This is a genomic window from Polymorphospora sp. NPDC050346 (assembly GCF_040655695.1).
In the GTDB taxonomy this organism is placed as follows: Bacteria; Actinomycetota; Actinomycetes; order Mycobacteriales; family Micromonosporaceae; genus Polymorphospora; species Polymorphospora lycopeni.
The window spans coordinates 109,030-163,784 of the sequence record NZ_JBFAKM010000011.1 but is presented as its reverse complement, the minus strand read 5'-3'; the positions used below and the strand labels follow the sequence as shown (position 1 = coordinate 163,784).

Sequence of the window (54,755 nt, the reverse complement as noted above, 5' to 3'; positions counted from 1 at the left end):
GGCGGGCGGGGGCGGCCCGCCCGGGGCGGTCGCGTGTCCGTCGCCGGCGGGGAGCGGCGGGAGGGTCCCCGGGGACGGACCGGCCGGTGCTGTCACGCGCAGTTGGTCGGCGGGGCGACCGGTCGCGCGGTGTCCATCGGCCAGTTCCAGCGGATGTCGTTCTGCCAGCCGGAGTTGCCGCCGCCGTCGGTGATCTCGAACGGGTCGCCGCGCCAGGTGCCCCCGACGCCGAGGTTGCGGGCCTCCACGCCGGTGAAGCTGCCCGCGCCGGCCACCTGGAGTTGCAGCGCGTACGTGCCGGCGCCGTCGATGCAGGCCCCGTCGACGTGGATGTTGCTGACCGAGTGCGCCTCCGGATGCCCCTTCACCGCCATGATCGCCGAGTAGGTGCTGTCCAGGAACGAGTTGTCGACGACGTCGATCCGGGCGTCCATCGGACCGTCCAGCGAGTAGAACCACAGCGCCCCCACGCCGAAGTTCCAGTTCAGGTCGAGCACGCCGGCCCGTACGGTGGTGTTGCGGGCGAACGTGAGCGTGCCGGAGAACCGGGTCGACCCGTGCCGGTAGCCGGCGTGCAGGCCGCCGCCCTCGCGCACGGTCTCGGCGACGACGTTGTCGGACACCACGTTGTCCCGGCCGCCGTAGATCGCGATTCCGTTGGCCAGCACCGGCGCGATCACGGTGTTGTGGTCGTAGACGTTGTCGTGGTCCTGGTCGGCCTCCTCCGACGTCTCCGGGGTCCCGTCCGGGTTCTTGACGAAGTGCGACCACATGGCCAGCCCGTCGTCGCCGAGGTTGCGCAGGAAGTTGTTGGTGACCCGTACGCCGGAGATGCCGCGCCGCAGGTTCAGCCCGTCGGCCATCTGGTCGACGATCATGTTGTCCCGCACGGTGAGCCCGTGGAACGGGCCGTCGAACCACATCCCGACCTTGGTCCGCTGGATGTAGAGCCGCTCCACGGTGGACCCGCCGCCGAGCGCCCCGCCGATCCCGTTGACCTGGAGGTCGTCGCGGCGTTCCCGGATGTTGCCGATGATCGCGAAGTCGGACAGGTGCACGTCGTGGCTGCCGCCGTCGGCGGCCCACTTCCCGTAGAACCCGACGCCGTCGCCGCGCACGACGCTGTGCCAGTTGCCGGCCCCGGTGACGGTCACGTCGTCAACGACGACGTGCCGGTTCACCTGGTACGTCCCCGGCGGGATGAACACCGTACGGCCGCTCGCCCGGCCGGCGGCCACCGCGGCGTCGAACGCGTCGGCGGATTCCCGTACGCCGGTCGGGTCGGCGCCGAAGTCGACCACCGACAGCGCCCCGCGTGGCATCTTCTTCGGCTTGGCGACCATCTCGAAGTCGACCAGGTCGATCACCGCCCACGGCAGCGTCGAGTCGTGCGGCAGCTTCAGCTTGATCTTCTGCCCGGCGTGCAGGGTCTTGCCGAGCAGGAGCCGCTGCTCGGCGTAGAAGTGGTGCGGCCGGAACGGGGTCTTGACCGGGCGCGGCTCTGGAATCCACCAGTCGTCCGGCGGGACCGCCTTCGGGTCGTTGGAGAACGGGTACGTGCTGTAGAGCCAGGAGAACTCCGACGTCAGCGTGATCGTGTGCCGGCGCTGGTTGTTGAGGTAGACGTCCAGCGGGCCGGTGATGCCGCCGCCCTGTTCGGCGTCCGGGATGGCGTACCGGACGTTGAGCGAGTTGGTGTCGCGGGTCAGGGTGAACTCCACCCACTCGCCGGGGGCGTCGAGCTTGACCGCCCGGCGCCCGGACGCCTCCGACGGCAGGGTGTAGGCGTTGCGGTCCGGGCCGATGATCTCCCCGGTGGTGGCGGCGTTCTCGGCCTCCTGCTCGACGAACGGCACGGTGGCGCCGCGGCCGGCGGTCAGGTGCGGTGGCAGCCCGGCGACGGTCTCGACGCCGGCCGGGCCGGGCGGGTCGGCGGTGGCCAGCGCGGGGTGCGCGCCCAGCGTGCCGGCGCCGAGCGCGACCACGAACGATCCGGCCACGACGGCCCGGATCCGGCCCCGCCGCGCGGGCCGGCGGGGGTGTTGCGAATGCTGGTCAGACATCGATGGCGACTCGATTCTCGCGGGGCCGGCCGGCGCGCACTGGGGGACGGGCGGCGCCGATCGGCGGCGGTGGTTGCGATGACGTTAAATCTCGACGCAACATCAGACAAGACCCGATCGGAGGATGAAAATTTCTGGCGTTGCCGTGCAAGAACGGGACGGCTGCGGATCGACCCGCTGACCTGTCGGGTCGAAGGGCCGCCGGGCAAGAGGACAGCCGGCGGGCAGGGACGGCCGCCGGGCAGACAGCCGGCGGGCAGGGACAGCCGGCGGGCAGGGACAGCCGGCGGAAAAGAGCTCCGCCCGGCTCGGACGGGCCGAACCGGGCGGATCAGGTCGGGGTCGGGCTCAGCCGAGGTCGACCGAGGGGTAGAGCGGGAACCCGGCGAGCAGTTCGTCGGCCTGCTTGGCGATCCGGTCGGCGACGGCGGGGTCGAGGACGTACTTCGCCTTGGAGGGCGCGCCGTCCGGGCCGACGCCCGGCTTGGTCTGGCTGAGCACGGTGTTGATCAGGTCGGCGGTCTCGTCCATCTGGGCGGTGCCGAGCCCGCGCGTGGTCAGGGCCGGGGTGCCGATCCGGATGCCGGAGGTGTACCAGGCGCCGTTCGGGTCCTGCGGGATCGAGTTGCGGTTGGTGACGATGCCGGCGTCGAGCAGCGCCTGCTCGGCCTGCCGGCCGGTGAGCCCGAAGCCGGTCGTGTCGATGAGCACGAGGTGGTTGTCGGTGCCACCGGTGACCAGCCGTACGCCCCGGCGCAGCAGACCCTCGGCGAGGGCCTGGGCGTTGTCGACGATCCGCTGGGCGTAGTCGGCGAAGGCGGGCTGGCGGGCCTCGGCGAGCGCGACCGCCTTGGCCGCCATGACGTGCGGCAGCGGGCCGCCGAGCACCATCGGGCAGCCGCGGTCGACCTGGTCGGCGAGTTCGGGCTGGCAGAGCACCAGGCCGCCGCGCGGGCCGCGCAGCGACTTGTGGGTGGTGGTGGTGACGATGTGGGCGTGCGGCACCGGGTCGAAGTCGCCGGTGAAGACCTTGCCGGCGACCAGTCCGGCGAAGTGGGCCATGTCAACCATGAAGGTGGCGCCGACCTCGTCGGCGATCTCCCGCAGGATGCGGAAGTTGACCTTGCGCGGGTAGGCCGAGTAGCCGCCGACGAGGACCAGCGGCTTGAACTCCTTGGCGGTCTGCCGCAGGGCGGCGTAGTCGATGAGCCCGGTGGCCGGGTCGGTGCCGTAGCTGCGCTGGTCGAACATCTTGCCGGAGATGTTCGGGCGGAAGCCGTGGGTGAGGTGGCCGCCGGCGTCGAGCGACATGCCGAGCATGCGCTGGTTGCCCAGCTCGCGGCGCAGCGCGAACCAGTCCTCCTCGGTCAGGTCGTTGACCTGCCGGACCTGGGCCTTGCGCAGGGCCGGTGCCTCGACCCGGTCGGCGAGGATCGCCCAGAAGGCGACGAGATTGGCGTCGATGCCGGAGTGCGGCTGCACGTACGCGTGCGGGGCGCCGAAGAGTTCACGGGCGTGCTCGGCGGCGATCGCCTCGATGGTGTCGACGTTGCGGCAGCCGGCGTAGAAGCGGCGGCCGATGGTGCCTTCGGCGTACTTGTCGCTGAACCAGTTGCCCATGGCGAGCAGGACGGCCGGGGAGGCGTAGTTCTCGCTGGCGATGAGTTTGAGGGACGCCCGCTGGTCGGCGAGTTCGGCGGCGATCGCGTCGGCGACCCGGGGCTCGACCGTGCGTACGACGTCCAGCGCGCTGCGGTAGGCGGTGGACTCGGCGTTGAGCGACGACATGGCACCTCCGGTTGCGGTTGAGGGCCCAGGCGCTCGGCATTCGTCGTGGTGACGGGGCCGCTCCCCGATGGTTTGTGCCCATCCCAGCGCGCCAGTCACGGCCCAGGGAAGACCTTACCGAATCGTGGTCGGCGGTCGTCGCGGTGTCCGGCGGGGTGTCGGGGCCACCGCCCGTGGGCGGGGTCCGGTGGCGGTCGGGGACCGGTGGGTACGGCCGGGTTGGTCAGGCCCGGCCGGTGTGGGGTGGTCAGCCGTTGGCCGGTACGGGTTGTGCCCCGGCCTGGTTGCCGCGCCGGCTCAGCAGCGCGTCCAGGGACCACGGCCCGGCACCGAGTACGGCGATGACCAGGAACGTCCACGCGTAGAGGGCGGAGGTGACACCGCCGTTCTCGATCGGGAACAGGTTGGTCGGCTGGTGTACGACGAAGTAGGCGTACGCCATGGAGCCCGAGCTGAGCACGGCGGCCGGCCGGGTGGCGAACCCGACGAGCACCAGCAGCCCGCAGACGAGTTGGATCAGGCCGGCCCACCAGGCGGGCCAGGCGCCCACCTCGACGGCCTGCCCGGTGCCCCGGGCCCCGCCGAAGAGGCCGAGCACGGTGGCGGCCCCGTGGCAGGCGAAGAGCAGGCCGACCACGGCGCGGAACAGCGACCACACGGGCGCTGCGATGCGGTTTGACGTCATTCGTGACCCTTTCGTGAGGTGGACCGTGAAGAGCAGGATGGCCTGTCCACCTGCCTCTTCCGTGTCCGAGACGTAAACACCTATCGATATATTGCCCGGACCGCACCGCCCCCCGCACGACCGTCCCATCGGGCACACTTTGCGTGGCGACGGGAGCACGTGTTCAAGGGCTGACGCCGGCCCCGGCCTGTGGTGGTGAATGAGGTGGCGAGTGCGCCGGTCAGCGGGGCCGACCAGGAGCGGGTCGAACTGCTCAGATCGTTTCTCCGGGTGCGCCGGCTGCGGCTCGACCGGCCCGACGCCGGCCTGCTGCCCCGGGTCGGCGGCCGGCCGGGGCTGAGTCAGGACGACCTCGCCGAGGCGACCGGCTACTCCGCCCGCATCATCAGTCAGCTCGAGCAGGGCCGGCTGCGCTCGCCGTCGGCGCAGCTTCTCCAGGCGGTCGCCACGGCGCTGCGACTCGACGCGGAGGAGCGGCACGTCCTGTGGATGCTGGCGACCCGCTCGGCCCCGCCCGCCCAGGGCTACGCCACCGCCGCCGATCCGGTGCTGACCCGGCTCGCCGACCAGTTGCATCCCCATCCGGCGCTGGTGACCGACGTGGCGTGGCGGGTGCTCGCCGTCAACCGCGCGGTCGCGCGGTGGCTCGTCGACTTCGACCGCCTCGAGCCGGACCGGCGCAACTTCGCCTGGTGGTTGTTCTGCGACCCGCACGCCCGGCACGCGATGGTCGACTGGGAGTGCGACTTCGCCGCCGCCTTTCTCGACGACCTGCGGGCCACGTGGGCCCGCTGGCCGGACGATTCGGCGCTGCGGTCGCTGGTCTCCGGCCTGCGCGCGCAGAGCCCGTTCGTCGACCGGGCCTGGCGGGACGGGGCCGGGATCCACCCCCGGCCGTCGGGCCGTACCCGCGCCCTGCGCCGCCCCGGGCACACCGATCCGGCCCGGGCCGGCGACGCCGGCCACCACGTACGGGTCGAGATGACGACGCTCGCCCCCGGCCGCCCGGACGACGAGCGGCGGCTGCTCGTGTTCCTGCTGCCCGAGGGGGAAGAGGGCGCCGGCCCGCTCTCCCGCGACGCCTGCTCCGCGTGCGAGCCGTCCGGGGGTGGGCGATGACGCTTTCCGAGGTCGGGCCGCCGGCCGTCGATCCCCGGCTGGGGCACTGGCTGCGCCGGCTCCGCCGGACCACCGACCGGACCGGGCTGGGCCTGCCGCCCGGTCCACGGTCGAGGGGAGACTGGCTGACCCAGGTGGAGGTGGCCCGGCTCGCCGGCTGCACCCCACGCGCCTATCAGCTCGTCGAACAGGGCGTACGGGTGCCCGGGCCGCGGCTGGCCGAGGGGATCGTACGGGCGCTGCGACTCGATCCCCAGCAGCAGGCCTACCTCAACAGCCTGATCAACCCGGTCACCGATCCGCCGACCCGGGTCGACCGGGCGGTGCTGCAACGCCTGGTCGACGCGAGCGTGGCGCCCGCCATGGTCTTCGACCGGTACTGGACGGTGGTGGTCGTCAACGCGGCGATGGCGCCGGTGTCGCCCTACGTCGTACCCGGGTCCAACCTGGGCGCGTGGCTGTTCAGCCGGGTGGGCCGGTCGATCGTCGGCTGGGAGCGGGAGACCGAGGAGTTCGTCGCCCGCTATCGGCTGGCGCAGGCGGCGTATCCGGCCTCCGGCCTTACCGACCCGGTGATGGAGCGGCTGTGCCGGGTCAGCGAGCGGGCTCGGCTGCTATGGGCCGGCGCCGGCGTCGCCGCCGACCCGGTCGGCAAGCGGTGGCAGGTGCGTATGCCCTCGGGGCAGTTGCGGACCTACGAGGTGACCGTGGCGCAGTTGGCGTCGTACGCCCCGGGGCTGCGGCTCGCGTTCTGCCTGCCGGTGTCCGGCCCGGCCTGAACCGCGATCGCGCCGACGGCGCCGTACGCGAAATGCTGTTTCTACCAGTGGTTGGTGCTGGCTCCAATGGATCGTCGCATCGGACACTTTGGGTCGCCGTGGGAGCACTTGCAGTGAGACGTTCGTCTTGCGGTGTCCTGTGGTGCAAAACCCCTTTACTGCGGGCGACGGTCGTACGTCAGGCGACCGGCCGCCCGTTTGCGTCCCCCGGGTGTCTCGTCACGCGGTGGGACGCCCCGTGCAGACCCGCCGAGGTCGGCGCCGGTTCGGCGTCCGGCGGGGTCCCGCGAGAGCGCACGCCGCAGCACGCCCCGCAGGGGGCGTGACGGGGGGCGGCGGGCGCGTACCGGCGGGCGAGCGGGGTGGCCGGCACGCCGTGGCGGACGCCGGCCGCCCGCCCGCGCGGCCGTGGGAGCACGACGCTCGCGCTGGGCGCCCGACGCACGGGGCGCCCAGCGTGGGCGGGGCGTCGCCGGCCGTACGATCCGATCTTCCCGCTGATTCGTGCGCCAGGCTTTCGCCGAACTGGTTCGTGTTCTTGACGACAAGATTTGTCGGTGGGACGGTGGTGCCATGTTCGACGTCGCAGTGATCGCCGACCCGGCCGCCGCCGAGGTGTCGTTGGATCCGGTCCGGGCCCGCCTGCTGGCCGCGCTGGCCGAGCCGGGCTCGGCCAGCAGCCTGGCGCCGCACGTCGGGCTCACCCGACAGAAGGTCAACTACCATCTGCGGGCGCTGGAGCGGCACGGCCTGATCGAGCTGGTCGAGGAGCGCCGCAAGGGCAACTGCACCGAGCGGGTGATGCGGGCGACCGCCGCGTCCTACGTGATCTCGCCGACCGCGCTGGCGGCCGTCGCGCCCGATCCCGGCCGGGCCCCCGACCGGCTCTCCGCGCAGTGGATGCTCGCCCTCGCCGCCCGGCTGGTGCGCGAGGTCGGCGAGCTGATCACCGGAGCCGCCGCCGCGAAGAAGCGGCTGGCGACCTTCGCCATCGACAGCGAGGTCCGGTTCGCCTCGGCCGCCGACCGGGCCGCCTTCGCCGAGGAGTTGACCGGGGCCGTCACCCACCTGCTCGCCAAATACCACGCGCGCGACGCCGAGGGCGGGCGCGAGCACCGCCTCGTCCTCGCCCTGCACCCCAGCCTCCGGCCGGCCGTGCCGGAGGGCGCCGACACCCGCGCCGGCGGGGAGAGCTAGGAAAGGTGCGCGGTCAGGAGGTCAGCAGCGCGACGCCGTACGCGGCCAGGGCCGGCCGGACCGGCAGGAAGTAGCTGGTCCCGGCGGCCGGGCAGGTCCCCGACCCGCCGACTTGGACGCCCTGCGCCTGTCCGCCCGCCGTCAGGTAGGGCGTGCCGACCTCGCCCGCCTCGGCGCAGATGTTCGCCCGGGTCAGTCCGGGGACGGCGCCGCCGGGGAAGTTGACCGTGTGGTTGAGCCCGGTGACCGGGCCGCACCGCCAACCGGAGGTCGGCCCGGAGCGGCAGACGACCGCGCCGACCGGTGCGGGGTTCGCGCCCTTCACCGCGACGGTCCCGCCGGCCACCCGCACCTGGCCGACCGGCACCCAGCCCGGGTTCAAATCGACGAGGACGTAGCCGACCTGCGGGTAGGGCGAGGCGACGATCAGGCCGACGGCCACCCCGCCGGTGGTGGTGATGGTCGTGCCGGCCGGCCCGCAGACGCTGCTGGCCAGGAAACCGTCGGGCACGGTGAAGCCGACGACGCAGCGGCCGCCCGCGCCGATCAGCGTGTCGCCGCCGCGGATCTGGCCGCTCAGCGTGGTCGGCGGCGCCGTCCCGGCGGTGGCGGCCGCCGCGGCGGTCGCTGGCGGAACGGCGGCCGACAGGCCGGCGGCGAGCAGGGCGGCGGCGAGGATGCGCGGGAGTCGGCGGGCCATGCCCACCAGGCTAAGCGACGATCCTCGATGTCTCCAGCCGGCGGGTCAGGTTCGGGGCCGGTGCCGTGGCGTCCAGCGGTAGAGGGCCGCGGCACCGGCGAGGCCGACCAGGCCCATCCCGGCGATCCCGGCGCCGAGCGCGCCGAGCGTACCGAGCACGCCGACCAGCAGCGGCCCGGCGCTGCCGCCGAGGTCGTTGCAGAGCCGCCACGCGCCGAGGAAGGTGGCGCGGTGCTCCGCCGGTGCGATGTCGGCGCCGATCGTCATCATCACCCCGCTGCCGATGCCGTTGCCGAGACCCATCAGCAACGCCACCACGGTCAGCGTCGGCACCGTCGAGGTCAGCGGCAACGCCAGATGGGTGACGCCGAGGACGAGCATCGACGGTACGCCGATCCAGCGCCGCCCGTACGTGTCCATCACCTTGCCGGCCGGGTAGAACAGCAGCATGTCCATCGCCGCGGCCGCGCCGTAGATCAGGCTCGCCGTCGTCGGGTCCAGGCCGAGGTGGTCGACCCACAGCGGCAATGCCACCTGGCGGGCCCCACGGACCGCGCCGACCAGGACCGCCGCCACGCCCAGGGTGCGCAGCAGCGGCAGGCTGGTGCGCAGGATCGCCAGCAGGCCGGCGTCCGGCGGGCCGCCGGGCACCCGCCCGGTGCCGACGTCGGGCAGCGTCAGCACCGCCGCACCGGCGGCGGTGACCGCGACGACGAACACCCAGTACGCCCCGTCGGTGCCGGTCCATCCCATCACCGCGGCGCCGATGAACGGGCCGAGGAAGTAGCCGATCCGGTTCACCCCGCCGAGGGTCGACATGGCCCGGGCCCGGGCCGCGTACGGCACCGTCTCGGACAGGTAGGTCTGCCGGGCCAGCCCCCACACCGAACCGGCCACGCCGATCACGACGATCCCGGCGGTCAGCACCCACAGCGCCGGCGCCAACGCGCAGGCCAGCGCACCGGCCACCGACACCACCGCGGCCCAGATCATCGCGTTCCGCTCACCGATCCGGGTGATGATCCGCCCCGACGGCAGGTTGCCGACCACCTGGCTGACCCCGAGCAGCGCGGCGACCAGCCCGGCGACACCGATCGACGCGCCCAGGTCGCGGGCGCTGAACACGATCACCGGGGTGATCGCGCCGACCCCGATCCCGTACAGGGTGGTGGGCAGCAGGACCGGCAGCGCGATCGACCGCAGGATGGAGCTGATCTCTGACGACACGGCTCCCGGTTATACCCGCTGCGGCGCGGGCGCGCGCATCGCTGTGGCGAACGCCCCGATCGCCGCCGCGGTCGCGGCCAGCCCGGCGGCCAGCACGAACACCCAGCCGTACCCGATCAGCGCGACCGCGCCGGTGACCAGGCCGGCGACGCCGAGCCCCAGGTCCCAGAACGAGGTGTACGCGCCGAGCGCCGTACCCCGGTCCCGCTCCGCCGACCGGCGGATCACCAGCAGCGCGAGCGCCGGATAGAGCAGCGTGAACCCGCCGCCCATGACCAGCGCGCCGACCGCGGCGACCCAGAACGTCGGGGCGAGGGCGATCAGCAGCAGGCCGGCCGCCTCGGCGAGCCCGCAGAAGACGACGACGGGGCGCGGCCCGATCCGGTCCGGCAGCCGGCCGAAGACCAGCCGGACCATGACGTACGCGACACCGAAGAGGCTGAGCAGCACCGCGCCGTGGCCGATGCCCCGGTCGGCCAGGTGCAGGGCGACGAAGCCGGTGAGCGCGGCGTATCCGAACGCCGACAGGGCCAGCGCGGTCCCGGGCAGGACGACCGGCCGGGGGAGCAGCCGGGCCGGCCCGGCCTCGCCGGGCACCGTACCGGGCAGGGCGGCGACGACCGCGACGGCGGCCAGCGGGGCCAGCGCGGCCAGGGTCCACACCGCCGGGTAGCCGACCCCGGTACGCAGCAGGTGCCCGACCATCGGGCCGAGGGTCCAGCCGCCCCACATCGCCAGCCCGTAGTAGCCGACGATCTCGGCGCGCCGGTGCGCCGGGGCAAGCGCCACCACCCACACCGAGCCGGCGGTGAAGACGACCGCCTCGGCCAGCCCCATCAGCACCCGGGTGGCCAGCAGCCCGGGCAGTCCGGCCGGCACCGCGTAGGCGGCGCCGACCAGGGCGGCGAGGACGCAGCCGGCGACCATCACCGGGCGGCTGCCGTAGCGCTGGGCCAGCCGGCCGGCGTACGGGCGGCCGAGCAGCGCGGCGATGCCGGACAGCGCGAACGCCAGCCCGACGGTGAACTGCGAGCCGGCGAGCCGGTCGAGCACCAAAGGCGGGAGCACCGGCACCACGGCGCCGAACGCGACGAAGACGATCAGCAGGGTGACCAGGAGCCCGCCGACGACGACGCCCCAGCGCGGCCCGGTGGTCGGTACGGCGGTCACCCGATTCCCCGGGTGGCGCCGCCGTCGACCAGCAGGCAGGTGCCGGTGACGAACGCGGCCGGCCGCCCGGCGAGGAAGGCGACGACCGCGCCGAAGTCGGCGGCGTCGCCGACCCGGCCGAGCGGGATGCCGGCGCCGATGTCGGCGAGCCGGGCGTCGGCGTCGGCGCCGAACTGGCGCCGCAGCCCCGGCGTGTCGTGATAGCCGGGCGCCAGCACGTTGACGGTGATCCCGCCCGCGCCGAGCGAGGCGACCAGCGAGCGGGCGAAGCCGAGCAGGCCGGGCCGTACGGTGCTGGACAGGCCGTAGTGCGGGATCGGCTGGCGGACGGTCTCCGAGGCGACCAGCAGGATCCGGCCCCAGCCGGCGGCCCGCAGGTGCGGCAGGGCGGTCAGGGCGAGCCCGATGTGCGGCAGCAGCGCGGTCTCCACCGCGGTGCGGTAGCCGTCGAGACCGAACGCGTCGACGGGGCCGGGCGGTGGGCCGCCACCGTTGCTGACCACGATGTGCACCGCGCCGAAGTCGCGGGCGGTGTCCGCCACCCAGCCGGCGACGGCGGTCTCGTCGCCGATGTCGACGGCGTACGCGCCGACCTTGCCGGCCCCGGCGGCGGTCAGTTCGGCCGCGGTGGCGGCCAGCCGGTCGGGATCGCGGGCGCAGATCGACAGGGCGCAGCCCTCGGCGGCCAGGGCGTGGGCGGCGGCCCGGCCGAGCCCGCTGGTGGCGCCGGCGACCAGCGCGACCCGGCCGGCTATTCCGAGATCCATGGGTGGCCTCCCTAGCGGCGGAAGGGGTAGCCGTACCGGCTCAGCACCGGACTGGCGATCAGGGTGGCGAGCAGCCCCGGCCCCGCCGGCAGCCGCGCCTTCCAGCCGTCGTCGGGCCGGATCCGCACCGGCCCGTGCACCAGCCGGTCGGGGTTGCCGGTGACGGTGTGGTTGACGCCGAGCACCGCCTCGCCGTCGGCGGTCACCGGCGGCGGGTCGGGCAGCCCGGCCAGGGCCAGCACCCGGGCCAGCGCGGCCCGCGGGTCGCGGGTGAAGTCCTCGTAGCGCAGCCGCAGGTAGCGGTCGGGGGCGGCCCGACCGATCCGGTCGGAGGCGACGTTCGCGGCGGTCCAGTAGCCGGTGCTGCGGGTGACGCCCATCGCCGGAATGTACGCCTTGGGCCGCCGCCAGGAGTGCGCGCTGGCCCGCGGGTCGCGGATCAGGTGCAGGATCCGCAGGTCGAGGTCGTCGCGGCGGAGCAGGGCGGCGGCCTCGGCCGGGTATTTCGAGCCGTCGACGACGAGCCGGGCGCCGGTCTGGGCGGTGATCGCCCGGTAGCAGCCCACCATCCGGTCGAGGGCGGCGGTCACCGCCGGCGCGCCGTCGGCCGGCGCGGTCCGGTGCGCGACCGACTCGCGCAGCCGGGCGCCGGTGTGCCGGGTACGCAGGTAGCCGCGCTGGACGTCGAGCATCCGGCGGGCGACCCGCGCCGGATCGGGGGTGGCGACGGCGGCCAGCACCTTGCTCCACAGTGGGCAGTCGGTAACCTGCTCCCCGCAGCCGCAGGAGGTGTTGGTGCCCTGCCGCAGCACCCCGTTGCGCCACAGGTAGTGCAACTCGCCGACGTGCACCACGCCGGCGAGTTCGCCGAGCAGGTTGCCGAGCACGGTCGAACCGCTGCGGCACCAGCCGGTGACGTACAGGACCCGGGGCGGCCCGGCCGCCGTCACTGCCGCTCCAGCAGCAGGAAATGCTGTGGCAGGTGCACGGCCAGCCCGACCGGCAGCGCGGCGGTCACCAGGTCGGCGCCGTCCGGGCCGGCGCCGGGCCGCAGCGACAGCGTCGACACGCCCGGCTCGACCAGGGTGACGGCGGCCCGGAAGTCGCCGAACAGCATCAGGTCGGGCGCGATCATCCGGGTGCGGCTGACCCGTACGCCGGCCTCGGCGAGGCGGCCGAGCAGCCCGTCGTGGACCAGCTCCCAGTAGCGGTCGGGGTGCACCACGATCCCGTCGCAGGAGCCGCCCATCTCCTCCACCCGCGCGGCGGCCCGGACCACCTCGGCACCCAGCGGTCCGGGCGCCGCCCGGCGGCGCAGCCCCGGCAGGTGGAGCAGGCCGGTGATCGCGCCGTCGGCGCTGCCGTGCAGGAAGACCTCGTTCTCCACCGTGCACAGCCGCACCACGACCCGGTGGTCGACGAAGGCGGCGAGCAGGGCGGGATCGTCGGTCAGGCCGGCCGGCAGCGGCACACCCGCGGCGAGTTCGGTCAGCTTCGTCTGCGCCAGCTGCGGGTGGAACCGGGCCTCCGGGGTGGCGCCGTAGCGGTCGCCGGACGACTGCGGGCCGTCCGGGGCCGGGGGTTCGGCGACGAACCGTACGGTCTCGTCGACGACGGTCGCGGTCTTCAGCAGGTGCCGTACGGTGTAGCGCGGCCGGTGCGCGGCCAGCGGGAACGTGGTCGGCAGCGACACCGCGAGCCGGACGGTGACCGGCCCGCCCCGGTCGGCGGCGACGGCGCGGGCGAACTCCTCACCGGGGCCGCGGTGGGTCAGGTTCGGGTCGGCGAGCAGATAGCGCATCGTGGTCCCCGTTCAGCCGGGCGGGAGGGCGGGCAGCACCCGGGTCACCGCCGCGACGAGCTGGTCGCAGTCGTCGGCGGTGAGGTTGGCCGACAGCGGGATGTCGATGGCCTCGTCGAGGTGCCGGGCGGTTTTGGGCCAGCGGGCCCGGGCGGCGGCCGGGTCGGGGCCGACCAGGAACCGCCAGTTCCAGAAGACCCGTACGTTGGTGTCGCCCGGATCGGCCAGGGCGCGGGCGTCGATCCCCTCGGCGCGGATCGCGGCGGCGAACCACGCGGACTGGGCCGCGGTGGCGCCCGGCAGCCGGAAGACCAGCGCCTCGCCGAGGTAGGCGCCCGGGGCCACCGGCCGGCGCAGCGCCACCCCGGGCAGGTCGGCCAGACCGGCGGCCACGTGGGCGTAGTTGCGGTGGTGGGCGGTGAGCTTGGCGGGCAGCCCGGTGAGCAGCGCGCCGGCCAGGGCGGCCCGGATCTCGTCCATCCGTACGCCGAAGATGGGGTGGGCCAGGTCGTCGACGGGCGGGCGGTCGCCGCCGAAGTGCCGGGCCAGCCGCCCCTCGTACGCCCCGCTGAACACCACCGCGCGGGCGTAGAGTTCCGGGTCGTCGGTGAGCAGGAAGCCGCCCTCGCCGGTGTTGAGGGCCTTGTCGGACTGGGTGGAGAAGGCGCCGGCCCGGCCGAACGTCCCCAGTGGACGGCCGTCGAGCGCCGCGCCGAGCGCGGGCACCGCGTCCTCGATCACGGGTACGCCGTATTCGGCGGCCAGGGCGCAGATGGCGGGCATGTCGCCGGCGAAGCCGCGCATGTGCACCACGACGACGGCGGCGACCCCCTCGGCGAGCGCCCGGCGCAGGTCTTCGAGGTCGAGGTGCAGGTCCTCGTCGCACTCCACGACGACCGGCCGGTGGCCGGCGAGCAGGATCGCGCTGGGCGTGGCGGCGAAGGTGAACGCCGGGCAGGCGACGGGGGAGCCGGCCGGTAGGCCCAGGCCGAGCAGGCCCAGCGCGATCGCCGTGGTGCCGCTGGCGCAGGCCAGTGCGTGCCGTACGCCGAAGTAGTCGCACAGGCCCTGCTCGAACCGTCCGGTGTGGGTCTCGGCGTGCGGGCGGGTGTCGTAGCGGAAGTAGCGCCGCTCGCGGATGGCGCCGATGGCCGCCTGCTCGTCGGCCTCGCTGATCCAGACGTCGCCCTTGTCGTACGTCGGCCAGGGGCGGGTCCGGATCGGGGTGCCGCCGAGGACGGCCGGTGGGCCGGGCGGACCGATGGTCGGGGGACTGGTGGCGCTGTCGCCGTGGGTCAACATCGGAACCTTCTCCTGGTCAGAGTCGGGCCCTGCTCCGCGTGGTGGGCGGGATACGCTCGGCGACGTTACGCGGGGTCGTTAACAATTGCCAGTCCGCAAGTTTCCTGTTGATTGCAGATCTTGCATTGACGCTGGTCGTTGCGGGCAATCTTTTTTGCGGAAGTCCTTGATCGCGGTCAGCTCTTGCTTGATCACGCTGTGTTGGTCAAGATGGGCGGGCGGTCCACTGGCGACACCGCCCCCACCGCCGCGGGGTGGCACCGCCGACGCTCCACGTCAGGAGGCGACCCCCGATGACGACCCCCCTGCCCGACCACAGCCCGCCGGCCTACCGGGCGGCCGGCTGGTGGCGCGACCGGACCATCCTCGACGACCTGCGCGACGGCGCCCGCCGCCACCCCGACAAGCCGGCCGTCGTCTGCTACCACGCCGACGGGGCACCCACCGAGACCGTCACCTACGCCGAACTGCTCGCCCACACCGGCCGGTTCGCCGCCGCGCTGCGCGACCTCGGCGTCGGCCCCGGCGACGTCGTCACCCTCCAGATGCCCAACTCCTGGCAGTTCGTCGCCCTGTGCCTGGCCACCTTCCGGCTCGGCGCGGTCGTCAACCCGGTCATCCCGATCATGCGGCGCCGCGAGGTCGAGCACATGGTCGGCCTCACCGGCAGCCCCGTCTACGTCGCCCCCGCCCGGCTGCGCGACTTCTCGTACGCCGACCTGGCCGCCGAGGTGGCCCGGGCCGTACCGGGGATGCGCCACCGGGTGCTGCTCGACGCCCCCGCCACCCCGCCCGGGACCGGCGGCGACCCCGCGGTGGTCGACTTCGCCGACGCCTTCCTGCGCGCCGACCTGCCGGCCGACGTCGACCACCCGGAGGCTCTGCCGGACGACCTCGCCCAGATCATGTTCACCTCCGGCACCACCGGCGAGCCCAAGGGCGTGATGCACACCCACAACACGCTGCACGCCCTGGTCCGCACCGAATACGAGGCACTCGGCCTGACCGGCGACGACGTGATCGCGATGGGCTCGCCACTGACCCACCAGGCCGGATTCGCCTACTGCTTCCTGATGCCGCTCACCCTCGGCGCCACCGCCGTGCAACTCGACGCCTGGCGGCCAGACCTGATGCTGCGGGTGATCGAGGAGCGGCGGGTCACCTTCTCGATGGGCGCGCCGACCTTCCTGGTCGACCTGATCGACGCCCAGCGCCGCGCGCCGCGCGACCTCTCGTCGCTGCGCAGTTTCGCCTGCGGCAGCGCCCCGATCGCCCCGGTCGTCGCCGAACGGGCCGCCGAGGTGCTCGGCACCCGGGTCTACGCGCTGTGGGGGATGACCGAGAACGGCACGGTCACCATCACCCGGCCCGCCGACCCGCCCGACCTGGCCACCCGCAGCGATGGCTCGCCGCCGCCGTGGATGGAGGTCCGGGTCGCCGACGACGCCGGCGACCCGGTGCCCGCCGGGCAGACCGGCCGGTTGCTCGTCCGCGGCGCCAACCAGTGCCTGGGCTACTACCGCCGCCCCGAACTGTACGAGTCGTGTGTGGACGCCGACGGGTGGTTCGACACCGGCGACCTGGCCCGCGACGACGGCCACGGCGGCATCCGCATCGCCGGCCGGGTCAAGGACGTCATCTCCCGCGGCGGCGAGAAGATCCCGGTGGTCGAGGTCGAGGCGGCCCTGCTGCGCCACCCGGCCGTACGCGACGTGGCCCTGATCGGCTATCCCGACGAGCGGCTCGGCGAACGCGCCTGCGCGGTCCTGGTCGCCGACGCGCCGCTGACCGTGGCCGACCTCCAGGCACACCTCGGCGCGCTGGACATGGCCCGGCAGTACTGGCCGGAACGGGTCGAGGTCGTCGACGCCCTGCCGCGCACCCCGTCCGGCAAGATCCAGAAGTTCATCCTCAGTGGACGGTACGGCGGCGGCCCGGCCCGGGCCGACGGTGCCCCGGACGGACCGGCGGTGGCCGCGTGAACTTCGACCTCACCCCCGAGCAGGAAGAGCTGCGGGCCCGGATCCGGGCGTTCGCCGCCACCCACGTCGCACCCGACTACCAGGCCGCCGACGCCCGCGGCGCCCCCCGCCCCGGCCTCTACGCCGACCTGGCCGGCGCCGGCCTGCTCGGGCTGCGGATCGCCACCGGGTACGGCGGGCTCGGCCGCGACGCGGTCAGCACCGGCGTCGCCCTGGAGGAGTTGGCCCGCGCCGACTTCAACGCCTGCTACCCGGCGCTGAACGCCGCCCTCATCGCCGACGTGCTGGCCGCCAACGGCGACCGGGCCCAGCGCGACCGCTGGCTGCCCCCGATCGCCGACGGCTCGGCGATCGTCGCCCTGTGCCTGACCGAACCCGACCACGGCACCGACGCCGCCGCCGTCGAGATGCGCGCCGAACCCGACGGCGACAAGGGCTGGCGGCTGTCCGGCGTCAAGAGCTCCATCATGCTCGGCGGCCACGCCACCCACGGCCTGGTCTTCGCCCGCACCGGCGCGGCCGGCCCGCACGGCATCACCGCCTTCTACGCCAGGCTCGACGACGCCCACGTCGCCCGGCGCACGACAACCGACGTCGGCAACCGCTCGGCCGGCCGGGCCGAACTCACCTTCGACGCCCTGCCGGTCGACGCCGACGACGTGGTGGCCGGCCCCGGCCTCGGCTTCGTGCAGGTGATGCGCGGCTTCGACTACTCCCGCGCCCTGATCAGCCTGATCTGCATCGGCGCCGCCTCCGCCTCCCTCGACGAGGCGTTCGACCACGCCCGCGAGCGGCACGCCTTCGGCCAGCCGATCGGCCGGTTCCAGGGCCTGTCGTTCCCGCTGGTCGAACACGCCACCTACCTGCACGCCGCCCGGCTGCTGGCGTACGAGGCACTGTGGCGCAAGGACGCCGGGCAGGACCACCGGCTGGCCGCCAACATGGCCAAGTGGTGGGCGCCCCGTGCCGCGTTCGAGGCGGCCCACCAGGCGCTGCTCACCTTCGGCCAGCACGGCTGGGGCGACGAGAGCCCGCTCGGCCAGCGGATGCGCGACGTGATGGGGCTGGAGATCGGTGACGGCACGGCCCAGGTCACCAAGCTCGTGGTCGCCCGCCTGCTGCTCGGCCGCGACAGCGCGCCCTGACCGGCCGACCACACCCGCCGGCCGTCGGTCCGCGCTTGACGTCGGCTATTCATTCAGTGAATAGTGGCCCGCATGTCGACGGCACACGTGCTGCTGGGCCTGCTCGCCGGGGGCCCGCAGCACGGATACGAGCTGAAGCGGTCCCACGACGAACGGCTGCCCCGGGTCAAACCGGTGGCCTACGGTCAGGTCTACGCCACCCTCGGCCGGCTCGAACGTGACGGCCTCGTCGAACCGGCCGGCCAGGACCGCGACGGTGGACCGGACCGCACGTCGTACCGGCTGACCGAGGGCGGCGAGGTCGCGCTCTCCGACTGGCTCGCCACCGTCGAACGGCCGGCGCCGTTCGTCACCGGCGCCCTGTTCGTCAAGGTCGTCGTCGCGATCCTGGTCTCCGGCGCCGACCGGGCGCGGGCCTACCTGGTCGCCCAGCGCCGGGCGCACGTCGACCGGCTGCGCGAACTCACCGCGGTCAAGACCGATCCCGGGGCGAGCCTCGGCGAGGTCGTCGCCGCCGACTACGCGATCGTCCATCTCGACGCGGACCTGCGCTGGGTGCAGAACACCCTCGACCGCGTCACCGACCTGCATACGGAGATACGGGGATGACTTTCCTGCGGGCACGAGGAGTGGTGAAGTCGTACGGCCACACACCCGCCCTGCGCGGCGTGAGCGTCGACGTCGACGAGGGTGAGATCGTGGCGATCACCGGGCCGAGCGGGTGCGGCAAGTCCACGCTGCTGCACTGTCTGGCCGGAATCCTGCGTCCCGACGCCGGCGAGATCCGCTATCGCGACCAGCGCGTCGACGCCCTGCCCGAGGCGACCCGCTCCCGGCTGCGCCGTACCGAGTTCGGCGTGCTCTTCCAGTTCGGTCAACTCGTCGCCGAACTGACCGCCGCCGAGAACGTGGCCCTGCCACTGCTGTTCGCCGGCACCGGCCGGCGCGAGGCCCGCGTCGCCGCGCTCACCTGGCTCGACCGGCTCGGCGTCGCCGACCTGGCCGACAGCCGGCCCGGCGAGATGTCCGGCGGCCAGCAGCAACGGTGCGCGGTCGCGCGCGCCCTGGTCACCGAGCCACGGGTGCTTCTCGCCGACGAACCCACCGGGGCCCTCGACTCGCTCACCGGCGAGCAGGTGCTAATCCAACTGGTCCGGCTCGCCCGCGAGCAGCGTACGACGGTCGTCCTGGTCACCCACGACGTCCAGGTGGCCGGCTACGCCACCCGGGAGGTGACCATGCGCGACGGCGCCATCGACCCGACCGGCCTCGGCCTGGCCACGTCCGTCCGGCACCCGCGATGAGGCCGTCGGTCCTGCTCCGGCTCTCCCTGGCCGGCACCCGTACCGACCTCATGCGGGTCGTGCTCACCGCCGTCAGCATGCTGCTCGCGACGCTCGCCGTACTCGCCGCACTGAACGTCCTGGCGATCACGACACCCTCCGCGGCGATCGACGAGACCGGGGCGCGGCTGTCGACGCAGTACTCCAACGCGCTGCTGCGTGAGCCCGGCCTGCGTGGCGGCACCGCGCTGGCCCTGGTGCTGTTGACCATTCCGATCCTGGCCCTTGCCGGACAGTGCTTCCGGGTGGGCGCGCCGGCCCGTGAGCGTCGGCTGGCCGGCTTCCGGCTGGCCGGTGCCTCGCCCCGGCAGGCGGTGCTGGTCGCGGTCGCCGAGACCGGGATCGCGGCCCTGCTCGGCACCCTCGCCGGACTGGGCGTGTTCCTCGCCGGCCGGGAACTGCTGCACCGACCGGACGGGCGGGGACAACTGCCGCTGCCGACCGACGTGCTGCCCGCCGCACCCGCGGTCGTCGCCACCGTCCTGGGGCTGCCGTTGCTCGCCGCCCTGGTGACCGCACTGCTGATGCGCCGGGTCGTGGTCGGCCCACTAGGAGTGGTCCGGCGGTCGGTGCGTACCGGCGCACCCGCGCCCTGGCCCGGCATCCTCATCGCGGTCGGCGCCGCCCCGTTCGTCACCCTGATGCCGCTGAGCCGCTGGCTCGCCGAGCAGGACGTGCCGAACTGGCTGGCACCCCTGGCGCTCTTCCTCGGCGCACTGTTCGCCGCCGCCGGCGTGATTCTCGGGACCGGGTGGCTCTCGTACACCGCCGGGCGGCTGCTGCTCCGGATCGGCCGGGGACCGGCGACGCTGCTCGCCGCGCGGCGGCTCGTCGCCGACCCGTGGACCGGCAGCCGTACCCTGGCCGCGCTGCTGGCCTGCATGCTCTTCGCCGGCGGTGCGGCCGGCGTGCGGGCCTGGATCACCACCGGCCGCGACCTGCAGGAGGAGGCCAGCCGGGCGGACGCCGCCGCGCACGGCTACCCGTACGACCCGAGCGGCTCGGACTTCTACTCCCGAACCCTCGACCTGGTCGACCTCGCCGTAGGGGTGGGGGTGGTGATCGCGGCCGGTGGCCTGCTCGTCGCGCTCGCCGAGAGCATTGTGGCCCGGCGTCGCGCCTACGCCATGCTTGTCGCCACCGGTGTGCCCCGCCGGACCCTGGCCGCCTCGATCGTCTGGCAGGTGGCGGCCCCGGCCGTACCGGCCGTCGGGCTCGCGCTGGTCCTCGGCGCGATGCTGCCCCGGGGGATCGCGACCGAGGCCGGCGGCGGCCGGATGGAGACCTGCGTAGACGGCGTGTGCGTGCGGTCCGAGGAGGTTGTGCGCCCGATTCCGGTGCTGTGGGACCACCTGCTCGTGTTCGGTGCCGGCGGGGTGGTGACGGTGCTGGTCATGACCGCGGTCGGGCTGCTCTTCCTGCGGGCGAGCACGGCCGTGGAGGAGTTGCGCGTCGGCTGACCCGCCCCCGGTTCCCGGCCGCCGCACCGACCGGGGCCACCGGCCCATCCGGAGGCCAGGTACCACTGTCACGCCCCACAGCGAGTTCGCTGTGGGGCGTGGGAGCCCGTGATCATCAGCTGCCCGGCAGCTTGGCACGCCGTACCTGTGCCGGCGGAACAACCAACGATCACCACACATCCCTGGCCCATCGGCGCGAATCGGCGCGGATACGGCGGAGATCGATGTATTGACGTCTCGCAACATGGGCGTAACCTTCTTTGGAGAGCGCTCTCCAAGCACATCGCCTCCCATCACACCCCGCAGGAGATCTGATGTCATCCACCCCCATCGCGGCACGCCCGCGGTATCCAGGGCTCAGGCGGCTCGTCGCGCCGCTGGCCGTGACCGCGCTCGTCGCCTCGGCACTCGTCGCCGGCCCGCTCAACTCCGCCGACGCCGCGGCCGCCCTGCTCTCCCACGGGCGGCCGGCCGCCTCCTCGTCCAACCAGGGCGCCGGAACCCCCGCCTCGGCGGCGTTCGACGCCGACGTCCACACCCGCTGGTCCAGCGCCGCCGCCGATCCCCAGTGGATCCGCGTCGACCTCGGCACCCGGTCCACGATCACCCGGGTCGAGTTGCAGTGGGAGGCCGCGTACGCGACGGCGTACCAGATCCAGACCTCCGACGACACGTTCACCTGGAGCACGATCTACTCGACCACGACCGGTACCGGCGGCAACCAGACCCTGAACGTCACCGGCGCCGGCCGCTACGTACGGCTGCTCGGCACCGCCCGGGGCACCGGGCACGGCTACTCCCTGTGGGAGTTCCGGGTCTTCGGTACGACGGGTGGCGCCCCGCCGACCACCCCGCCGCCCGGCAACGGGTACGTGCCGGCGAACCCGCCGGTGACCGGCGTGGTGCCGTCGACGCACCGCCCGCCGAACAAGGAGCACCGCGAGTTCCAGGCGAACTGCGCCCCGACCCACCACCTGCCGGACGACCCGATCGTCTTCCCCAACCTGGCGGGTGCCTCGCACTACCACACCTTCATGGGCAGCCCGACGACCAACGCCTACAGCACGCTGGCGTCGCTCCAGGCCGGTGGCACCTCGTGCCGGGTGCCGGCGGACCGGTCCGGCTACTGGATGCCGACCATGTACAAGGGCGACCAGCTCATCTCACCCGCCGGCCACCAGGTCATCTACTACAAGTCCGGGGTCATCGACTACACCAGCGTCCGGCCGTTCCCGCCCGGCTTGCGGTACGTCGTCGGCAGCCCGACCGCCACCGCCGCCGACTTCATCGCCGGCTCGGTCGAGGGCTGGGAGTGCGGGGACAGCTACGACAACGCGGACTTCCCGGCGTGGTGCCCGCCCGGCACCCAGCTCAACGTGCGCTACCAGTCGCCGAGCTGCTGGGACGGGCGCTGGCTGGACACCCCTGACCACAAGAGCCACATGGCCTACCCAGTCAACGGGATCTGCCCGACCAGCCACCCGGTTGCCGTGCCGATGATCGAGTTCAAGATGGCGTTCCCGGTCAGCGGGGACATGTCCCAGGTACGGCTGTCGAGTGGACGCGGCTACTCGTTCCACTACGACTTCTTCAACGCCTGGGAGCCCCCGACCCTGGCCGCCCTGGTCAACCACTGCGTCCGCGGCGGCCTCCAGTGCGACGCCCGTGGCTTCGACCTGTACAACCCGCAGGCCGGCGCCGCCCTGAACGAGGACTACGAACTCCCGTAACCCTCTCGATGATCCGCGTGATCAGGGAGTGAGTCTGGCGTGTCGCCGGCGCGCCGGGCCGCGAACTCCCTGATCACGCGGATCCTGCGCGGGGGCACGCCGGGGGTGGGTCAGAGCGCGGTGAGCTGGTCCAGGCGGGTGAGGTAGGTGGTCCGGACCTGGGTCATCTCCCCGGCCAGCGCGACGGTCGCGGCGTCGGCGCCGGACTCCTGCTCGCCGCGCGAGACCCGGGCCGACTGGTCGACGTGTTCGCGCAGGCGGTCGTGGAACAGCCGGTCGAACTCGGTGCCGGTGGCGGCCCGTAGGGCGTCGAGCTGCACGGCGGTCACCATGCCCGGCATGTCATGACCCTCGTGCGGGTTGGTCCCGTCCAGCCCGGCGAGGGTGCGAAGGTGCCGCAGCCGGGTCAGCTCGGCCAGATGGGCGGCGTGGATCTCACCGGCGAGCCGGCGCAGGTCCGGATCGGTGCCCCGGGCGACGGCCAGTTCGAGCAGCGGCAGGGTCCGCTCGTTCATCGGGATCATCAGTTGCACCCAGGCGAGGTCGGTGCCGTTGAAGCTGGTCGAGGGCGTGGCCGCGGCGGGCGGTCCGGGGTCGGTGCCGGGTGCGCCGCCGTTCGTCGTGGCGCAGCCGCCGGCGAGCAGTGCGGCCAGGCAGGCGACCGCGACGACGGGGGGAGTGGTCGACCGGTGCATCACGATCACCTTCTCGGTGCGCTGACGGGAGAGCGCTCTCGCCCGCCAGTCTCCGAGTCTTGGCGGCGGGTGTCAATGTCCGGATCGCGGTCGGCGCCGACCTGGGAGAGTGCGGCCGGAAGGTCGGACACGTATTGACGTGGGCCGTGGTCCGGCGCAACACTCGGGTTCTGTTGGAGAGCGCTCTCCAATCTTGTTCCCCGTCCCCGTCCGGCGGATCCCGCCCGGATGCCCCTCGTCACGACAGGTAGGAAGACATGAGAACAGGAGCACTCCCCGTACCCATTGCCCGACGCCGCCGCCGACGCCCCGGTGCCGTGCTGGCGGCGGCCCTTGCCGCCGTGCTGGCCGCGGTCGGCGTCGTCGGCTCGGTCACCGCGGCCAGTGCCGCGGATACGTTGTTGTCGTTGAACCGGCCGGCGTTGGCGTCGTCGGTGCAGGGTGTGGATCTGGCGGCGTCGAATGCGTTTGATGGTGATCCGGGTTCGCGGTGGGGTTCGGTGTGGGCTGATCCGCAGTGGGTTCGGGTTGATCTGGGTGGGTCGGCTTCGGTGTCGCGGGTGGTGTTGCGGTGGGAGGGTGCGTTCGCGCGGTCGTTCCAGGTTCAGACGTCGGATGACGGCACCACCTGGACGTCGATCTACTCGACGACGTCGGGTGTGGGTGGTGTGCAGACGCTTGATGTCAGCGGCACGGGTCGGTATGTGCGGATGTACGGCACGGTGCGGTCGTCGGGGTATGGCTACTCGCTTTACGAGTTCGAGGTGTACGGCACGCTCGGCGGCGGCGGCCCGACCCCGACCCCGACCCCGACGCCGACCCCGGGCGCGTGCGGCACGACGAACGCCGCCCAGGGCCGCCCCGCCACCGCCTCGTCGGCCGAGAGCGCCGGCATGGCCGCGTCGGCGGCGGTGGACGGCAACACCGGTACCCGCTGGTCGAGCCAGTTCGCCGACCCGCAGTGGCTGCGCGTCGACCTGGGTCAGACGCGCACCATCTGCCAGGTGGTTCTCGCGTGGGAGGGGGCGTACGGCCGGGCCTTCCAGATCCAGACGTCGAACGACGGCAACACCTGGACGAGCATCTACTCCACGACGACCGGTGCCGGCGGTACGCAGACGTTGAACGTGACCGGTTCCGGGCGTTACGTTCGGATGTACGGCACCGCGCGGGGCACCGGATACGGCTATTCACTGTGGGAGTTCAGGGTGTTCACGACAGGCGGTGGCGGTGATCCGGTCGAGCCGACCGACCCGCGCAACCCCAACTTCGGCCCCAACACGTTCGTGTTCGACCCGTCGACGCCGACGTCGACCATCCAGAGCCGGCTCGACACGATCTTCACCGGTCAGGAGACCAACCAGTTCGGGCCGCAGCGCTACGCGGTGCTGTTCAAGCCCGGCAACTACACCGCCGACGTCAACCTCGGCTTCTTCACCCAGGTCGCCGGCCTCGGCTTCTCACCCGACGACGTCAACCTCAACGGCCACGTACGCGTCGAGGCGGACTGGTTCGGCGGCAACGCGACCCAGAACTTCTGGCGGGCCGCCGAGAACCTGTCGGTGACCCTGCCGTCCAATGTGCAGGTCGAGCGGTGGGCGGTGTCGCAGGCGGCGCCGTACCGGCGGATGCACCTGCGCGGCAGCCAGAACCAGATCCAGCTCTGGAACGGCGGCGACGGCTGGTCGAGCGGTGGCCTGATGGCCGACACCAAGATCGACGGTCTGGTGGTCTCCGGCTCGCAGCAGCAGTGGTTCTCCCGTAACAGCGAGTTCGGCGCCTGGACCGGATCGGTCTGGAACATGGTCTTCACCGGGGTCACCGGCGCCCCGCCGCCGCACTTCCCGAACCCCTCGCACACCGTGATCAACCAGACCCCGGTCGTACGGGAGAAGCCGTTCCTCTACGTCGACGGCACCGGTGAGTACCGGGTGTTCGTGCCGGGGCTGCGCACGAACTCGCAGGGCACGAGCTGGTACGGCAAGACCCCGGTCGGTACGTCCATCTCGCTGAGCCAGTTCTTCATCGTCCGGCCCGGCACCGCCGCGGCGACCGTCAACGCGGCCCTGGCCCAGGGCAAGAACCTGCTCTTCACCCCCGGCGTGCACCGGGTCGACCAGACCATCCAGATCAACCGCGCCGACACCGTCGTACTCGGACTCGGCCTGGCCACCCTGCAGCCGCAGGGCGGCGTCGTGCCGATGAAGGTCGCCGACGTCGGCGGGGTCAAGGTGGCCGGCATCATGTTCGAGGCCGACCAGGTCAACTCGCCGATGCTGATGGAGGTCGGGCCGCCCGGCTCGTCCGCCGACAACTCGGCGAACCCGATCTCGCTGCACGACGTCTTCTTCCGGATCGGCGGCCCGGGCATCGGCCGGGCCACGACCACGCTGACCATCAACAGCGACGACGTGATCGGCGACCACCTGTGGCTGTGGCGGGCCGACCACGGCGCGGGCGTCGGCTGGACCGTCAACACCGCCGACACCGGACTGATCGTCAACGGCGACGACGTCACCATGTACGGCCTCTTCGTCGAGCACTACCAGAAGTACCAGACCATCTGGAACGGCAACCGTGGCCGGACCTACTTCTACCAGAACGAGATGCCGTACGACCCGCCGAACCAGGCGGCCTGGATGAACGGCTCGTCACGCGGCTACGCCGCGTACAAGGTGGCCGACACCGTCGACACCCACCAGGCGTGGGGCCTCGGCAGCTACTGCGTCTTCACCTCCGACGCGTCCATCGTGGCCGACCGGGCCTTCGAGGTGCCCAACCGGCCCGGCGTCCGCTTCACCAACATGGTGACCGTGTCGCTGGGTGGCGTGGGCACCATCAACCGGATCATCAACGACACCGGCCCGACGGCGAACTCGACGACACCCACGGTCTACCTGACCAACTATCCGTAGCCGTACCCGATCGTCCGCCCGGGACCGTGACGCGGTCCCGGGCGGACACCGTTGATCCGGCCGACATTCTCTGACTAGAGTCAGAGAATGCACGGTGAGTGGATCGAACAGGTCCGGCGCTTCAACCGGACCGTCACCCAACGCGTCGGCGCCCTCGACGACGCCTTCCTCTCCCGCGACCGGCCGCTCGGCCAGGCCCGGCTGCTCTGGGAGATCGGCACCGGCGCCAGCGAGGTACGCGACCTGCGCGCCCGCCTCGACCTCGATTCCGGCTACCTCAGCCGGCTGCTGCGCGCACTACAGTCCGACGGGCTGGTCGTCGTCGAGGCGGCCGACGCCGACGGCCGCGTACGCGAGGTCCGGCTCACCGCCGACGGCCGGGCCGAACTGGCCGAACTGGACCGGCGCTCCGACGAACTCGCCGCCTCGATACTCCAGCCGCTCAACGAGCACCAGCGCGACCGCCTCGTCACCGCCATGGCCGATGTCGAGCGCCTGCTCACCGCCTCCATGGTCCGCATCGACCCCGTCGACCCCGGCCACCCGGCCGTGCGGCACTGCCTCCAGGCGTTCTTCGCCGAACTCGCCGGCCGCTTCGAGGAGGGCTTCGACCCCGGCGTCAGCCGCACCGCCGACCACACCCAGATCACCCCGCCGGCCGGGCTGCTGCTCGTCGCCACCCTGCACGACGAGCCGGTCGGCTGCGGCGCGTTCCGGCTGCGCCCGGGGCCGTCCGGCACCGTGCCGCCCGGCCCCGACGGGTACGCCGAACTGAAGCACATGTGGGTGTCGCCCGCCGTACGGGGGCTGGGACTCGGTCGTCGCCTCATCGCCGAACTGGAGGCCCACGCCGCCGCGGCCGGGGCGCGTACGGTCCGGCTCGACACCCACCGTGCCCTGGTCGAGGCCGTCGGCCTCTACAAGGCGGCCGGATACCGCGAGATCGACAGGTACAACGACGAGCCGTACGCCGACCACTGGTTCGAGAAGACCCTCTGAAAGGAGCGGGTGGCATGGACCACCAGGAACTCCAGCGCCGGTTCGCGACCCTGACCACCGCGCACGTCGCCGACGCCTGCATCCGGGCCCAGGTCCCGGTACGGTGCGCGCCGGCCGCCGTGCGGGCCGTCGACCCCGGCAGCCGGGTGGCCGGACGGGTGCTGCCGACCCGGCACGCCGGCAGCGTCGACATCTTCCTCGAGGCGTTCGAGAGCGCCGCGACCGGTGACGTCCTCGTGGTCGACAACGGCGGCCGGCTCGACGAGAGCTGCGTCGGCGACCTGGTGGTGCTGGAGGCCGCGAGCGCCGGCCTGTCCGGCGTCGTCATCTGGGGGCTGCACCGCGACACCGTCGACATCCGGGCGATCGGGCTGCCCGTCTTCAGCGTCGGCACGACCCCGACCGGCCCGCAACGGCTCGACGACCGGCCGTACGACGCCCTGAAGTCCGCGACGGTCGGCGAGTGGACGGTCGACGGCGCCGACCTCGTCCTCGGCGACGACGACGGGGTGCTCTTCGTGCCGGCCAGCAGTGCCGGCGACGTCCTTGCCCTGGCCGAGAGGATCCGGGACACCGAACGCCGCCAGGCCGACCGGATCCGGGCCGGGGTGTCGCTGCGCGACCAGGTACGGTTCGCCGACTACCTCGCCGCCCGCCGGGAGACGCCGACCCGGACGTTCCGCGACCACCTGCGCGCCGTCGGTGGCGCCATCGAGGAATGACGCACCCGGCCGCTATGGTGCCCGGGTGCGCGACGACGAACTGCTCGGCCTGATCCGCGACACCCCCTGGATCGCCGAACTGCTGGCCGACTTCGACTTCGACACCGGCCGGGTGGAGAACGGTCCACCCGAGCCGGTGCGCCTGCCGAACGGCGCCCCGCTCGAGATGGTCGCCGGTGACGCCTCGGGCGGGGCGTTCCTGCTCGCCGGCACCGGCGATCGGCGGCCGGTGGTCTACGCCGGCTCCGAGGGGCAGGGTGGCCTCGTCGCGGCCGGCCTCCGCGACGCGCTCGCCCTGGTCGTCGGGCTTCCCAGCATCCACGACGCGCTCGGCGTCCCCGTCGGCGAGGACGGCGGCCGGAAGCTGCGGGCCTGGCTGGCGGAGGCCGACGACGAGATCCGCGAGGACCTGCCCGACCTCGACGCCGACCGGGCCCGGTTGCGTGCCGCGCTCGATCTTCCGGAGGCCGACGGCCTGCTCGAGGCGCTGCACGCCGCCGCGGCTGACGAGGCATACCGGCCGGTCAGCGACCGCGGCGACCGTTACGAATCGATGCTCTGACCGGCGCGGCGGGTATTTGAAAGCAGATCGATGCAGGTGGATGCTGTATTGCATCCATCCGCATCGATCAGCCGGAGGTCCGTATGCGCCGTCTCCCGATCCTCGCCCTTCTCACGGTGGTGCTGCTCGCCGTCCCGACCGCGGCCCACGCCACACCGACCGCACCCGATCCGGCCCGCGCCACGGCGATCCTCGCCGAGGTGCGTACCGCCGGCACGGCCTGGCTCCTCGACCCCGCCACCGGGCGGATGACCCTCACCGTCGACGACACGGTCGGTGCCGCGCGGCTCGCCGTCCTGCGGGCGGCCGCGGACCGGGCCGGCGCCGTCGTACGCCACGAGCCCGGCCGCCTCACCACCCTCATCGCCGGCGGGGAAGCCATCTACACACCCCCGGCCGGGCGGTGCTCGCTCGGCGCGAACGTCACCGGCGGCGGCGTGGCCTACTTCGTGACCGCCGGACACTGCACCACCGCCGGCAGCACCTGGTACGCGGCCGGCAATCCGATGCCCCAGCTCGGCACCCGCGTCGGGAGCAGCTTCCCGGGCAACGACTACGGTCTGGTCCGCTACACCAACACCGCCGTCCCGCACCCGAGCGCCGTCCACACCTACCCGGGGCTGCTCACCCTCACCGGGGCCGGCGCCGCCTACGTCGGCCAGCGCGTGTGCCGCAGCGGCTCCACGACCGGGGTCCGGTGCGGGACGGTCACCGGCCTGAACGTGACCGTGCACTACGCCCAGGGCTCGGTGTACGGACTGATCCGCACCAACATCTGCGCCGAGCCGGGCGACAGCGGCGGGCCGCTCTACGACCCGGCCACCGGCAAGCTGCTCGGCATCCTCTCCGGCGGTAGCGGGAACTGCACCTCCGGTGGCACCACCTACTACCAGCCGATCCTGGAGGTCCTCGCCGCGTACGGCGTGACCGTCCCCTGACCGTCCCGCCGCCCCGATCCCGCCGCCCCGGTCCGCCCGGACCGGGGCGGCGCAAGGCCGCCCGGATCGTCGGCGACCCCGGTGCGAGAATGCTCGGCGATGGTCAACGGCGGGTCGGCGGCGACGACACGGGAGCAGGTCCTGGCCCGGCTCTCCGCCCTGCGGCTGCACCAGCGCGGTGGCCACCGCTCCCCGCACAAGCCGCTCCTCGTTTTGCTGGCCCTCGGACGGCTGGCCGCCAGCGGCGCCAGCGCCCTGCCGTGGAGCGAGGCGCGGGTGCGGCTCGGCAACCTGATCGCCGAGTTCGGTCCCACCTCCCGGACCGGCCGGACGCAGAGCGCCGCCTACCCGTTCACCCGGCTGCGCTCCGACGGTATCTGGGTCCTCGACCGCGAGGTGCCGATGGACAAGGTCGGCCCGCTCGGCGCCGATCCGGTCACCGGGCGGTTCACCCCGGCCGTGGAGGAGCTGCTGGCCGCCGATCCCGGCCTGATCGCCTCGGCGGCGCGGGCACTGGTCGACAGCCACTTCCCGGACACGGTCCGGCCGGACGTGCTCGGCGCCGTCGGGCTCGACCCGCAGGTCGTGCTGCGGGCCGCCGACCGGGTGCCCGATCCGGCCGCCCGGCGCCGCCGGAACCCGGACTGGCGTGCGGCGATCATCCTGGCCTGGGACCGGCGGTGCGCGTTCTGCGGTTTCGACGGGCAGATGTACGGCGCCACGGTCGGCATCGACGCCGCCCACGTCCGGTGGTTCGCGCTGGACGGTCCCGACGACCCGGACAACGGCCTGGCCCTGTGCACGCTGCACCACAAGCTGTTCGACCGGGGAGTGCTCGGCGTGGACCTCGACCTGCGGATCCGGGTCTCGGACACCTACACCGCCCGGACCGGTGCCGGGCGTGCCGTGTACGACCTGCACGGCGTCTTGCTCAGCGCCCGGCCGGGGACCCGGATGCCGGCCGCCGACCACCTGCGGTGGCACCGCCGCTGGGTCTTCAAGGGTGAGGCGCTGGCCGCGTAGCCGGGCGGACGCCCCTCGTCGTGATCGTGTCCCCGCGGCTTAGTTGTACGCTCAACTACGGGCGCGGTCGCGCGCCGCCGCCCGCCGCCCCGCCGCGACGAAGGGATCACACCCCGTGCCCAAAGCCACCCGCCGTCCGCCGGCCAGAACCTCCGCCGCCCGCCGGCCCCGCCGACGCGACCGGAAACGGTCCTGGATCTCCGGTGCCGCCGCGCTCGTGGTGATCGGCGTCGTGGCCGCGCTCGGGTGGCACCTCACCCGCCCCGGCGCCGCCGACGAGGGCGAGGGCACGCGGCCGCCGGTGAGCGCGCTCGGCGCCGGCACCCGGATGGGGCCGGTGGAACTGCGTACCGCCGACCTCGACGCGCTGCGCGGGTTCTACACCGAGGGCGTCGGGCTCAGCGTGGTCAGCCAGGACGACCGGGAGGTGATCCTCGGCGTCGACGGGAGCGGGCTGCTGCGGCTCGTCGCCGCCGAGGCGCCCGCCGACGACCCCGGGCAGGCCGGCCTCTACCACTCGGCGTTCCTCTTCCCGGACGAGGCGGCCCTCGCCGAGGCCCTTTTGCGTACCGCCCGGGTGGCGCCCACCGCCTTCCAGGGCGCCTCCGACCACCGTGTCAGCCAGGCGTTCTACTTCGCCGACCCGGAGGGCAACGGCGTCGAACTCTACGTCGACCGACCGCGCGAGCAGTGGCGCTGGCAGGACGGGCTCGTGGTCATGGGCAGTGCCGCCATCGACCCGAACGCGTTCGTCGCCGAGCACCGGGGGCGGGGCGCCACCGGGCCGGACGCGGGCGCCGTGACGATGGGGCACGTCCACCTGCGCGGCGGCGACCTGGCACAGGCCGAATCCTTCTACGCCGACACCCTCGGCTTCGCCGTCACCGCCCGCAGCGACGGCGCACTGTTCCTCGCCGCCGACGGATACCACCACCATCTGGCGGTCAACACCTGGTCGTCGGCCGGGGCCGGCGCCCGGCCGGACTCGCTCGGCCTCGGGTCGGTGGCCGTCCACGTCGCCGGGAGCGGCGAACTCGACGCGCTGGAGCGGCGGCTGACCGGCGCCGGGGTCGCGTACGAGCGCGGCGACGGGTCCGTCGTCGTCCACGATCCGTGGGGCACCCGGGTGACGGTCAGCGTGGCCGGCTGACCGGTGGGTGGCCCGGCCGCCGTGGGAAGCGGCCGGGCCACCGGGCGGGTGCCGCTCGCCCTTTCACGGCACCCTGCGAAGCCGCCCGCCTACCGGTGGGGGAGGCCGCCGGCCGCGATCACGTCCCGGTACCAGTGGGCGCTGTCCTTCAGCGTCCGTACCTGGGTGTCGTAGTCGACGTGGACGATGCCGAACCGCTTGCTGTAGCCGTACGCCCATTCGAAGTTGTCCAGCAGCGACCAGACGAAGTAGCCGCGCAGGTCGACGCCGGCGGCGATCGCCTCGTGCGCGGCGGCCAGGTGTGCGCGCAGGTAGGCGACGCGGTCCGGGTCGGCGACCCGGCCGTCCGGGCCGACCTCGTCGGGGAAGGCGGCGCCGTTCTCGGTGACGTACACCGGCAGGTCGCCGTAGTCGCGCCGGAACCGCAGCAGCAGGTCGCGCAGCCCGGTCGGGTCGATCGACCAGCCCATGCCGGTGGTCGGCCCGGGCGTGGGGTGGAACGCGACGTCCTCGCCGGTCGGGTACGGCGTGCCGGCGTCGACCCGGCCGGCGGGGGCGGCACCGACCAGGTCGGGCTGGTAGTAGTTGACGCCCAGCGCGTCGACCGGGGCGGCGATGACGGCGAGGTCGCCGTCGTGGACGTACGACCAGTCGGTGAGTGTCGCGGTGTCGGCCTGGATGTCGGCGGGATAGCCGCCCCGGAGGATCGGGTCGAGGAAGAGCCGGTTGAGCAGGCCGTCGATCCGCCGGGCGGCGTCGAGGTCGGCGGGCGCGTCGCTGACCGGGCGGACGGCGCCGGCGTTGAGCGCGATCGAGACCTGGGATCCGGGGGCGGCGGCCCGCAGGGCCTGGACGGCGCGGCCGTGGGCGAGCAGCAGGTGGTGCGTGGCGGTCAGCGCCTGCCGGTGACCGCGCCGGCCGGGGGCGTGGCCACCGGAGCCGTAGCCGAGGAACGCCGAGCACCAGGGTTCGTTGAGCGTGTTCCACATCGACACCCGGTCGCCGAGTCGGCCGGCGACGGCCGCGGCGTAGTCGGCGAACCGGCCGGCGGTGTCGCGGTTGGTCCAGCCGCCGGTGTCCTCGAGTTCCTGCGGCAGGTCCCAGTGGTAGAGCGTGGCGACCGGGCGGATGCCGGCGGCGAGCAGGGCGTCGACCAGACGTTCGTAGAAGTCGAGGCCGGCCGGGTTGATTCCGCCGCCGGACGCGCGGACCCGGGGCCAGGCGATGGAGAACCGGTAGGCCGCCAGCCCGATCCGGGTCATCAGGCCGATGTCCTCGGGGTATCGGTGGTAGTGGTCGGCGGCGCGTTCCCCGGTGTCGCCGCGCTCGGTGCGGCCGGGGGTGGCGGCGAACGTGTCCCAGATGGACGGGGTACGGCCGTCGGCGGCCACCGCGCCCTCGATCTGGTAGGCGGCGGTCGCCGCACCCCACCAGAACCCGGGCGGGAACCGCAGCTCGGCAGCCTGTGCCGCCGGCACCGCCAGCGTGCTCATCCGATCACACCACTTTCCTTGTCCGACGGAGCCTTGGGCGGGCCGGGTGGGAGAGCGCTCTCCAGCCAGCCTCCAGATTGCCGGGCGGACGGAACCCCTGTCAAGGAGGCGTTCCGGGCCGGCCGACGCCCGCGGGGCCGGGCGGTCGCGTACATCGATGCTCTTGACATGTCTGAAAAGTGGGCGTAACACTTCCTGCAACTATGGAGAGCGCTCTCCGACTCCGGTCGCCGCCTCCCCGCCCGCGTTGTCGCACAGGCAGGAGTACCCCCGTGAAACCGGCATCCCCGCATACCGCCTGGCCACGCCAGGCCCGGTCACCGTCCCTGCCCCGCGGGTGGCGGGCCCTGATCCCGGTCGTCGCCCTCGCGGTCGCGGCCGTCTACGCGCTGGTCGCGCCGCCGCGCGCGGTCGCCGCGGATACGTTGTTGTCGTTGAATCGGCCGGCGTTGGCGTCGTCGGTGCAGGGTGTGGATCTGGCGGCGTCGAATGCGTTTGATGGTGATCCGGGTTCGCGGTGGGGTTCGGTGTGGGCTGATCCGCAGTGGGTTCGGGTTGATCTGGGTGGGTCGGCTTCGGTGTCGCGGGTGGTGTTGCGGTGGGAGGGTGCGTTCGCGCGGTCGTTCCAGGTTCAGACGTCGGATGACGGCACCACCTGGACGTCGATCTACTCGACGACGTCGGGTGTGGGTGGTGTGCAGACGCTTGATGTCAGCGGCACGGGTCGGTATGTGCGGATGTACGGCACGGTGCGGTCGTCGGGTTACGGGTATTCGTTGTACGAGTTCGAGGTGTACGGCACGCTCGGCGGCGGCCCGACCCCGACCCTGACCCCGACCCCGGGCGCGTGCGGGACCACCAACGTCGCGCAGGGGCGGCCGGCCACGGCCTCCTCGGCGGAGGCCGGTGACACCCAGGCCGGTGCGGCGGTCGACGGCAACACCGGCACCCGCTGGTCGAGCCAGTACGCCGACCCGCAGTGGCTGCGCGTCGACCTGGGTCAGACCCGCACCATCTGCCAGGTGGTCCTCGCGTGGGAGGGGGCGTACGGCCGGGCCTTCCAGATCCAGACCTCGGGTGACGGCAACACCTGGACAAACATCTATTCCACCACCACCGGCACCGGCGGCACCCAGACCCTGAACGTGTCGGGAAGCGGCCGCTACATCCGCATGTACGGCACCGCGCGGGGCACCGGATACGGCTATTCACTGTGGGAGTTCCGGGTCTTCGCCACCGGCGGCACCGGCCCCGGCCCGACCGACCCGCCCGGCAACTGGCAGACCGTCTGGAACGACGATTTCACCGGCGCCGCCGGCACCTCGCCGTCGGCCGCCAACTGGCTGCTGCGCACCGGCACCCAGTACCCGGGCGGGGCCGCCAACTGGGGCACCGGCTCGGTCGAGACCGCGACCGCGTCGACGAACAACGTCTACCTCGACGGCGGCGGCCGGCTCAACATCCGCGCCATCCGCGACGGCGCCGGCAACTGGACCTCCGGCCGGATCGAGACGCAACGCGCCGACTTCACCCCGCAGCGCGGCGAGATGCTGAAGTTCAGCGCCGTCGTGAAGCAGCCGGACGTCGCCAACCAGCTCGGCTACTGGCCGGCGTTCCGGGCCACCGGAGCGGCGTTCCGGGGCAACTTCAACAACTGGCCGACGATCGGCGAGACCGACATCCTCAGCGGCGTCAACGGCCGCGACCAGCTCTCCCAGACCCTGCACTGCGGCACCGCCCCCGGCGGGGTCTGCAACGAGTACGACGGACGGACCAGCGGCCTGGCCACCTGCTCCGGCTGCCAGACCGGATACCGCGAGTACAGCCAGGTGATCGACCGCACGAAGACCGACGAGGAGATCCGGTTCTACCTCGACGGCCGGCAGACCTGGGTCGTCCGGCAGAGCCAGGTCGGCGTCGCGGCCTGGCAGGCGGCCGTACACCACGGCTTCTACCTGCGGTTCGACCTGGCCATCGGTGGCCTCTACCCGAGCGGCGTCGCCGGGTTCCCCGTGCCGACCCCGGAGACCACCTCCGGCGGCATCCTGAGCATCGACTCCGTCTCGGTCGCCCGCGCCACCGGCACCACCGCGCCGGCGATGACCGACCCGCCGGTGCCGGCCGGACCGAGCGTCGTACGGGTCACCGGCGGCCAGGGCAACTGGCAGCTCCAGGTCAACGGCGCGCCGTACGAGGTCAAGGGGTTGACCTGGGGGCCGCCGCAGAACGCCGGCGACGGCTACCTGCGCGACCTGGCGAACATGGGCGTCAACACGATCCGCACCTGGGGCGTCGACGACGCGCAGACCCCGGCGCTGCTCGACACCGCCGCCCGGCACGGCATCAAGGTCATCGTCGGGCACTGGCTCAACCAGGGCGCCGACTACGTCAACGACACCGCGTACAAGACGTCGGTGAAGAACGAGATCGTGGCCCGGGTCAACGCGCTCAAGGGCCGCCAGGGCGTGCTGATGTGGGACGTCGGCAACGAGGTCATCCTCACCATGCAGGACCACGGGCTGTCGGCCGCCGAGGTGGAGGCGCGCCGGGTCGCGTACGCGCGGTTCGTCAACGAGGTGACGCTGGCCATCCAGGCGGCCGACCCGAACCACCCGGTCACCTCCACCGACGCGTACACCCACGCGTGGACGTACTACAAGGCGCACTCGCCGGCGCTGAACCTGCTGGCGGTCAACTCGTACGGGGCGATCGGGACCGTGAAGCCGGACTGGATCGCCGGCGGCTACACCAAGCCGTACATCGTGACCGAGGCCGGGCCGGACGGCGAGTGGGAGGTGCCGAACGACGTCAACGGCGTGCCGACCGAGCCGACCGACCTGCAGAAGCGGGACATGTACACGGCGAGCTGGAACGCCGTGAAGTCGCACCCCGGCGTGGCGCTCGGTGCCACCGAGTTCCACTACGGACTGGAGAACGACTTCGGCGGCGTCTGGCTCAACGTCACCACCGGTGGCTGGCGCCGGCACGGCTACCACGCGCTCAAGCGCGCCTACAGTGGACAGACCTCGGCCAACACGCCACCGGAGATCACGAGCATGACGGTCGGCTCGCAGACCGCGGTGCCGGCCGGGGGAGAGTTCACCGTCTCGGTGAACGCCACCGACCCGCAGGCCGACCTGATCCGCTACAACCTGATGTTCAGCGACAAGCACGTGACCGGCAACCGCGGCTTCTCCAACGTCACGTTCACCCAGACCGGCGACGGCCAGTTCCGGGTCCGCGCACCCGAGCAGCTCGGCGTGTGGAAGGTCTACGTCTACGCGTACGACGGCCACGGCAACGTCGGCATCGAACAGCGGTCGTTCCGGGTGGTGCCGCCGACCCCACCGGGCACCAACGTGGCCCGCGGCCGGCCGGTCACCGCGTCGTCCTACCAGCCGACCGGAACGAACGGCCCGCAACTGCCGGCGTACGCCGTCGACGGCGACCACAACACCCGGTGGGCCAGCGAGTGGGTGCCGACCGCGTGGTTGCAGGTCGACCTCGGCGCGGTCACCAGCTTCAACCACGTGCAGCTCGCGTGGGAGGGCGCGTACGCGAGGGCGTACCAGGTCCAGACGTCGAACGACGGCACCACCTGGACCACCGTCTACAGCACGACGTCCGGCAACGGCGGGTTCGACAGCCTGAACGTGACCGGCTCCGGCCGGTACGTGCGGGTCAACGGCACCGAACGCGCCACGACGTACGGCTACTCGCTGTGGGAGTTCGGCGTCTACCGCTGAGGTCCACGTCGCCGGCCCGCCCGTGTACCCGGGCGGGCCGGCGACGGTCAGCCGGTGCCCGTGCCGCCGCTGACCGCCAGTGCCGAGCCGGTCAGGTAGGTGAGTTCGGGCGAAGCGGCGCTGACGGCGAACGCGGCGATCTCCTCCGGGGTCGCCATGCGGGCCAGCCCCGGCACGTTCGACCTGCCCCACTGGGCCGCGCCGATCTCCCACGCGGCGTCGGGCACCCCGGCCATCCCGGCACTGCCGCGTACCAGGGCGGTGTTCGTGGTGCCGGGCAGGATCGCGGTGACCCGGATACCGGCGCCGCCGTAGTCCAGCGCCGCGGAGCGCACCAGCCCGACGAGGGCGGACTTGCTGGCGGTGTAGACGCTGCGCCGCGCCGAGGTGCTGTTGGCCACCGTCGACGAGGTCACCAGGATCGTGCCGCCGCCGGACTCGATCATCGGCGGGATCTCGTACTTCATCGCGTAGAAGACACCGCGCAGGTTGGTGTCGACGACGTCGCCGAACTCGGCGGCGGTGAACTCGTGCAGCGGTTTCTCGATCGTGATCCCGGCGTTGTTGAGCGCGACGTCGATCCGCCCGAACCGGTCGACGACCGTGGTCACGAACCGACGCACCTGCTCCTCGTCGCGTACGTCGGCGCGGACGAACAGCGCCTGTCCGCCGCCGGCCCCGATCTCCGCCTGAAGCTGCTCGCCCAGGGCCGCCCGGCGGCCGCAGAACGCCACCGCGGCGCCCTCGCGGGCGAACGCGAGCGCGGCGGCGCGACCGATCCCCGAGGTGGCACCGGTGATGAGCACGACCTTGTCGGCGAAACGGCGGCCGCCGTCGAGCACCGTCGGCGCCGGCGGCCGGGCCGAGGCCGCCATCGCCACGCCGCCGGCGGCACCGGCGACCGCCCCGGCGGTCAGCCCGACGGCGGCGCCGATGACCGCCCGGCGGCTGCGGCGCGGCCGCTGATCCACCGTGTCCGTGGCTGCCGGCCGGTCGGTGTCCAGGTCGTCGTCCCGGTCCGGAGGTCCGTCAATGTTGACACTGTTCATATCCAGCACCGTAGCGACCGGATATGTACAGTGTCAACATGGCTTCGACCGAGGGTGCGCGCCCGTACCACCACGGCGACCTGCGGGCGGCGCTGCTGACCCAGGCGCGGGTGCTGCTTGACCGGGACGGGGCCGACGCCATCTCGTTCCGGGCCGTCGCCCGCGCGGCCGGCGTCTCGCCGACCGCGCCGTACAACCACTTCGCCAACCGTCGGGACCTGCTCGCCGCGCTCGCGGTCGAGGGCTTCACCGCACTCGCCGAGCGGCAGCGGGCGGCGGCGACGACCGGGCCGGCCGGCGCGGCGCGGCTGGTCGCGCTGGGGCGGGCCTACCTGGACTTCGCCGCACAGCAGCCGCAGCTCTACCGGCTGATGTTCGGTACCGGCGTACAGCACTGGCACGACATCCCGGCGGTCGCCGCGGCCAAGACCGCGTCGTTCCAGCCGATCCGGACGACGATCACCGAGCACCACGCCGCCCGGGGCTCGGTCGAATCCATCGAGATCGCCGCGGTCGGTGCCTGGTCGTACGTCCACGGCCTGGCGATGCTGCTGATCGACGGCTCGCTGGACCGGGCCCGTGAAGGCGTCGCCGGCACCGACCTCGCGACGGTGGCGCTGCGTTGGTTCGTCGGGCAGGCGATGACGTAGGAGAGCGCTCTCCTTACCGCATGCTATAAATGCCGCCATGAGCAGTGGGGGGACGAGCAACGCCACGCCCGGACAACGGCTGCCCACCCTCGAAGACGTCGCCGCGGTCGCCGGCGTCTCCCGGGCCACCGTCTCCCGCGTCATCAACGGCATCCGCAACGTCGACCCGCAACTGCACGAGGTCGTCTGGAACGCCGTCGCCCAGACCGGATACGTACCCAACCGCGCCGCCCGGTCCCTGGTCACCCGGCGCACCGGCACCGTCGCGCTGGTCGTCTCCGACTCCGAGACCCACGACGACGACCCGTTCATGAGCCGGTTCTTCGCCGACCCCTACTTCGGCCGGGTCGTCGGCGGCCTGATGAGCGTGCTGCGTCCAAAGGGGATCCAGCTCGCCCTGCTGATGGTCGGCACCCCCGACGCCCACGCCCGGCTCGTCGGCGACCTGCGCCAGGGCCAGCTCGACGGCGCCGTGCTGCTGTCCATGTACGCCGAGGACACCCTGCCGCGGTTGCTCGCCGACGCCGGTGTCGCCGCCGTCATGATCGGCCGTCCGGCCCGGCCGATGCCGCTCAGCTACGTCGACCTCGCCAACGACGCCGGCGGCGCGTTCGCCGCCGGCCACCTGGTCGCCCGCGGCTGCCAGCGGATCGGCATGATCTCCGGCCCGGTCGACGTCCCCGCCAGCCACGACCGCAGCACCGGCTTCCGGCAGGCCCTCGCCCGCCACGGCCACGCCTACATCCCGTCGGTCGCCGGCAACTTCACCCACGACAGCGGCGAGCAGGCCATGCGCCACCTCCTCGCCGGGAACCCCGGCCTCGACGGCGTCTTCGTCGCCAACGACCTGATGGCCACCGGGGCGCTCGCCGCGCTGCGCGAGGCCGACCTGCGGGTGCCCGACGACATCGCCGTGGTCGGCTTCGACGACAGCAGCGCCGCGCTGGCCGCCCGGCCGCCGCTGACCACCATCCGGCATCCGCTGGAGGACATGGCCGCGCAGGGCGCCCGGCTGCTGCTGGCCCGCGTCGACGACCCCGAGCTGCGGGTCACCTCGGCCATCTTCGAGCCGACCCTGGTCGTCCGCGGCTCCGCCTAGCGTCCGCCGCCCGCTCCGGCGGCTAGCATCCGGGGATGCGGCACGCGGAGTTCACCGATCCGCGGCTGGTCGTGGTCTACGACGCCGAGTGCCCGTGGGGGCGCGACGACGACTTCTTCCTCGCCGAGGTCGGCGGCCCGGCACCGCTGCGGGTGCTCGACCTCGGCTGCGGGACCGGCCGGCTGGCACTCCGCCTCGCCGCCGCCGGCCACCGCGTCACCGGGGTCGACCCGGCCCACGCGTCCCTGGCCGCCGCCCGGGCCAAGCCGGGCGCCGACCGGGTGACCTGGATCGAGGGTACTGCCGCCGTCCTGCCCCGGCGGGCGTTCGACGTCGCGGTCATGACCAGCCACGTCGCGCAGTTCCTCGTCACCGACGCGCAGTGGCGGGACACCCTCGAGGCCGTGGGCCGGGGCGTTGGTCCCGGGCGGGCGGCTGCTCTTCGACTCGCGCGACCCGGCGGCCCGGGAGTGGGAGCGGTGGAACCCGGTCGACTCCCGCCGCCGGGTGTCGCTGCCCGACGGTTCCCGGGTCGGCATCTGGACCGAGGTCACCGCCGTACGAGACGGCGTGGTCAGCTTCACCCGGCACTACACGCTGCCGGACGCCGTGCTGTCGAGCACCGCGACGCTGCGGTTCCGGACCGAGGACGAGCTGCGGTCCACACTGGAGGCGGCCGGGCTGGTGGTCGAACGCGTGCACGGCGGCTGGGAGCGGCAGCCGGTGGGTGCCGGCGACGGGGAGTTCATCGTCGTCGCCCGCCGGTCCGCCGGGTCGCCCGACGGTGACCGGGGCGGCCGGTGGGTCGTGTGGCGCCAGGACGACAACGGCAACCGCTACGAGGTCGCCCGCCGGGAACTGCGCGCCGACGCCGACGAGCTGGCCGCCGCGATGGAGGCGCGTGGGCACAAGCAGACGTACTGGGTGGCGGCCGCCGACCGGCCGGGGTAGGGGCGCCGCCGGTCAGCGCGGGCCGGCGAGTGCTCCCTCGAAGGTGCGCAGGGTCAGCCGCAGCACCTCGTACCGCGCCAGGTTGCCCTGCGTCGTGACGCTCCACGCGGTGTAGAGATGCGCCCACAGGATGCTCTCCAGCCAGAAGGCCGGCAGGCCGGGATCGATCGATCCGTCGTGCTGGCCCCGCCGTACGGCGGCCTCGAGCGCCGGGGTGCACTGACCGGCCGACTCGGACCCGCCGGCGCCCGTAGCCGGCTCGTCAGGCCCGAGGCAGGGCACCTCTGCCGTCCCCTGCAGTTCGTCGAACACCAGCGAGAGCAGGTCGCCGAGTTCGAAGTACTCCTGACAGAGCCGGAGCAGCGCCTCGGCGCCGGTGCCCTCGTCGAGACGGGCCCGGGTGATCGCCTGTTCGAGCCGGAGCTCGCCCTCGGCGTCGATCGCCGCGATCAGTTCGGCGCGGTCGGCGAAGTAGCGGTGCAGCGTCGTCCGGCCCACGCCGGCGGCGGTGGCGATCTCACCGAGGGTTGCCGCGCGGTCCTGCGCGAGCAGCCCGATCGCGGCGTCGATGATCGCCTGCCGGGTGCGGGCGCGGGTGGCGGACTGCTGCTGATCACTCACGTGCTGAGCGTATAACGTTCCTATCCGGTAATCCACTTGACCGTAGTGGAACATCTGTGTTCCAGTTAGGCAGTGACTGATACCGCGTCTCCCGTACCGTCAGCTCCGACCGCACCACCCGACGCCGGCGGCCGGTTCCCCCGGCTGCGGCTGCTCGCCTCGTTCGTCGCCCCGCACTGGCGGGTGCTGCTGCTCGGCCTGGTGCTCGGCCTGATCGCCAACGCCGCCGGCCTGGCCACCCCGATGGTCACCAAGTGGGTCCTCGACTCCCTCGGCGCCTCCGCGTCGATGACCGGCCCGATCAGCGTGCTGCTGGTCCTCGTCGTGGTCGGCGCCGCCATCTCGCTCTGGCAGTGGATCCTGCTCGGCACGCTCGCCGAACGGGTCGTGCTCGACGCCCGCACCTCGATCGTCCGGCGCTACTTCGCCGCCCGGATCGGTGCCCTCACCCGGCGCCCGACCGGTGAACTCGTCACCCGGGTCACCTCCGACACCGGGCTGCTGCACGAGGCGTCCAGCAGCATCGTCGGCCTGGTCAACGGCGCCCTGGCCCTGGTCGGCACCCTCGTCCTGATGGGCGTGCTCGACCTGGTCCTGCTCGGCTGCGTCATCGCCGCCGTCATCGTCGTCGGCATCATCATGGCCACCCTCATGCCCTCGATCGCCAAAGCCCAGGAGCAGGCGCAGGAGTCCGTCGGCCAGCTCGGCGGCGCGCTCGAGGGAGCCCTGCGCGCCATCCGTACGGTCAAGGCCAGCCGCGCCGAGGCCCGCCAGGGCGACAAGATCATTACCGCCGCCCGGGAGTCCGCCAGCCACGCCGTCCGCGCCGCCCGGCGTACGGCCCAGGTCTGGACCATCGCCTGGACCGGCATCCAACTGTCGATCATCGTGATCCTCGGCATCGGAGCCTGGCGCGCCGAACTCGGCCTGCTGGAGATCTCCAGCCTGATCGCGTTCCTCCTCTACGCCTTCCAGCTCATGGGCCCGATCACCGAACTGACCCAGAACGTCACCGCGCTCCAGGCCGGCATCGCCGCCGCCGCCCGCATCCGCGAGATCGAGGCGATCGAACTCGAACACCGCGACCCGGTCCGGCCCGCCGGCCCGGCCGCCGCCGAACCCGCCCGCACCGACGGGCCCGTGCTCGCCCTCCGGGGCGTCTCCGCCCGGTACGGCCCCGACAGCCCGCACGTCGTCCGCGACGTCACGCTCGAGGTGCCACGACGCGGCCACATCGCGATCGTCGGCCCCTCCGGCGCCGGCAAGACCACCCTGTTCTCCCTCCTGCTGCGCTTCCTCGAACCGGCGCACGGCGAAATCCAGCTCGACGGCCGGCCGTACGCCAGCTACACCAACGACGAGATCCGGGCCCGGCTCGCGTACGTCGAACAGGAAACCCCGGTCCTGCCCGGCACCATCCGCGACAACCTGCTCTTCACCCACCCCGACGCCACCGACGACGAACTGCGCACCGTACTGGCCGCCGTGCAGCTCGACGAGAAGGTCGCCGCGCTCGACGACGGCCTCGACACCGACCTGACCACCAGCCGGGTCTCCGGCGGCCAGCGGCAACGCATCGCCCTGGCCCGGGCCATCCTGCGCACCCCGGACGTGCTCCTGCTCGACGAGGCGACCGCACAGGTCGACGGCCTGACCGAGGCGGCACTGCACCGGTGCATCCAGGAACGGGCCGCGACCGGCGCCGTCGTCACCATCGCCCACCGGCTGTCCACCGTGCTCGACGCCGACCAGATCGCGGTCATGGAGGGCGGGCAGATCCGGGCCCGGGGCACCCACGCCGAGCTGTACGCCACCGACGACCTCTACCGCCAGCTCATCGAGGCCCTGCGGATCGCCGCCGACGGCGGCAAGCCACCGGCCCACGTCCCCGCGGAACGCATCACACCCGTCGCCGCCCCCGTCATCCAGCCGGACCCCGCCCTGGCTTGATTAGCCGGCCCCACCTCCGGCGGGGTTGGCTAGCTCGGAGTTGGCCGGCCCGGCGTCCGGCTGGGCCGGCTCGCTCCGACTTGGCTGGTCCCGCTCCGACTTGGCTGGTCCCGCTCCGACGGCGCTGGTGCGCCCGCGCCACTACCACCGCGCTCTGCGGCCCTGGTACGCGCACGTCACCACCCGCGCGCCGATCCGGCCCGGCCCAGCGCGGTGGCCGTGTCCGGTTCGAGTGGGGTGTGGAGGGCGCGACCCGGCCGTCGCCAAGTTGATCTGGGCGCCAGCCACCTTATCCGTCGCTGGTTAGGTGGCTGGCGCCCAGATCAACAACGAAACGACGCAGCGCGCACCCACATTGGCCCTCGCTCGACGGCCCGGCCGAGGGAGCGCACGGCAGGAAGAATGCTGATCTGGGCAGCAGAGACCTTATCCGTCCGAGATAAGGTCTCTCCCGCCCAGATCAACAGGCGGCACGACGATCCCGACCAGCCTGACGCCTGACGATCAGGTCAGGGCGCTACCAACGGCCACGATCGGCGAAGCAAGCGGCGGACCGCGGTAGACCGCGCCAGAGTCGCGAGTCGACCGAGCGCCGCCGCACCCTCTGGAGCCCGGGGACACGCGGCGAAGCCGTCGCAGCCGACAGGGCGAAGACGTGCATTCAGGCGGCGCGAAGCGGGACGAGCCAGCCCCGCCGGGGGCAGGGCTGGCCAACTCCGAGCGAGGACCAGCCAACTTGGAGCAAGCCGGCCCCGCCGGGGGCGGGGCCGGCCAGCTCAGCCGGGGGCAAGCAGGCTCAGTCGGGGCCAGCAAGGTCAGCTTGGCAACACCCAGCGTTGGTTGGCGCCGGCGAAGCAGTCCCAGATCTGCAGGCGGGTGCCGTCGGCGGAGCTGTTGTTGGAGGCGTCCAGGCACTTGTTGGACTGCGGGTTGCGCAGGGTGCCGTTGGACTGGGCCTGCCAGACCTGTGCACCGGTGCCGTTGCAGTCCCAGAGTTGGACGAGCGCGCCGTTGGCGGTGGAGCCGCTGGCGATGTCGGCGCACTTGCTCAGCGCCCGCAGGGTGCCGTCGGTGCCGACGGTCCAGCGTTGCGCGTTGGTGCCGTTGCAGGTCCAGAGTTGGATGGCGGTGCCGTTTGCGGTGGCGGCGGAGGCGACGTCGACGCACTTGCCGGCGATGCCGGTGATCTGGCCGGTCCGGCCGCCGGGCGGGTTGCCGCCCATGATGGTCTCGTAGATGGCGCTGACCAGCGACGTCGAGTTGTTGGTGTCCTGGGACAGTTCCCAGTTCATCATGCCGCCGGCGTTGGCCAGGGCCCACTGGGTCTTGCGCCGGATCGTCGGCAGGCCGTTGTAGCACTGCTGGGTGCCGTTGACGGTGGTGCAGTCGCGGTTGGCGTTGGCCGGGTCCATCGCCACGAGGCTGGCGTAGGTGTGGTAGCCGGGGCGGCTGTAGAACGGCACGCCGAGGACGGCCTTGCTAGCCGGGAGGCCGCGGGACTTCCAGAAGTTGACGCTGTTGATCGACCAGTCGTAGTTGGCGTGTGGGCTGCCGCCGTCGTACGCCATGATGTTGAGCCAGTCGACGTAGCCGAAGACGGCGGGCTGTACGCCGTTCGCGGTGCCGCCCTCGGAGACGACGGCGGCGGTCAGGAGTTTGCCCTGGGGGCGCAGCGCGTTGCTGAGCTGCTGCATGAGCAGGGTGAAGTTGTTGGCCGAGGTGCCGGGGTCGGGATACTCCCAGTCCATGTCGACGCCGTCGAGGCCGTACTGGTTGACGAAGCCGACGACGCTGTTGACGAAGGTGGTGCGGGTGCCGGCGCTGCTGGCGAGGGCTTCGAAGGCGGAGTCGTCGCCGTTGTTCCAGCCGCCGATGGCGATCGACACCTTGACGTTGTTGGCGCGGCCGAGCGACACCAGCTGGGTCAGCTTCGACGGGTTCTCCACCGGCCGCAGGGTGCCGTTGGCGTTGGGGAGGACGAACGCGTAGTTGATGTGGGTGAGTTTGCCGTACTGCACGCTGTTGACGTTGCCGGCCCAGGACGGCATGTAGCCGACGCTCTTGAAGCCGTTGGGGAGGACGACGGCTTCGGCGGGGGCGGCCGGGGCCAACGCGGTGAGTGCGCCGGTGGCGGCCGTCAGCAGCGCGACCGCGCCGGCCAGGAGTCGGGTACGGGACGGGCGCGGCCGGTGTGGGGCGGCGCCGCCTGGGTGCGTGGATCCGGACATCGGCGATCCCTTCAGGGACGGGAAGAGGGAACTGGCTGGGCGTACGCCGATCGCCGCATCGGTCGTACTCGATTGATCCCAGAAATATTAGGAAAGTTAACTATTGAAGTCAATGTATGCCGGGCGCGCGAAAGGGGCGCCGACCGGTGGCCGGCGCCCCTGCGGTGGTGAATCGTCAGCTCTTCGCGGCGAGGGTCGCGGCGCTCCGGAAGACCGGCAGGTAGCCGCCGGACTGCCCGTTGGCGGTCGGGTGGTAGGAGACGCCGATGTCGGCGAAGTTGACCGCGTGCAGCCACTTGTCGCCACTGCACAGCTGGTGGCCGATGAAGCGCGGCCGTACGTCGCCGAAGGTGAAGCCGTGCCGGGCGGCCGCGGCCGAGATGATGTCGTTGGCCAGGTTGATGCCCGAGTTGATCTTCGCGCGGGACTGCTCGCTCAGGCCGAGGCAGATCGGGGTGCCGAGCTGGTAGAAGGTCGGGTAGCCGAGCACCACCACGTCGGCGTTCGGGGCCCGGTTCTTGATTCCGTTGTAGACGTTGTCGAGCCAGCCGGGCAGCGAGGTGCGGGCCAGGTTCTCCGCGTTGGTCACCGCGGCGAGGCAGGCGTTGGTGCCGGCCAGCGCGCAGGTCGTCATGATGTTGGCGAACCCGACGTCGTTGCCGCCGATGACCACGCTGACGAGCGTGGTGGTCGAGCTGAGCGCGGAGAGCTGGTTGTTGACGACGTCGCCGGTCTTGGCGCCGGAGCAGGCGACCGAGCGGTACGAGGCGGGGGCGTTCGTGTTGGCCCAGAGCTGGGGGAACGCGTTGAGGCTGCGCTTGCAGCTGCCGCTCTCGGCGGTGTAGCTGCCGGCGCCGACGCCGGAGGCGTACGAGTCGCCGAGGGAGACGTAGTGCTCGCCGGCGGCCTGGGCGGGGGTCGCCAGTCCGAGCGCGACGACGGCGCCGGCCACGAGACCGGCGAGCAGTGTGGCGGTGCGGGTACGGGCCATGTGTTTCTCCTGGTCTGGGTGGGGGACGGCGGTGGTTATTTCATAGCATTTGACCGATGGATTGGGAAGCATCCCATTTGGGATATTCCATTGAGGTCAGTCCCAGCGGTCCTCGTTGAGGAACCGCGCCACGCCGCGCCAGGAGTTCGGTCCCATCACCCCGTCGATCGGGCCGGTGTAGCCGTAGCGCGCGGCCAGGCGCTGCAGTGCCGCCCAGGTGTTGGGGCCGGGTACGCCGTCGATCGGTCCGGTGTAGCCGTGATGGTCACGCAGTTCGCGCTGCATCGCGGCGTACGTGTTGACGCCCGGCACGCCGTCGATCGGCCCGGTGTAGCCGGCCTCGATCCGCAGCCAGTTCTGCGCCCGCTTCCAGAAGATGGTGCCGGGGATGCCGTCCTGGGCGGTCGACGTCTTCGGCAGCCGGCCACCGCCGCCGAGCCCGGCCAGATAGTCGAGCGGGTTGATCCGCTGGCCGCTCGGGTTGATCATGTGCCAGTGCACGTGCGGTCCGGTCGATGACCCCGACCCGGGCGCCCCGGCGGCGCCGCCGGAGCGTCCGACGACCGCGCCGGCACCCACCACCGCGCCGTTGCCGAGGACGAAGGCCGACAGGTGCATGTACTGGCTGCGGTAGCCGTTGGGGTGGTGGATCGTGACGGTGTGCCCGCCGGTGCCGTTGTTCGGAATGTTCTGTATCGAGCCACCACCGCAGGCGGGCAGGTTGGTGCCGACCGGCATCGGGTAGTCGATGCCGCCCAGCGACCCGCGGTTGAGGTGCGCCTGCCAGCCGTCGGAGATCGGCCGGCCGGCGAACGGGTTGTAGAAGTTCGAGGCGTGCGCTGGGGTGGCGACGGCCAGGCCGCCGCCGACGACGGCGATGCCCGCGGCCGTGCCCCGGAAGAGGGTGCGTCGGCTGAATCCGGGGGTCGGTCCGGCCATGCTGCGCTCCTGTCGGTCGTGGCCTCCCCGTCACGGCCAACCAGGGCTGTGCCAGCCCTGAACGAGCGCTAAGCCTATCGATATGTATGAGTGTGGATCAACCCTTTGGTTGCCCCCGATCGGCTGGATATCCGGTGGGAGCGCTCCGGGCGGTCAGGTCGTGGGGAGTACGCCCGCGGCGCGGGCCGACACCAGCCACTGCGGGAACTCGCCCATCAGCTGGTCGTAGAGCGTGCCGGCGGGGATCGACCGCGGCTCGGTGCCGGCGGCGAAGAACCCGGCGTTGTCGACGATCCGCTTCCCCGGCACCGGCAGGTCGTCGAGCCGGCGCAGGAACGTGAACTCGTCGTCGCCGAATCCGATGAACTGCCAGAAGATCGGGAGCCGGGCGGCGTCGCACAGCGTGCGGGTGGCGGCCGTGCGCGACGTCGGCGATCCGTCGGTCTGGAAGACCACGAACGCCGGTGCCCGGCTGCCCGACGCCTGGTAGTGCGCGATCACCGCCTGCATCGCGGCGGCGTAGTCGGTCCGGCCCATCGGGCCGATGCCGGCCCGGATCCGGTCGACGGCGCCGTCGTGGTCGCCCACCGACACCTCGACCGGCCGGTGTGCCACGGTGTCGAAGAAGACGACCGGCACCGAGCCGTCGTCGTCGAAGTGGGCGGCGAGGGCGAGGACCTGTTCGGCGAGCCCCTGGACCGAGCCGTCGCGGAAGTACGGGCGCATCGACCCCGAGTGGTCGATGACCAGGTAGACGGCGGCCCGCTGGCCGGTGAGCCGGAACTTGTCCAGGCTCACCCGCGCGCTCTTGTAGAGGTCGACCAGGGCCGGGGCGGCGGCCTGGAACTTGTCGAGGCTGATCGCCGGTCCGCTCGTGGTCTTGTCGTGGTCGATCGGCATGCTGTCCTCCGGGGGCGGCTGCGGTCCGCCCATCATGCGCGAGGGCCGGTGCGACCGCGGCCACCCGGCCGCCCGGCGTGTCGGTCGCCCGGGTCCGCCCGGCGCATGTCCGTCCAATCTGGTCAATTGCCGACGGTGAATGTCTGCGAGTGATCGTGGATTCGTCTGTCGTTAACCGCAGAGGTTCTCGCCTAACAATGTTTACATTATGTCCTGTCAATGTGTATGTATCTGGCGCGAGGGTCGTGAAATTGCATCGGAGTCTGGTCTGAGCGCTTCCCAGACCGGTTATCGGCTCGGTACCATCTGCGACGCCGAATGCTTGCCGCGAATGCGTCCGACCGGTCACCGACCAAGCGGTATCCGCCGACCATCGCCCTCCCCGGGCGAGCTGTGGAGGTTTCGTCATGCCTGCTCGCACCCAGCACGCCGCAGCGGCCCGCCGGCCGAACCCGGGCCGCCGGCCGGCCGCGGGCACCGGGGGCGCCGGATGACCACCCTCCTCATCGGGCACGCCCCGCAACTGCTGCGCGACCATCACCACCCGCCCCGGTCGGTGCTGCTGGTGGAGACGCCGCAGACCATCGCCCGCCGCGGCCTCTACCGGGCGCCCGCCGACCACGCCGCCGTCGCGGCCGTGGTGCCGGTGCGCCGGCTGGAGACCGAGACCGTCCTGTCCGCGCTGACCGCCTTCGCTCCCGATGCCGCCGTCGACCGGGTGGTGCCCGGCACCGAGGCCGGGGTGCTCGCCGCCGCCGGGGTGGCCCGGTTCCTGAGCCTGCCCGGGGCCGGCCTGCGGGCCGCCACCGTGTTCCGCGACAAGATCGCGTTGCGCGAGACGGCCGTCGAGGCGGGACTGTGCCAGCCGGCGTGGGCCGAGGTCACCCCCGCCACCGACCTCCGCGCGGTCTGCGCCGAACTCGGCGGCGGCGGGTTCGTGCTCAAGCCCGCCGCGGCGGCCGGCGGGGTCGGCGTCACGTACTTCGACCCGGCCGGCGAACCGGCCGCCGCCTGGCACGAGACGACCACCGCCGTGCCGCCGGGGAACGGCCGGCGGCGGACCCGTTACCTGGTCGAGCAGCGGCTGACCGGCGCCGGGGTCAGCGTCCAGTGCCTGGTCCACGACGGCGAGATCGTCTTCACCGCCGTCACCGACAGGCACCGCCAGCCGGGCGGGCATCCGGCCGAGATCGGCCACCAGGTGCCCGGCCCACGCGGCTCGGCCCAGCGGGACCGGCTGACGACGTCGATGCGGCGCCTGGTCGAGGCGGCCGGGCTGGCGTACGGGATCCTGCACGGCGACTGGATCCTCACCGACCAGGGGCCGGCCCTGCTCGGCTGCGCCGCCCGCATCCCCGGCGACCGGATCATGGAACTGCTCGAACTCGCCTACGAGAGCCCGCTGACCGCCCACTACCTCGAACTCATGGCGGGCAACCGCCCGACGCCGCCCCGCGACGCCACGCGCGGCGCCGCCATCCGCTATCTGACCGCCGATCCGGGCACCGTCCGCGAGGTGATCGGCGCCACCGACGCCGGCGGGCTGGCCGGCGTGCACGGGCTGGTCGTCGACGCCACGTACGGCCGGCGGATCGGCCCGACCCGACCGGCCGGCAACCGGGTCGGATACGTCGTCACCACCGGTCCCGGTGCCGACGACGCCTGGGACCTCGCGGGTCAGGCCGCCGGGCTGGTGAAGATCGCTGTACGGTGATCGACAGCCGGATCCGGCCGGCGGCACCGCGACAGGAGCACCACTGATGCGAGCGAACGGCGTCATCCGCACCGACCGGCCGGCGGCGGTCCGGTGAGCGGTCCCGGCGTGCTGGTCGACGGGGAGCCGTCCGGCGCCGGCGGTGTTCATCCGCTGGACAACCCGGTGTGGTCGGCGCTGACCGGCCCGCACGCCCCGCTGGCCACGGCGCACGGCCGGGCGGCGGCCTACCCGGCCGAGATCACGCCGTTCGTCGGCCTCGCCGACGCCCGCGATCCCGCCGCCTGGGCCGACCTGGCGACCCTGCTCACCCCCGGCGTGCGCGTCCTGCTGCCCAGTGTCGACGCGGTCGTACCGGCCGGCTGGGAGATCGCCCGCGAACTCGGCGTGCAACTGGTCGACGTGGCCCTGGCCACCGCCGAGGAACCGGAAGCGGTGACCCTCGGCGTCGACGACGTACCGGAGATGCTGGCGCTGGTGGCCCGGACCAAGCCCGGCCCGTTCCTGGCCCGGACCGTCGAGACCGGCCGCTACCTCGGCATCCGCCGCGGCGGCAAGCTGGTGGCGATGGCCGGCGAACGGATGCGGCTGCCCGGCTGGACGGAGATCAGCGCCGTCTGCACCGACCCGGACCACCGTGGCGCCGGGCTGGCGACCCGGCTGGTGCGGGCGGTCGCGGCCGGCATCCGCGCCCGTGCCGAGGTGCCGTTCCTGCACGCCGCCGCCAGCAACACAGGTGCGATCCGGCTCTACGAGCACCTCGGCTTCCAGGTGCGCGGCACGATGACCTTCCACCTGCTGGCCCGGCCGGACGACGGTCCCGCACCGCCCGGCTGAGCCGGCCCGGCCTACGATTGCGGACGGTCGTGGCGGAGGGAGTGACGATGGACGTGATCCGGGTTTCGCGGACCGGTGACGCCGGGGTGCTGACCCCGCAGCGTCTCGACCAGCCCGAGCCGGGCCCGGGCGAGGTGCTCGTCCGGCTCGCCGCCGTCGGCGTCAACTACATCGAGGTCTACCACCGCACCGGGCTCTACCCGATGCCGCTCCCGTTCACCCCGGGCAGCGAGGGCGCCGGTACGGTCGTCGCGGTCGGTGCCGGCGTGACCGCACCCGCGGTCGGTGACCGGGTCGCCGGAGCCGACTTCGTCGGCGCCTACGCCGGATACGCGCTCGCCCCGGCCGACCGGGTCGTCCCGGTCCCGGACGGTGTCGACGACGAGGTCGCCGCCGCCGCCCTGCTGCAGGGGCTGACCGCCCACTACCTGGTCTTCGACGCCTACCCGCTGCGGCCCGGCGACATCGTGCTGGTGCACGCCGCCGCCGGTGGCGTCGGGCTGCTGCTCACCCAGCTCGCCACCGCGCTCGGCGGCCGGGTCGTCGCCACTGCGTCCACCGAGGACAAGCGCCGGCTGGCCGCCGACGCGGGCGCCGAGTGGACCGTCGGGTACGACGAGTTCCCCGACCGGATCCGGGAGCTGACCGGGGCAGCGGGCGTCCCGGCCGTCTACGACAGCGTCGGGCAGGCCACCTTCGACGCGAGCCTGGCCAGCCTGCGCCGGCGCGGCACGCTGGTCCTGTACGGCCAGTCCAGCGGCCCGGTGCCGCCGTTCGACCTGTCCCGCCTCGCCGCCGGCGGATCGCTCTACGTGACCCGCCCGACGCTGGGCAGTTTCGTGGCGACCCGCGACGAACTCGTCACCCGGACCGACGACCTGTTCCGGCGGATCGCGGACGGGTCGCTGCGGATCACGATCGGCGGCCGCTACCCGCTGGCCGAGGCGGCCCGCGCCCACACCGACCTCGAGTCCCGCCGCACCACCGGCAAGCTCCTGCTGATCCCGTAGCCGGGTCCGGACGCGACGGTGCCGCCGGGAGGGGCGTCCTCCCGGCGGCACCCATCGACCGCGCGGTTACGGGTTGATGTTGATGGTGAACGTGCTGGTCGTGTTCCTGATGTTGGTGTGGTTGTTACTGAACCGCAGGTTGTTGAAGGTCACCGAGCCGACCGCCGGCCCCTGACCCGGTTCGGGCATCTCGTTGGCCCACAGGCCGAACCCGGACTTCGCGTCGAACGCGTCACCGCTCTTCTGCGCCCCGGAGATGGAGATGTTGGTCAGCACGGTGTCGGTGATCGGGTTCTCCGGCTGGCTGCCGTTGTACTTGGTCTGGAACATGATGCCGGAGTACGTCGGATCGACGATGTCCACATCGGAGACCCGGATGCCGCGGAACTCCTTCGAGGCGGAGAACATCCAGATCGCGCCGAACGTCTGCTGACCCCAGAAATGGCCACCCGCCCGGATCAGCGAGATGTTCTGGAAGTGGGTCAGACCGGGCCCGAACCCGACGAACGCGTACCCGAAGTCCAGCGAACTGATGGTCAGCCCGGAGTACGTCAGCATGTCCGCGATGTAGAGGTTGCGGAACGTGTTGTTGTAGCCGCCGTACACCGCGACGCCGGCGGCCCGCCAGGTCAGGGTGGCGTTCAGGTTCTCGAACACGTTGCCGTTGTTGGCGCCCCCACCGCCCTGGTCGACGGCGGAGAACAGCGCGAACGCGTCGTCGCCGTTGCCCCGGCCCTCGGAGTTGGTGATGGTGTTGTTGGTGCTGCCGTTGGTCAGGTTGACCGCGTCGGCGAACGTGTTGCGGAACCGGCTGTCCTTGATGGTCAGGCCGCTGACGCTCACGCCCCAGTACGCGCACACGGTGTGCTCGACCCAGACGTTGTCGATCGTCATGTTGTCGACGTCCTTCAACTCGCCCCAGACCTTGCCGGGTCCGTCGATACGCGACACGTAGTTGCCGAAGAACGCCAGGTGCGAGAAGGACGACCCGCTGGCCGAGGACTGCACCCCGAAGCCGGCGTCGGTGTTCTCCTGGCTGGTCGGCGTCTGGAACCTGGTGTACCAGATGCCCGCGCCGACGACCTTGACCGGCTTGCCGTAGATCTGGAACTTCTGCGCGGTCTCGTACGTGCCGGCCGGCAGGTAGACGCCCTCGAGGTTGCCGGTGGTGTCCATCCGGACCCGGTCCAGGGCGTTCTGCACGTCGGAGTGGCTGAAGCCGGTCGGCACCGCGTACCGGGCCGGGTTCGGGTTGGCCCGCGGCGACACCTGCTCGAGGTTGACGAAGTCGACGGCGTACGTGGTGCTGTTCGCCGGGTCCTTCTGCAGGCGGATGGTGCTGCCGGCCGGGATCGTCGAGTTGAGCATCACGTTGGCCTCGTCGTAGATGTGGCGCGGGCCGCCGGCACCGGGGGAGTTGCCCGGGGCCGCCTCGTTGCCGTAGAGCCACGAGTACTTCGAGGTCACGTTCAGCGCCTTGTGGAAGGTGCCGTTGACGTAGATGTTCAGCGTCGAGTTGATCCCGCCGCCGCCCGGCGCGTCCGGGATCGAGACCCGGGCGACCAGGGTGTTCGTCGCGGCCCGGGTGGTCCACTGCACGTACGACCCGTTGCTGTTCAGCGTCACCGCGCGCCGGCCGGACGCCTCGCCGGCGATGTCGCCGATGGTGCGGTTCGGCCCGACGACCTGCGCGCCGCCGCCGACCGTGCCGTCCTCCGCCTCGTACATGTCGTACGGGAGGTTGGCGCCGCGGCCGACGAACAGGGCCTGCTCGCTGGTGTTGTTCTCCCGCTTGACCGGCAGCTCGTTGCCGTCGGCGGCGAGTACCACCCGGACCGTGTGCCGGCCGTTGGCCGCCGTCCAGGTGCCCAGGCTGACCGGTGCGGTGGTGGCACCTGCGGCGATCGTGCCGGTGAACGAGCCGGTGAGGGTGCGGACGACCGTGCCGGCGTCGTTGAGCACGGTCAGAGTGATGCCGTGCGCGCCGCCGGTGGAGGCGACCGTGCCCTGGTTGCGGATCGCCACCGAGAAGTTGACCGTGTTGCCGGCCGACGGGGTGCCCGGTGACCAGGTCACCGCGGCGGCGACCAGGTCGGAGCTGTCGACCGGCCGGACCGTCAGCGGGGTCGGGCTGGTGAACTCGTTGTTCGCGTCGTTCTGCTCGACGATCGTGTTGGCCTCGTCGACCCGGCCGACGACCTGGTAGGTGCCCGCGTTGCGGGCCCCGATGTTGGCGGTGACGGTGGTCTGCGCCCCGGCGGCGAGCCCGCCGACCGCGGCGGTGCCGACCCGGGTCGTACCCAGGTAGAAGTTGACGTTGGTGGCGCCGGCCGCCGCGGTGCCCGCGTTGCGGACGGTGGCGGACAGCGTCACCGCGTCGGTCTCGACCGGCGACGCCGGCGAGGCCGTGAGGCCGGTGATCGTCAGGTCCGGGTTCGGTGCCGGCGTCCCGATCACCTGAAACTCGGCGACCTGGCCGTTCGACGACCCGGTGTTCGCGGTGAACTGGAGCCGGACGTCGGCGGCGGTCGCCGAGACCGGGATCGTCACGATGTTGCTCGACGCCGGGTTGAAGGTGTACGGCGCCGAGGCGACCAGGCTGGTGAACGACGAGGAACTCTGCTCCCGGCCCAGCACCTGCAACGTCTGGGTACGGGTGGCCCACGCCGTCGACGGGCTGAGCTTGAGCACGACCGCGGTGATGCTGGCGTTGGCGCCCAGCGAGACGGTCAGCGTGCTCGGGTAGGCGCCGGGGGCACCCTCCCAGTAGGTGTTCACGTCGTCGTCGTTGGCGTTGGCGGCGTTGAACACGTGCACGGTGGACGACGCGGTGATCGGCTTGCCGACCGCCAGGTTCGACCCGGGCGGGTTGCTGCCGGTGCGGGTCACGGTGTTGCTGTTGGCCGACTGGTTGCCGGCGGCGTCCTTGGCCCGTACGTAATAGGAGACGGTGGCGCTGGCCGGCTGGTTGTCGGTGTACGTCAGCACGTTGCCGGCGACGCTGGTGCGCAGGGTGCCGTTGGCGTAGATGTCGTAGCCGGTGACGCCGACGTTGTCGGTGGCGGCGTTCCAGGTGAGCCGGATCTGGCCGGTGGCCGGCTGGGTGAAGGCGAGGTTCGTCGGCGCGGTCGGCGCCTGCGTGTCCCCGGTCGACCCGGTGCGGGTGACGGTGTTGCTGTTGGCCGACTGGTTGCCGGCGGCGTCCTTGGCGCGTACGTGGTAGGAGACGGTGGCGCTGGCCGGCTGGTTGTCGGTGTACGTCAGCACGTTGCCGGCGACGCTGGTGCGCAGGGTGCCGTTGGCGTAGATGTCGTA

At 72.7% G+C, this 54,755-nt stretch carries 43 protein-coding genes, 1 pseudogene and 1 riboswitch; of the genes and pseudogenes, 25 read left to right on the top strand and 19 right to left on the bottom strand.

Annotation, left to right across the window (positions count from 1 at the left end; genetic code table 11):
- Positions 1-92 precede the first annotated feature (92 nt).
- From AB0I42_RS14285 to AB0I42_RS14275, 3 genes are all read right to left on the bottom strand, one after another.
- On the bottom strand, positions 93-2,063 hold the full coding sequence (locus AB0I42_RS14285; RefSeq protein WP_357537402.1) for a glycosyl hydrolase family 28-related protein: 1,971 nt from the start codon (positions 2,061-2,063) through the stop codon (positions 93-95).
- A 348-nt stretch (positions 2,064-2,411) separates the two neighbouring features.
- The gene (locus tag AB0I42_RS14280) at positions 2,412-3,851 is read right to left on the bottom strand and encodes a glycine hydroxymethyltransferase (protein WP_357537400.1); all 1,440 of its coding nucleotides are present in this window, start codon (positions 3,849-3,851) and stop codon (positions 2,412-2,414) included.
- Positions 3,852-3,867: 16 nt separating this feature from the next.
- Positions 3,868-3,960: riboswitch (ZMP/ZTP riboswitch) on the bottom strand.
- A 138-nt stretch (positions 3,961-4,098) separates the two neighbouring features.
- The gene (locus AB0I42_RS14275) at positions 4,099-4,536 is read right to left on the bottom strand and encodes a DoxX family protein (protein ID WP_357537398.1); all 438 of its coding nucleotides are present in this window, start codon (positions 4,534-4,536) and stop codon (positions 4,099-4,101) included.
- A gap of 204 nt (positions 4,537-4,740) precedes the next feature.
- Between AB0I42_RS14275 and AB0I42_RS14270 the strand changes: the two genes are divergently transcribed.
- From AB0I42_RS14270 to AB0I42_RS14260, 3 genes are all read left to right on the top strand, one after another.
- Positions 4,741-5,655, top strand: coding sequence for a helix-turn-helix transcriptional regulator (locus tag AB0I42_RS14270; protein ID WP_357537396.1), 915 nt, complete (start codon positions 4,741-4,743; stop codon positions 5,653-5,655).
- Complete coding sequence (locus AB0I42_RS14265; RefSeq protein ID WP_357537395.1) at positions 5,652-6,434, top strand: helix-turn-helix domain-containing protein; 783 nt, start codon at positions 5,652-5,654, stop codon at positions 6,432-6,434. Before AB0I42_RS14270 ends, AB0I42_RS14265 begins: the two co-directional genes overlap by 4 nt.
- Before the next feature lie 573 nt (positions 6,435-7,007).
- Positions 7,008-7,631: a helix-turn-helix domain-containing protein gene (locus AB0I42_RS14260; protein ID WP_357537394.1), complete on the top strand. Its 624-nt coding sequence runs from the start codon at positions 7,008-7,010 to the stop codon at positions 7,629-7,631.
- A 13-nt stretch (positions 7,632-7,644) separates the two neighbouring features.
- Here the strand turns inward: AB0I42_RS14260 and AB0I42_RS14255 are convergent, their stop codons facing one another.
- From AB0I42_RS14255 to AB0I42_RS14225, 7 genes are read right to left on the bottom strand one after another with little or no spacing between them, the layout of a single operon-like run.
- Positions 7,645-8,331, bottom strand: a complete 687-nt coding sequence (locus tag AB0I42_RS14255; protein WP_357537392.1) for a S1 family peptidase — start codon at positions 8,329-8,331, stop codon at positions 7,645-7,647.
- A gap of 45 nt (positions 8,332-8,376) precedes the next feature.
- Positions 8,377-9,558, bottom strand: a complete 1,182-nt coding sequence (locus tag AB0I42_RS14250) for an MFS transporter (protein ID WP_357537390.1) — start codon at positions 9,556-9,558, stop codon at positions 8,377-8,379.
- 9 nt (positions 9,559-9,567) lie between these two features.
- On the bottom strand, positions 9,568-10,728 hold the full coding sequence (locus AB0I42_RS14245) for an MFS transporter (protein ID WP_357537389.1): 1,161 nt from the start codon (positions 10,726-10,728) through the stop codon (positions 9,568-9,570).
- Positions 10,725-11,495: an SDR family oxidoreductase gene (locus tag AB0I42_RS14240; RefSeq protein WP_357537387.1), complete on the bottom strand. Its 771-nt coding sequence runs from the start codon at positions 11,493-11,495 to the stop codon at positions 10,725-10,727. Before AB0I42_RS14240 ends, AB0I42_RS14245 begins: the two co-directional genes overlap by 4 nt.
- A gap of 11 nt (positions 11,496-11,506) precedes the next feature.
- On the bottom strand, positions 11,507-12,445 hold the full coding sequence (locus tag AB0I42_RS14235) for a sulfotransferase (protein ID WP_357537385.1): 939 nt from the start codon (positions 12,443-12,445) through the stop codon (positions 11,507-11,509).
- Positions 12,442-13,296: a family 3 encapsulin nanocompartment shell protein gene (locus tag AB0I42_RS14230; protein ID WP_357537384.1), complete on the bottom strand. Its 855-nt coding sequence runs from the start codon at positions 13,294-13,296 to the stop codon at positions 12,442-12,444. Before AB0I42_RS14230 ends, AB0I42_RS14235 begins: the two co-directional genes overlap by 4 nt.
- A 12-nt stretch (positions 13,297-13,308) precedes the next feature.
- Entirely contained in the window at positions 13,309-14,598 is a 1,290-nt protein-coding gene (locus tag AB0I42_RS14225; RefSeq protein ID WP_357537383.1) for an aminotransferase class I/II-fold pyridoxal phosphate-dependent enzyme, read from the bottom strand.
- 293 nt (positions 14,599-14,891) lie between these two features.
- Between AB0I42_RS14225 and AB0I42_RS14220 the strand changes: the two genes are divergently transcribed.
- The 6 genes from AB0I42_RS14220 to AB0I42_RS14195 all read left to right on the top strand — a co-directional run bounded on the left by AB0I42_RS14220 (position 14,892) and on the right by AB0I42_RS14195 (position 22,258).
- Positions 14,892-16,580: an AMP-binding protein gene (locus AB0I42_RS14220; protein ID WP_357537381.1), complete on the top strand. Its 1,689-nt coding sequence runs from the start codon at positions 14,892-14,894 to the stop codon at positions 16,578-16,580.
- A complete protein-coding gene (locus AB0I42_RS14215; protein WP_357537380.1) occupies positions 16,577-17,725 on the top strand; it encodes an acyl-CoA dehydrogenase family protein in 1,149 nt (382 codons plus the stop codon). Before AB0I42_RS14220 ends, AB0I42_RS14215 begins: the two co-directional genes overlap by 4 nt.
- 72 nt (positions 17,726-17,797) lie before the next feature.
- On the top strand, positions 17,798-18,334 hold the full coding sequence (locus tag AB0I42_RS14210) for a PadR family transcriptional regulator (protein WP_357537378.1): 537 nt from the start codon (positions 17,798-17,800) through the stop codon (positions 18,332-18,334).
- Positions 18,331-19,029: an ABC transporter ATP-binding protein gene (locus tag AB0I42_RS14205; protein WP_357537376.1), complete on the top strand. Its 699-nt coding sequence runs from the start codon at positions 18,331-18,333 to the stop codon at positions 19,027-19,029. Before AB0I42_RS14210 ends, AB0I42_RS14205 begins: the two co-directional genes overlap by 4 nt.
- Positions 19,026-20,528 (top strand): FtsX-like permease family protein, encoded by a 1,503-nt coding sequence (locus tag AB0I42_RS14200; RefSeq protein ID WP_357537374.1) that lies wholly within the window; start codon positions 19,026-19,028, stop codon positions 20,526-20,528. The genes AB0I42_RS14205 and AB0I42_RS14200 overlap by 4 nt, the downstream gene beginning before the upstream one ends.
- Positions 20,529-20,842: 314 nt before the next feature.
- The gene (locus AB0I42_RS14195) at positions 20,843-22,258 is read left to right on the top strand and encodes a DUF1996 domain-containing protein (protein WP_357537373.1); all 1,416 of its coding nucleotides are present in this window, start codon (positions 20,843-20,845) and stop codon (positions 22,256-22,258) included.
- Between the two features lie 110 nt (positions 22,259-22,368).
- On the opposite strand, the gene AB0I42_RS14190 is transcribed toward AB0I42_RS14195, so the two are convergent.
- The gene (locus AB0I42_RS14190) at positions 22,369-22,953 is read right to left on the bottom strand and encodes a DUF305 domain-containing protein (RefSeq protein WP_357537372.1); all 585 of its coding nucleotides are present in this window, start codon (positions 22,951-22,953) and stop codon (positions 22,369-22,371) included.
- Between the two features lie 257 nt (positions 22,954-23,210).
- Between AB0I42_RS14190 and AB0I42_RS14185 the strand changes: the two genes are divergently transcribed.
- From AB0I42_RS14185 to AB0I42_RS14155, 7 genes are all read left to right on the top strand, one after another.
- Positions 23,211-25,868, top strand: a complete 2,658-nt coding sequence (locus AB0I42_RS14185) for a discoidin domain-containing protein (protein WP_357537370.1) — start codon at positions 23,211-23,213, stop codon at positions 25,866-25,868.
- An 87-nt stretch (positions 25,869-25,955) separates the two neighbouring features.
- Entirely contained in the window at positions 25,956-26,867 is a 912-nt protein-coding gene (locus AB0I42_RS14180; RefSeq protein WP_357537368.1) for a bifunctional helix-turn-helix transcriptional regulator/GNAT family N-acetyltransferase, read from the top strand.
- 14 nt (positions 26,868-26,881) lie between these two features.
- On the top strand, positions 26,882-27,589 hold the full coding sequence (locus AB0I42_RS14175) for an RraA family protein (protein ID WP_357537367.1): 708 nt from the start codon (positions 26,882-26,884) through the stop codon (positions 27,587-27,589).
- 25 nt (positions 27,590-27,614) lie between these two features.
- The gene (locus AB0I42_RS14170; RefSeq protein ID WP_357537365.1) at positions 27,615-28,151 is read left to right on the top strand and encodes a hypothetical protein; all 537 of its coding nucleotides are present in this window, start codon (positions 27,615-27,617) and stop codon (positions 28,149-28,151) included.
- An 83-nt stretch (positions 28,152-28,234) separates the two neighbouring features.
- On the top strand, positions 28,235-29,089 hold the full coding sequence (locus AB0I42_RS14165; RefSeq protein WP_357537363.1) for a S1 family peptidase: 855 nt from the start codon (positions 28,235-28,237) through the stop codon (positions 29,087-29,089).
- A 99-nt stretch (positions 29,090-29,188) separates the two neighbouring features.
- Positions 29,189-30,112, top strand: coding sequence for a phosphorothioated DNA-binding restriction endonuclease (locus tag AB0I42_RS14160; RefSeq protein WP_357537361.1), 924 nt, complete (start codon positions 29,189-29,191; stop codon positions 30,110-30,112).
- Positions 30,113-30,227: 115 nt separating this feature from the next.
- Entirely contained in the window at positions 30,228-31,262 is a 1,035-nt protein-coding gene (locus tag AB0I42_RS14155; protein ID WP_357537360.1) for a VOC family protein, read from the top strand.
- Positions 31,263-31,351: 89 nt separating this feature from the next.
- Here AB0I42_RS14155 and AB0I42_RS14150 read toward each other — a convergent pair whose 3' ends face one another.
- Positions 31,352-32,755 carry a GH1 family beta-glucosidase gene (locus tag AB0I42_RS14150; protein WP_357537358.1) on the bottom strand — a complete coding sequence of 468 codons (1,404 nt, stop codon included), beginning with the start codon at positions 32,753-32,755 and terminating at the stop codon, positions 31,352-31,354.
- 272 nt (positions 32,756-33,027) lie between these two features.
- On the opposite strand from AB0I42_RS14150, the gene AB0I42_RS14145 reads away from it, so the two are divergent.
- On the top strand, positions 33,028-36,501 hold the full coding sequence (locus AB0I42_RS14145; protein WP_357537356.1) for a discoidin domain-containing protein: 3,474 nt from the start codon (positions 33,028-33,030) through the stop codon (positions 36,499-36,501).
- A 47-nt stretch (positions 36,502-36,548) separates the two neighbouring features.
- Here AB0I42_RS14145 and AB0I42_RS14140 read toward each other — a convergent pair whose 3' ends face one another.
- On the bottom strand, positions 36,549-37,550 hold the full coding sequence (locus AB0I42_RS14140) for an SDR family NAD(P)-dependent oxidoreductase (RefSeq protein WP_357537354.1): 1,002 nt from the start codon (positions 37,548-37,550) through the stop codon (positions 36,549-36,551).
- A gap of 38 nt (positions 37,551-37,588) precedes the next feature.
- On the opposite strand from AB0I42_RS14140, the gene AB0I42_RS14135 reads away from it, so the two are divergent.
- The 4 genes and pseudogenes from AB0I42_RS14135 (at position 37,589) to AB0I42_RS14120 (ending at position 40,250) form a co-directional block, all read left to right on the top strand.
- Positions 37,589-38,200: a TetR/AcrR family transcriptional regulator gene (locus AB0I42_RS14135; RefSeq protein ID WP_357537353.1), complete on the top strand. Its 612-nt coding sequence runs from the start codon at positions 37,589-37,591 to the stop codon at positions 38,198-38,200.
- A gap of 37 nt (positions 38,201-38,237) precedes the next feature.
- Positions 38,238-39,299 (top strand): LacI family DNA-binding transcriptional regulator, encoded by a 1,062-nt coding sequence (locus AB0I42_RS14130; protein ID WP_357537352.1) that lies wholly within the window; start codon positions 38,238-38,240, stop codon positions 39,297-39,299.
- Positions 39,300-39,334: 35 nt separating this feature from the next.
- Positions 39,335-39,670, top strand: a pseudogene (locus AB0I42_RS14125) (methyltransferase domain-containing protein); the annotation flags it as partial.
- A gap of 46 nt (positions 39,671-39,716) precedes the next feature.
- Complete coding sequence (locus tag AB0I42_RS14120; RefSeq protein WP_357537511.1) at positions 39,717-40,250, top strand: hypothetical protein; 534 nt, start codon at positions 39,717-39,719, stop codon at positions 40,248-40,250.
- A gap of 12 nt (positions 40,251-40,262) precedes the next feature.
- On the opposite strand, the gene AB0I42_RS14115 is transcribed toward AB0I42_RS14120, so the two are convergent.
- Positions 40,263-40,871 carry a TetR/AcrR family transcriptional regulator gene (locus AB0I42_RS14115; RefSeq protein ID WP_357537351.1) on the bottom strand — a complete coding sequence of 203 codons (609 nt, stop codon included), beginning with the start codon at positions 40,869-40,871 and terminating at the stop codon, positions 40,263-40,265.
- Positions 40,872-40,943: 72 nt separating this feature from the next.
- On the opposite strand from AB0I42_RS14115, the gene AB0I42_RS14110 reads away from it, so the two are divergent.
- The gene (locus AB0I42_RS14110) at positions 40,944-42,821 is read left to right on the top strand and encodes an ABC transporter ATP-binding protein (RefSeq protein WP_357537349.1); all 1,878 of its coding nucleotides are present in this window, start codon (positions 40,944-40,946) and stop codon (positions 42,819-42,821) included.
- Between the two features lie 815 nt (positions 42,822-43,636).
- Here the strand turns inward: AB0I42_RS14110 and AB0I42_RS14105 are convergent.
- The 4 genes from AB0I42_RS14105 to AB0I42_RS14090 all read right to left on the bottom strand — a co-directional run bounded on the left by AB0I42_RS14105 (position 43,637) and on the right by AB0I42_RS14090 (position 47,879).
- A complete protein-coding gene (locus AB0I42_RS14105) occupies positions 43,637-45,049 on the bottom strand; it encodes a glycosyl hydrolase family 18 protein (RefSeq protein WP_357537347.1) in 1,413 nt (470 codons plus the stop codon).
- 175 nt (positions 45,050-45,224) lie between these two features.
- The gene (locus AB0I42_RS14100; protein WP_357537346.1) at positions 45,225-46,040 is read right to left on the bottom strand and encodes an SGNH/GDSL hydrolase family protein; all 816 of its coding nucleotides are present in this window, start codon (positions 46,038-46,040) and stop codon (positions 45,225-45,227) included.
- A gap of 96 nt (positions 46,041-46,136) precedes the next feature.
- Positions 46,137-46,979, bottom strand: coding sequence for a peptidoglycan DD-metalloendopeptidase family protein (locus AB0I42_RS14095; RefSeq protein WP_357537344.1), 843 nt, complete (start codon positions 46,977-46,979; stop codon positions 46,137-46,139).
- 153 nt (positions 46,980-47,132) lie between these two features.
- Positions 47,133-47,879: a VWA domain-containing protein gene (locus tag AB0I42_RS14090; protein ID WP_357537342.1), complete on the bottom strand. Its 747-nt coding sequence runs from the start codon at positions 47,877-47,879 to the stop codon at positions 47,133-47,135.
- A 490-nt stretch (positions 47,880-48,369) separates the two neighbouring features.
- Between AB0I42_RS14090 and AB0I42_RS14085 the strand changes: the two genes are divergently transcribed.
- The 3 genes from AB0I42_RS14085 (at position 48,370) to AB0I42_RS14075 (ending at position 51,440) form a co-directional block, all read left to right on the top strand.
- Positions 48,370-49,593 carry a biotin carboxylase gene (locus tag AB0I42_RS14085; protein WP_357537341.1) on the top strand — a complete coding sequence of 408 codons (1,224 nt, stop codon included), beginning with the start codon at positions 48,370-48,372 and terminating at the stop codon, positions 49,591-49,593.
- Between the two features lie 93 nt (positions 49,594-49,686).
- Positions 49,687-50,430 carry a GNAT family N-acetyltransferase gene (locus AB0I42_RS14080; protein ID WP_357537339.1) on the top strand — a complete coding sequence of 248 codons (744 nt, stop codon included), beginning with the start codon at positions 49,687-49,689 and terminating at the stop codon, positions 50,428-50,430.
- Between the two features lie 47 nt (positions 50,431-50,477).
- Positions 50,478-51,440, top strand: coding sequence for a quinone oxidoreductase (locus AB0I42_RS14075; protein WP_357537337.1), 963 nt, complete (start codon positions 50,478-50,480; stop codon positions 51,438-51,440).
- A gap of 66 nt (positions 51,441-51,506) precedes the next feature.
- Here the strand turns inward: AB0I42_RS14075 and AB0I42_RS14070 are convergent.
- On the bottom strand, positions 51,507-54,755 hold a 3,249-nt coding region (locus tag AB0I42_RS14070), incomplete at its 5' end, for a CARDB domain-containing protein (RefSeq protein ID WP_357537335.1).

Bases quoted from the DNA above. Each gene is read 5' to 3' on its own strand.
- AB0I42_RS14220 (WP_357537381.1), top strand. From the start codon at position 14,892: ATGACGACCCCCCTGCCCGACCACAGCCCGCCGGCCTACCGGGCGGCC.
- AB0I42_RS14185 (WP_357537370.1), top strand. From the start codon at position 23,211: ATGAGAACAGGAGCACTCCCCGTACCCATTGCCCGACGCCGCCGCCGA.
- AB0I42_RS14195 (WP_357537373.1), top strand. From the start codon at position 20,843: ATGTCATCCACCCCCATCGCGGCACGCCCGCGGTATCCAGGGCTCAGG.
- AB0I42_RS14075 (WP_357537337.1), top strand. From the start codon at position 50,478: ATGGACGTGATCCGGGTTTCGCGGACCGGTGACGCCGGGGTGCTGACC.
- AB0I42_RS14130 (WP_357537352.1), top strand. From the start codon at position 38,238: ATGAGCAGTGGGGGGACGAGCAACGCCACGCCCGGACAACGGCTGCCC.
- AB0I42_RS14265 (WP_357537395.1), top strand. From the start codon at position 5,652: ATGACGCTTTCCGAGGTCGGGCCGCCGGCCGTCGATCCCCGGCTGGGG.
- AB0I42_RS14180 (WP_357537368.1), top strand. From the start codon at position 25,956: ATGCACGGTGAGTGGATCGAACAGGTCCGGCGCTTCAACCGGACCGTC.
- AB0I42_RS14105 (WP_357537347.1), bottom strand. From the start codon at position 45,049: ATGTCCGGATCCACGCACCCAGGCGGCGCCGCCCCACACCGGCCGCGC.
- AB0I42_RS14135 (WP_357537353.1), top strand. From the start codon at position 37,589: ATGGCTTCGACCGAGGGTGCGCGCCCGTACCACCACGGCGACCTGCGG.
- AB0I42_RS14210 (WP_357537378.1), top strand. From the start codon at position 17,798: ATGTCGACGGCACACGTGCTGCTGGGCCTGCTCGCCGGGGGCCCGCAG.
- AB0I42_RS14165 (WP_357537363.1), top strand. From the start codon at position 28,235: ATGCGCCGTCTCCCGATCCTCGCCCTTCTCACGGTGGTGCTGCTCGCC.
- AB0I42_RS14160 (WP_357537361.1), top strand. From the start codon at position 29,189: ATGGTCAACGGCGGGTCGGCGGCGACGACACGGGAGCAGGTCCTGGCC.
- AB0I42_RS14255 (WP_357537392.1), bottom strand. From the start codon at position 8,331: ATGGCCCGCCGACTCCCGCGCATCCTCGCCGCCGCCCTGCTCGCCGCC.
- AB0I42_RS14100 (WP_357537346.1), bottom strand. From the start codon at position 46,040: ATGGCCCGTACCCGCACCGCCACACTGCTCGCCGGTCTCGTGGCCGGC.
- AB0I42_RS14200 (WP_357537374.1), top strand. From the start codon at position 19,026: ATGAGGCCGTCGGTCCTGCTCCGGCTCTCCCTGGCCGGCACCCGTACC.
- AB0I42_RS14230 (WP_357537384.1), bottom strand. From the start codon at position 13,296: ATGCGCTATCTGCTCGCCGACCCGAACCTGACCCACCGCGGCCCCGGT.
- AB0I42_RS14140 (WP_357537354.1), bottom strand. From the start codon at position 37,550: ATGAACAGTGTCAACATTGACGGACCTCCGGACCGGGACGACGACCTG.
- AB0I42_RS14260 (WP_357537394.1), top strand. From the start codon at position 7,008: ATGTTCGACGTCGCAGTGATCGCCGACCCGGCCGCCGCCGAGGTGTCG.
- AB0I42_RS14090 (WP_357537342.1), bottom strand. From the start codon at position 47,879: ATGCCGATCGACCACGACAAGACCACGAGCGGACCGGCGATCAGCCTC.
- AB0I42_RS14085 (WP_357537341.1), top strand. From the start codon at position 48,370: ATGACCACCCTCCTCATCGGGCACGCCCCGCAACTGCTGCGCGACCAT.
- AB0I42_RS14095 (WP_357537344.1), bottom strand. From the start codon at position 46,979: ATGGCCGGACCGACCCCCGGATTCAGCCGACGCACCCTCTTCCGGGGC.
- AB0I42_RS14275 (WP_357537398.1), bottom strand. From the start codon at position 4,536: ATGACGTCAAACCGCATCGCAGCGCCCGTGTGGTCGCTGTTCCGCGCC.
- AB0I42_RS14280 (WP_357537400.1), bottom strand. From the start codon at position 3,851: ATGTCGTCGCTCAACGCCGAGTCCACCGCCTACCGCAGCGCGCTGGAC.
- AB0I42_RS14150 (WP_357537358.1), bottom strand. From the start codon at position 32,755: ATGAGCACGCTGGCGGTGCCGGCGGCACAGGCTGCCGAGCTGCGGTTC.
- AB0I42_RS14175 (WP_357537367.1), top strand. From the start codon at position 26,882: ATGGACCACCAGGAACTCCAGCGCCGGTTCGCGACCCTGACCACCGCG.
- AB0I42_RS14240 (WP_357537387.1), bottom strand. From the start codon at position 11,495: ATGGATCTCGGAATAGCCGGCCGGGTCGCGCTGGTCGCCGGCGCCACC.
- AB0I42_RS14205 (WP_357537376.1), top strand. From the start codon at position 18,331: ATGACTTTCCTGCGGGCACGAGGAGTGGTGAAGTCGTACGGCCACACA.
- AB0I42_RS14190 (WP_357537372.1), bottom strand. From the start codon at position 22,953: ATGCACCGGTCGACCACTCCCCCCGTCGTCGCGGTCGCCTGCCTGGCC.
- AB0I42_RS14285 (WP_357537402.1), bottom strand. From the start codon at position 2,063: ATGTCTGACCAGCATTCGCAACACCCCCGCCGGCCCGCGCGGCGGGGC.
- AB0I42_RS14225 (WP_357537383.1), bottom strand. From the start codon at position 14,598: ATGTTGACCCACGGCGACAGCGCCACCAGTCCCCCGACCATCGGTCCG.